At 42.8% G+C, this 50,217-nt stretch carries 37 protein-coding genes and 3 tRNA genes; 24 read left to right on the top strand and 16 right to left on the bottom strand.

The window, feature by feature from the left end; translation table 11 throughout:
* The first annotated feature begins 405 nt into the window (after positions 1 to 405).
* From EI161_RS03245 to EI161_RS03200, 10 genes are all read left to right on the top strand, one after another.
* Complete coding sequence (locus EI161_RS03245) at positions 406 to 1,431, top strand: porin (RefSeq protein ID WP_192528993.1); 1,026 nt, start codon at positions 406 to 408, stop codon at positions 1,429 to 1,431.
* A gap of 213 nt (positions 1,432 to 1,644) precedes the next feature.
* On the top strand, positions 1,645 to 3,279 hold the full coding sequence (locus EI161_RS03240; RefSeq protein ID WP_192528992.1) for a CTP synthase: 1,635 nt from the start codon (positions 1,645 to 1,647) through the stop codon (positions 3,277 to 3,279).
* A 554-nt stretch (positions 3,280 to 3,833) separates the two neighbouring features.
* Positions 3,834 to 4,709, top strand: coding sequence for a 3-deoxy-8-phosphooctulonate synthase (gene kdsA / locus EI161_RS03235; protein ID WP_192528991.1), 876 nt, complete (start codon positions 3,834 to 3,836; stop codon positions 4,707 to 4,709).
* Between the two features lie 27 nt (positions 4,710 to 4,736).
* Entirely contained in the window at positions 4,737 to 4,991 is a 255-nt protein-coding gene (locus EI161_RS03230; protein WP_192522842.1) for a cation transporter, read from the top strand.
* Between the two features lie 344 nt (positions 4,992 to 5,335).
* Entirely contained in the window at positions 5,336 to 5,560 is a 225-nt protein-coding gene (locus EI161_RS03225; RefSeq protein ID WP_192522843.1) for a heavy-metal-associated domain-containing protein, read from the top strand.
* 195 nt (positions 5,561 to 5,755) lie between these two features.
* Complete coding sequence (locus EI161_RS03220) at positions 5,756 to 8,122, top strand: heavy metal translocating P-type ATPase (protein ID WP_192528990.1); 2,367 nt, start codon at positions 5,756 to 5,758, stop codon at positions 8,120 to 8,122.
* A 496-nt stretch (positions 8,123 to 8,618) separates the two neighbouring features.
* Entirely contained in the window at positions 8,619 to 9,935 is a 1,317-nt protein-coding gene (gene eno, locus EI161_RS03215; protein ID WP_192528989.1) for a phosphopyruvate hydratase, read from the top strand.
* A gap of 108 nt (positions 9,936 to 10,043) precedes the next feature.
* Positions 10,044 to 10,352 (top strand): FtsB family cell division protein, encoded by a 309-nt coding sequence (locus EI161_RS03210; protein WP_192522846.1) that lies wholly within the window; start codon positions 10,044 to 10,046, stop codon positions 10,350 to 10,352.
* A 291-nt stretch (positions 10,353 to 10,643) separates the two neighbouring features.
* The gene (gene ispD, locus EI161_RS03205; RefSeq protein WP_192528988.1) at positions 10,644 to 11,402 is read left to right on the top strand and encodes a 2-C-methyl-D-erythritol 4-phosphate cytidylyltransferase; all 759 of its coding nucleotides are present in this window, start codon (positions 10,644 to 10,646) and stop codon (positions 11,400 to 11,402) included.
* A 379-nt stretch (positions 11,403 to 11,781) separates the two neighbouring features.
* Positions 11,782 to 12,405 (top strand): BLUF domain-containing protein, encoded by a 624-nt coding sequence (locus tag EI161_RS03200; protein WP_192528987.1) that lies wholly within the window; start codon positions 11,782 to 11,784, stop codon positions 12,403 to 12,405.
* A 193-nt stretch (positions 12,406 to 12,598) separates the two neighbouring features.
* On the opposite strand, the gene EI161_RS03195 is transcribed toward EI161_RS03200, so the two are convergent.
* The 3 genes from EI161_RS03195 to pyrC all read right to left on the bottom strand — a co-directional run bounded on the left by EI161_RS03195 (position 12,599) and on the right by pyrC (position 15,226).
* Positions 12,599 to 12,674 (bottom strand) — tRNA-Glu (locus EI161_RS03195).
* Between the two features lie 552 nt (positions 12,675 to 13,226).
* Positions 13,227 to 13,889: a ribonuclease T gene (gene rnt / locus EI161_RS03190; protein ID WP_413038366.1), complete on the bottom strand. Its 663-nt coding sequence runs from the start codon at positions 13,887 to 13,889 to the stop codon at positions 13,227 to 13,229.
* A 260-nt stretch (positions 13,890 to 14,149) separates the two neighbouring features.
* Positions 14,150 to 15,226, bottom strand: a complete 1,077-nt coding sequence (gene pyrC, locus EI161_RS03185; RefSeq protein ID WP_192528986.1) for a dihydroorotase — start codon at positions 15,224 to 15,226, stop codon at positions 14,150 to 14,152.
* Between the two features lie 327 nt (positions 15,227 to 15,553).
* On the opposite strand from pyrC, the gene EI161_RS03180 reads away from it, so the two are divergent.
* Positions 15,554 to 16,792: an argininosuccinate synthase gene (locus tag EI161_RS03180; RefSeq protein ID WP_192522851.1), complete on the top strand. Its 1,239-nt coding sequence runs from the start codon at positions 15,554 to 15,556 to the stop codon at positions 16,790 to 16,792.
* A 192-nt stretch (positions 16,793 to 16,984) separates the two neighbouring features.
* Here EI161_RS03180 and EI161_RS14770 read toward each other — a convergent pair whose 3' ends face one another.
* Positions 16,985 to 18,415 (bottom strand): hypothetical protein, encoded by a 1,431-nt coding sequence (locus EI161_RS14770; protein ID WP_225735203.1) that lies wholly within the window; start codon positions 18,413 to 18,415, stop codon positions 16,985 to 16,987.
* A gap of 230 nt (positions 18,416 to 18,645) precedes the next feature.
* Here EI161_RS14770 and EI161_RS03165 point away from each other — a divergent pair, with 230 nt between their 5' ends.
* Positions 18,646 to 19,188, top strand: a complete 543-nt coding sequence (locus EI161_RS03165; RefSeq protein WP_192528985.1) for a L,D-transpeptidase — start codon at positions 18,646 to 18,648, stop codon at positions 19,186 to 19,188.
* Positions 19,189 to 19,464: 276 nt separating this feature from the next.
* The gene (locus EI161_RS03160; RefSeq protein ID WP_192522854.1) at positions 19,465 to 20,085 is read left to right on the top strand and encodes a nitroreductase family protein; all 621 of its coding nucleotides are present in this window, start codon (positions 19,465 to 19,467) and stop codon (positions 20,083 to 20,085) included.
* Between the two features lie 116 nt (positions 20,086 to 20,201).
* Here EI161_RS03160 and EI161_RS03155 read toward each other — a convergent pair whose 3' ends face one another.
* Positions 20,202 to 21,824 carry a CYTH and CHAD domain-containing protein gene (locus tag EI161_RS03155; protein WP_192528984.1) on the bottom strand — a complete coding sequence of 541 codons (1,623 nt, stop codon included), beginning with the start codon at positions 21,822 to 21,824 and terminating at the stop codon, positions 20,202 to 20,204.
* A 204-nt stretch (positions 21,825 to 22,028) separates the two neighbouring features.
* Here EI161_RS03155 and EI161_RS03150 point away from each other — a divergent pair, with 204 nt between their 5' ends.
* Positions 22,029 to 23,303, top strand: coding sequence for a DUF4349 domain-containing protein (locus EI161_RS03150; protein ID WP_192528983.1), 1,275 nt, complete (start codon positions 22,029 to 22,031; stop codon positions 23,301 to 23,303).
* A 284-nt stretch (positions 23,304 to 23,587) separates the two neighbouring features.
* On the opposite strand, the gene EI161_RS03145 is transcribed toward EI161_RS03150, so the two are convergent.
* Complete coding sequence (locus EI161_RS03145; protein ID WP_192528982.1) at positions 23,588 to 25,171, bottom strand: isocitrate lyase; 1,584 nt, start codon at positions 25,169 to 25,171, stop codon at positions 23,588 to 23,590.
* Positions 25,172 to 25,967: 796 nt separating this feature from the next.
* On the opposite strand from EI161_RS03145, the gene EI161_RS03140 reads away from it, so the two are divergent.
* Together EI161_RS03140 and EI161_RS03135 are read left to right on the top strand one after the other, a co-directional pair.
* Positions 25,968 to 26,957: a LysR family transcriptional regulator gene (locus EI161_RS03140; RefSeq protein ID WP_192522858.1), complete on the top strand. Its 990-nt coding sequence runs from the start codon at positions 25,968 to 25,970 to the stop codon at positions 26,955 to 26,957.
* 636 nt (positions 26,958 to 27,593) lie between these two features.
* Complete coding sequence (locus EI161_RS03135) at positions 27,594 to 28,982, top strand: NAD-dependent succinate-semialdehyde dehydrogenase (protein ID WP_192528981.1); 1,389 nt, start codon at positions 27,594 to 27,596, stop codon at positions 28,980 to 28,982.
* A gap of 189 nt (positions 28,983 to 29,171) precedes the next feature.
* On the opposite strand, the gene purN is transcribed toward EI161_RS03135, so the two are convergent.
* Entirely contained in the window at positions 29,172 to 29,891 is a 720-nt protein-coding gene (purN, locus tag EI161_RS03130; protein WP_192528994.1) for a phosphoribosylglycinamide formyltransferase, read from the bottom strand.
* Between the two features lie 8 nt (positions 29,892 to 29,899).
* Positions 29,900 to 30,949 carry a phosphoribosylformylglycinamidine cyclo-ligase gene (gene purM / locus EI161_RS03125; RefSeq protein ID WP_192522861.1) on the bottom strand — a complete coding sequence of 350 codons (1,050 nt, stop codon included), beginning with the start codon at positions 30,947 to 30,949 and terminating at the stop codon, positions 29,900 to 29,902.
* A 351-nt stretch (positions 30,950 to 31,300) separates the two neighbouring features.
* Between purM and EI161_RS03120 the strand changes: the two genes are divergently transcribed.
* The 3 genes from EI161_RS03120 (at position 31,301) to EI161_RS03110 (ending at position 34,272) form a co-directional block, all read left to right on the top strand.
* Positions 31,301 to 32,407 carry an AI-2E family transporter gene (locus tag EI161_RS03120; protein ID WP_192522862.1) on the top strand — a complete coding sequence of 369 codons (1,107 nt, stop codon included), beginning with the start codon at positions 31,301 to 31,303 and terminating at the stop codon, positions 32,405 to 32,407.
* A gap of 291 nt (positions 32,408 to 32,698) precedes the next feature.
* The gene (gene hda / locus EI161_RS03115; protein WP_192522863.1) at positions 32,699 to 33,511 is read left to right on the top strand and encodes a DnaA regulatory inactivator Hda; all 813 of its coding nucleotides are present in this window, start codon (positions 32,699 to 32,701) and stop codon (positions 33,509 to 33,511) included.
* A 56-nt stretch (positions 33,512 to 33,567) separates the two neighbouring features.
* On the top strand, positions 33,568 to 34,272 hold the full coding sequence (locus EI161_RS03110) for a DUF2057 family protein (protein WP_192528980.1): 705 nt from the start codon (positions 33,568 to 33,570) through the stop codon (positions 34,270 to 34,272).
* 237 nt (positions 34,273 to 34,509) lie between these two features.
* Here EI161_RS03110 and EI161_RS03105 read toward each other — a convergent pair whose 3' ends face one another.
* Both EI161_RS03105 and EI161_RS03100 read right to left on the bottom strand, forming a co-directional pair.
* Positions 34,510 to 34,995, bottom strand: coding sequence for a Dps family protein (locus tag EI161_RS03105; RefSeq protein ID WP_192528979.1), 486 nt, complete (start codon positions 34,993 to 34,995; stop codon positions 34,510 to 34,512).
* Between the two features lie 381 nt (positions 34,996 to 35,376).
* Positions 35,377 to 36,036 carry a YcxB family protein gene (locus EI161_RS03100; protein WP_192522866.1) on the bottom strand — a complete coding sequence of 220 codons (660 nt, stop codon included), beginning with the start codon at positions 36,034 to 36,036 and terminating at the stop codon, positions 35,377 to 35,379.
* A 527-nt stretch (positions 36,037 to 36,563) separates the two neighbouring features.
* Between EI161_RS03100 and serS the strand changes: the two genes are divergently transcribed.
* The gene (gene serS / locus EI161_RS03095) at positions 36,564 to 37,850 is read left to right on the top strand and encodes a serine--tRNA ligase (RefSeq protein WP_192528978.1); all 1,287 of its coding nucleotides are present in this window, start codon (positions 36,564 to 36,566) and stop codon (positions 37,848 to 37,850) included.
* Positions 37,851 to 38,132: 282 nt separating this feature from the next.
* The gene (gene tkt, locus EI161_RS03090; protein ID WP_192528977.1) at positions 38,133 to 40,130 is read left to right on the top strand and encodes a transketolase; all 1,998 of its coding nucleotides are present in this window, start codon (positions 38,133 to 38,135) and stop codon (positions 40,128 to 40,130) included.
* A gap of 83 nt (positions 40,131 to 40,213) precedes the next feature.
* On the opposite strand, the gene EI161_RS03085 is transcribed toward tkt, so the two are convergent.
* The 4 genes from EI161_RS03085 to EI161_RS03070 form a co-directional block, all read right to left on the bottom strand.
* The gene (locus tag EI161_RS03085) at positions 40,214 to 40,819 is read right to left on the bottom strand and encodes a YceI family protein (RefSeq protein ID WP_192528976.1); all 606 of its coding nucleotides are present in this window, start codon (positions 40,817 to 40,819) and stop codon (positions 40,214 to 40,216) included.
* 283 nt (positions 40,820 to 41,102) lie between these two features.
* A complete protein-coding gene (locus tag EI161_RS03080; protein ID WP_192528975.1) occupies positions 41,103 to 42,746 on the bottom strand; it encodes a GMC family oxidoreductase in 1,644 nt (547 codons plus the stop codon).
* Between the two features lie 367 nt (positions 42,747 to 43,113).
* A complete protein-coding gene (locus tag EI161_RS03075; RefSeq protein WP_192522871.1) occupies positions 43,114 to 43,440 on the bottom strand; it encodes a DUF779 domain-containing protein in 327 nt (108 codons plus the stop codon).
* Between the two features lie 92 nt (positions 43,441 to 43,532).
* Positions 43,533 to 45,059: an aldehyde dehydrogenase family protein gene (locus EI161_RS03070; RefSeq protein WP_192528974.1), complete on the bottom strand. Its 1,527-nt coding sequence runs from the start codon at positions 45,057 to 45,059 to the stop codon at positions 43,533 to 43,535.
* Positions 45,060 to 45,473: 414 nt separating this feature from the next.
* On the opposite strand from EI161_RS03070, the gene EI161_RS03065 reads away from it, so the two are divergent.
* From EI161_RS03065 to EI161_RS03055, 3 genes are all read left to right on the top strand, one after another.
* On the top strand, positions 45,474 to 47,399 hold the full coding sequence (locus EI161_RS03065) for an AAA family ATPase (RefSeq protein WP_192523179.1): 1,926 nt from the start codon (positions 45,474 to 45,476) through the stop codon (positions 47,397 to 47,399).
* A gap of 76 nt (positions 47,400 to 47,475) precedes the next feature.
* On the top strand, positions 47,476 to 48,651 hold the full coding sequence (locus EI161_RS03060; RefSeq protein ID WP_192523178.1) for a type I glyceraldehyde-3-phosphate dehydrogenase: 1,176 nt from the start codon (positions 47,476 to 47,478) through the stop codon (positions 48,649 to 48,651).
* Between the two features lie 92 nt (positions 48,652 to 48,743).
* Positions 48,744 to 48,834 (top strand) — tRNA-Ser (locus EI161_RS03055).
* Between the two features lie 306 nt (positions 48,835 to 49,140).
* On the opposite strand, the gene EI161_RS03050 is transcribed toward EI161_RS03055, so the two are convergent.
* Together EI161_RS03050 and EI161_RS03045 are read right to left on the bottom strand one after the other, a co-directional pair.
* Positions 49,141 to 49,467, bottom strand: a complete 327-nt coding sequence (locus tag EI161_RS03050) for a CopG family transcriptional regulator (RefSeq protein WP_192528973.1) — start codon at positions 49,465 to 49,467, stop codon at positions 49,141 to 49,143.
* A gap of 206 nt (positions 49,468 to 49,673) precedes the next feature.
* Positions 49,674 to 49,749: transfer RNA gene (locus EI161_RS03045), tRNA-Asn, on the bottom strand.
* Positions 49,750 to 50,217: the final 468 nt, after the last annotated feature.

The following is a 50,217-nucleotide window of genomic DNA, read 5'->3' as shown; positions in this document are numbered from 1 at the left end:
ATGATAAGCTTAAAGCCAGCTATGAGGCTGCCGTAATTCTCGCTTGTGTCTTTATCTGGCTGCCGCTGATTTGAATTCTATACAGCCCCTATACTGCGAAATGCAAAAAATGTGTTGCAAATTATGTCAAAGTTGTTATGCTTGTATTCGAAGTATGAGTTTGGTAACGGATGTTACGCAATGGAGCAACAAAAACCTAAGTTTACATAGCAGTTACGTTTTTGATTCTAGCTATGTAAGTTCTGGTTTTTTTATCTTACGGTAATAGAACTTCGCCACACTTGTTTCTGACTAATCTCGGTAGCCAGTTACACATTATATCTTTGAGGATTTGTGACGATACCATTATGAGTACCAGCTAATAATAGCTCGCTCATTACTAAAATTGTAAAGTGGAGATACCCCATGAAAAAACTACTTTTAGCTACAGCAGTTGCTGCTCTATCTGTATCTGCAGCCAACGCAGCACCACAAATCTATGGTAAAGCATTCGTTACTGCTGACTACGTTAATGCTGATGACGTTATTGGTGATGATTCAAACTCGTTACAAATTAACTCAAACGCATCACGTTTAGGTTTTAAAGGCTCTGAAGCTATGACTGCCAACACTGATGTTGTGTATCAGTTAGAGTATGGCGTTGATATCGACGGTGAAGGTTCTCAAACTTTTAAAAGCCGTGATACTTTCTTGGGTTTAGCCAACAAAACTACTGGTGAGTTCCGCTTTGGTCGTAACACCTCTGTACTAGATTACGTAAACAACGTGACTGTTACTGAAGGCTTTTGGGATAACTTAGGCAGCAACACGCTTGCTGACGGTGGTGTTGTTGAAGCGCTAAATATGCAAAGCGATGAGCGTCAAGACAACTCAATCGTTTGGATTGCGCCAAAATATGCTGGCCTACCATTAGAGCTAGCACTACAGTACTCTGCTGACGAAAGCTTCGTTGAAGACAACGATGATCGTAACAACGGTTACGGTGCGTCATTGATGTTTGACCAAGGTACTGGCTACACTGCTGGTGTTGCTTATACTAAAGATATGGATGCTGGTGCCGGTGATGTTATCCGTGGTACTGCGACTGTTGATTTAGGTAAGTTCATCGCTGCACCAGTGATGCTAGGTGCTCTATATCAGCAAACTGATTATGACTTTGATGGCTCTGATAAAGAAAAAGGTCTAGTAGTAAGTGCTGAGATGGGTCTGGCTAACTTTGCTCGTCCAGCTTCTGTATACCTACAGTACAACAAAACTGATAACCTAGCTGGCTTGGAAGATTATGATTCTGACCAAATCGTCCTAGGTGGCAAGTACATGTATAAAGACAACATGATTGCTCATGCTTATATTGGTCAAAACTCAGCTGATTGGGAAGATAATGATGCTGATGTATTTGCAGTTGGTGGCGGTCTAGAATACTTATTCTAATCTAAGCATTAGAATTGTATTATAAAAAACTCATCCTTCGGGGTGGGTTTTTTTTGTTACGGCCTTTTTAATTGGGTAGTGGGCTATAATAGTGATGCGCTTATAACCGCTATACGCTAAAAACGGAATGTTTCAAAGAGTTTGTGCTTTTGCCCTATATTTTGTGCCGTATTTTTAGTAAAATCCTTCTTTACCAATTACCGACAGAGTACTATGACCAAGTTTATATTTGTGACCGGTGGGGTAGTGTCCTCACTAGGAAAAGGTATCACCGCCGCTTCTCTTGCTGCCGTCTTAGAAGCGCGTGGCGTAAACGTGACGATGACCAAAATGGATCCGTATATCAACGTCGATCCAGGGACGATGAGCCCGTTTCAGCATGGCGAAGTATTCGTCACTGAAGATGGCGCCGAGACTGATTTGGACTTGGGCTATTACGAGCGTTTTTTACGCCATTCAAAGATGAGTAAGAGCAATAACTTTACCAGTGGTCGTATTTATCAGAACGTCCTGAACAAAGAGCGTCGCGGCGAATATCTTGGTGGTACGGTGCAGGTGATTCCGCATATCACTGACGAAATCAAAAGCAAAATCATTGCTAGTGGCGAAGGCTACGATGTTGCCATCATCGAGATTGGTGGGACAGTGGGTGATATCGAGTCGTTACCGTTTATGGAAGCGGTGCGCCAAATGCAAGTAGAGCTAGGCCGTAATCGCGCCATGCTGATGCATTTAACACTGGTGCCTTATATTGCCAGCGCGGGTGAAACCAAAACCAAGCCTACCCAGCATTCGGTAAAAGAGCTACGTTCTATTGGTTTACAGCCAGATATTTTAATCTGCCGCTCTGATCATCACATCTCACAAGACAACCGCCGTAAGATTGCGCTATTCACCAATGTCGAAGAGCGTGCGGTCATCATGTGCGAAGATGCACAAAGTATCTATCAAATACCGCGTACCTTACATGAGCAAGATTTAGATGACTTAATCTGTGAGCGTTTCGGTCTTGATTTGCCAGAAGCAGATTTAAGCGATTGGGATAAGGTGGTCGAAGCGCAGCTAAACCCTGAAGCGACGGTGACAGTGGCGATGGTTGGCAAATACGTCGAGCTACCTGATGCCTATAAGTCTATCAACGAAGCATTGCTACACGCAGGTATCACTCATAAAGCGGATGTAAAAATTGATTATATCGATGCTGAGCTATTAGAGAGCGACGATAAGTTATTTGCCCGCCTGAGCGACGCCGATGCTATTTTGGTACCCGGTGGTTTCGGTGAGCGTGGCACGATGGGTAAAATGAAAGCCATTACCTATGCACGCGAAAAAAAGGTGCCGTATCTAGGTATTTGCTTAGGTATGCAGTTGGCAGTGATTGAATACGCGCGTAACGTGCTGCATATCGATGCCAACTCTTCTGAGTTCCATCGTACGGCGGCTGAACCTATCATTGGCTTGATTACCGAATGGTTAGATGAGCGCGGCGAATTACAGATTCGTAGTGACGATTCAGACCTTGGTGGCACCATGCGTTTAGGGGCCCAGCAAGCCGAATTGGTCGCTGGTAGTAAGCTTGCCCAAATCTATGGCGCAACCAATATTACTGAGCGTCATCGTCATCGTTATGAGATGAACAGTCGCTATATCGAGCCATTAGAGCAAGCTGGTATGATGGTTTCAGGGTATTCTGCCAAGCAGCATTTGGTAGAGTCGGTTGAGATTGCCGATCATCCTTGGTTCATCGCCGTACAGTTCCATCCAGAATTTACCAGCTCACCACGCGGTGGTCATCCACTGTTTAATAGCTTGGTAAAAGCCGCAAGAACTTATAGCGATAATAAATAAGCGTTAAGCTTAATGACGAACAAAACTTCAAAAAAGACTAATCTGCGGATTGGTCTTTTTTTTGGCTTTTTTATGATGATGTTTTGATTGTTGTGCAGTTAATATTATCGGTATAGTCGATTTACTATAAAAAATACAGTGCTACTGGGATAAGTTTTGCGCCGCCTTTGTCTGCGTAGGCACAGCAAGCAAGGAAAACTTATCCTAGGGCATGTCCTCAATCTGAACGAAAGCAACTAAATGGGTTAAAAACGGCTAAATCTTGCCAAACTGCGTCAAATAGCTGGCTAATATCTTGATATTATCTGTGCTACTTTCCTTGTTTGACAGCAGTTTATCTCATTTTTATCACCATTTTCAAAATGAGGACACGCCCTAGTAGCTCGCTATAATATTTGTGCTTATTTTATTGAGGATTGACTATAGGGTCTAATTACGCCCAATTACGCTTGGACACTTTTTTTCATCGGGCTATCGGTTACAATATGGGATAGACGTATTTATAACAACTATTCATACCAATTATTTATAACAATAACGAGGGCCAGCACTTCATGGAAAATTTATTAACGGCACAATCACATATTGAGCTTAATACCCCTAATAACAACACCATCAACATCGGCAACGATCAGCCGTTTGTGTTATTCGGTGGTATGAACGTCTTAGAGTCAAAAGAGATGGCGTTTGAAATTGCTGAGCAATATGTCGATATTTGCCAAAGGTTGGGTATTGACTATGTGTTTAAAGCTAGCTTTGATAAGGCCAATCGCTCAAGTCTACATTCGTATCGCGGCCCTGGATTAGAACAGGGTATCGATTGGCTTGGACAAATTAAAGAAAAGTTTAATGTGCCGATTATTACCGATGTGCATGAACCGTATCAAGCGGCACCGGTTGCTGAGGTTGCCGATATTATCCAACTGCCTGCTTTTTTATCGCGTCAGACGGATTTAGTCCATGCGATGGCCAAGACAGATGCCATTATTAATATTAAAAAGGCGCAGTTTTTAGCGCCACATGAGATGCGCCATATCGTTAATAAATGCCTTGAAGCAGGTAACGACAAGCTTATTCTTTGTGAGCGCGGCAGTGCCTTTGGTTATAATAACTTAGTCGTCGATATGCTGGGTTTTGATACCATGAAGCAGATGGATATTCCGGTGTTTTTTGATGTGACCCATAGTTTGCAGCAACCGGGTGCACGTAGCGACAGTGCTGGCGGACGCCGTGAGCAAATCACCACTCTGGCACGTGCAGGTATGGCGACCGGGTTGGCAGGGCTGTTTTTAGAGGCACATCCAAACCCAGAAACTGCTAAATGTGATGGGCCCTGTGCGCTGCGTATGAGCCAACTAGAACCATTTTTACGCCAGCTGAAGCAGATAGATGATTTGGTCAAAGGTTTTGAGGTATTGGATACGCAGTAATAACGTCAATGATGAGAGGATAAGACCATGGCAATTAAAATTGCGCAAGTAAGTATCGAAAATATCGATGATACCGAGGGGTTAGAAAGCGTGATGACAGCGCTGAAAAATATCACAGGCGTCACTGAAATTGAGCTAGATACTGATAACAGTATTGCGTTCATACGTTATGATGATACGCAAACGACCATTCATGCTTTTGTGGCGGCCATTAGTACGGTCGATTATGTCACCCAACCGTTTCCTATCGATGCCCCGCAAAATCCACGGTATGATGATTAATGGCAATACTTTGACAAACTGTACTTCTATAAAAAACACTTAAATAAAAACTGCTTTAATAAAGTTACAACCAAACGGACTTGTTGTTGACCTTGATTCGGCTTATGCTAGTTTCATACTGTATTTATAAGTATAGTTAATTTACTTTAAAACCGATACGAGTGCTACTGGAGTAAATTTTTCGCAGCCTCTGTCACGCTTGCGAACAGCAAGCAAGAAAAATTGATAACAGTAGCACGTGGTTGCTAACCTGCCAACGTATCAATTTTATTTAGAACTGCCTATATGTGTATAAAGACAATTATAAAAGCAGTGTATTCACCAATAAAAATAAGGAGCCTACCATGGCAAACCAAACCCGTATTATTAAAATCGATGGCATGACCTGTGGTGGCTGTGTGGCAAGTGTCCATACTGCTACTAGCGAAATCGATGGGGTAGAGACTATCTCTGTTGATCTGGCTGATAATTTAGCGACAGTAACCTTCGATGACAGCAAAACCAGTATAGAGGCAATTGCTGCTGCTATCGACGAGGCAGGCTTTGATGCCACCGTTGCAAACGCTTAATTGCTAATTGGGGTAAACGAAAAACCAGCTGCTATAGCTGGTTTTTTAGTGGCTGCGCTAAAGTAATGCTAAACTATGCGCATTTAACATTCATTATCATTATGTTTTTTAGTATAATAATTAAACCCTCTGTTATTTTTATGCGTGCTTTTTATATTTTATCCTATTTTACAAACGCCATATCGAGTTCTATCTATGAATGATTCTCTCCGTACCGATGCTCATAATCAGCAGCAAAACGCCTACGATGTTGAGACTGATATCCAGTCCAATACGTCGCTTGCACCCAAGCGTGCGCATTTGCAACTGGCGATTGAGGGGATGACATGTCAGGCCTGTGCATCACGAATCGAAAAGGTATTGAATAAAAAGCCTGCGATCTATGAAGTCAGTGTGAACTTCGCTGGTGAGACTGCCAACGTGGATTATGATCCGACGCAGACCACGCCTGAACAAGTGACAGAGTGGGTAAATAAAACAGGCTTTATTGCCAATTTGCAAGCGGCTGATAGTTTGTTTGCACAGACGGATGAAGATACGGCCACTCAGTACCCATGGCGCTTGATTGGTTTGTGGGTCTGTTTAGTGCCGTTCTTGGTTGGTATGGCAGGCATGCTGGTTGGTCAGGGTATGGCGTGGATGCCACCGGTTTGGATACAGTTTGTCCTAGCGACGATTGTACAGTTTGGGCTGGCATTGCCGTTTTATAAAAGCGCTTGGGCGTCTATCAAAGGCGGTCTTGCCAATATGGATGTATTGGTGGTCATTGGTACGGTGACCATTTGGGCGTATTCAACATATCTATGGCTGACACATGGCGACGGCACTTTGAATAGTCTATTGCAAAGTGGTCATGCTGGTGGTCACGGTATAGATGGCAGTCCTGCGGTATATTTTGAAGCAGGGGTGATGGTCATCGCTTTTGTGCGAACGGGTAAGTATCTTGAAGAGCGCACCAAAAAACACAGTCTCAACAGTATCGATTTATTATTGTCACTGACGCCTGATGAAGTCGAACAACAGCAGCCAAATGGTGACTTCCATAATGTCGCTTTACAAGAGGTACAAGTCGGCGATATCTTGCGTGCTAAGCAAGGCAGCCGCGTGGCAACCGATGGGATAGTTATCGATGGCAGCGGCTGGTGTGTAGAAAGCCATTTAACCGGCGAGTCGGTACCGCTTAAAAAAGAGCAGGGTGATGGGATATTGGCAGGGGCGTTGGTAGAAAACGGTAGCTTGCTCTACCGCGTACGCGCCAAAGGCAGTGATACCAAGCTGGGTGATATGGTACAAGCACTTAGCGATGCCCAAGGCTCAAAAGCCAATCTGGCGCGTCTGGCAGATAGGGTCACCGCTATTTTTGTGCCAGTAGTGGTGACGATTGCCTTGGTCACTTTTGGGCTGACGTGGTGGTTGACCGGTATGGTTGATACAGCATTAATGCACGCAGTATCGGTACTGGTGATTGCCTGTCCGTGTGCGCTTGGCTTGGCCACACCAGCCGCTATCATGGCAGGTATGGGGGTTGCTGCGCGTCATGGTGTCTGGTTTAAAGACGCGCAAAGCCTTGAAGCTGCTGGTAGTATTGATACGGTCGTACTCGATAAAACTGGCACATTGACCATTGGTAAGCCGACCATCGTCGATCAGGTGATGGTCGATAAATCACTTGCTGTTGACGATGTATTACAAATTGCCGCCAGTGTCGAAGCGCATGCCAGCCATCCGCTCGCCACTGCGCTTATTAATGCTGCTACCGATCGTCATTTGCCATTAATGAATGTGACTGATATCAGCGTCATCAAAGGCGCAGGTATTCAAGCAAACATCGAAGGGCTTGGACTGGTAAAAGTCGGCACCGCAGAGTTTGCTAATTTGACGCTGCCTAAGCTAATGCCAAAAGTATGGCAAATTGCCAGTACCGTTGCTATCAGTATTAATGATGAAGCTTTGGGTGCTTTCGCTTTAGCAGACGACTTAAAGGCAGATACCCCGCAGGCCATTACTGCGCTACAAGATGCTGGTATTAATGTCATTTTGATGAGTGGTGACAAACAATCAGTCGTTGACCATGTAGCAGGGCAGCTGGGTATCGCGCAAGCGTATGGTAAAATGAGCCCGCGTGACAAAGCCAGCCAAGTGGCTTTATTGCAAACGGCTGGTCATAAAGTGGCGATGGCAGGCGATGGTGTCAATGATGCGCCAGCGATGGCAACTGCAGATGCTAGCTTTGCGATGTTTGAAGGTACCGATGTCGCCCAGCACAGTGCGTCTGCACGCTTGATGGGTGAGTCATTGATGCATATTGATGCGGCGCAGAAAATCGCTAATGCGACGGTGCGTAATATTAAGCAAAACCTATTTTTTGCCTTTATCTATAATTGTTTAGGTATTCCGCTGGCAGCTTTTGGTTTCTTGAATCCTATGATTGCTGCTGCTGCTATGGCGCTTAGTTCTATTTCGGTATTAATGAATGCGTTACGCTTAACCCGATTTAAAACAAAGGTAGAGCTTGATAATACAGTATCGAACTCTAGGGCGTGTCCTCAAACTAAACAATAATACCTAAATGGGCTAAAAATGGCTAAATTTTGCCAAACATCGTCAAATAGTTGGCTAATATCCCGATATTATCTGCACTATTTTCCTTGTTTAACGGCAATTTAACTCATTTTTATCACCATTTTTAAAATGAGGACACGCCCTAGTAATAAAAGGCAACCACTCACAAAATCATAGGATTACTATCACTTTTGATATCATAGGCAATGAGACAGATAAATAATTATCAATATTGCTAATAGTGCATAGTTTTATGGCGGTAAGTTGCTGTAAGGTAAGGGCAGTTTGGCAAAATTTATGCTATGATGCCAAGCACTGTAGCCAACAGTTAAGGTACTAAAAAAACCTTTAATAATGCTTAAAAATAGCCGATTATATAAATAAATAAGGCTGTTTTTGGCGCATTGCTATACGATATTTTGTTTTATCTTTTTATATTCTAGTTGCCGTTATTTATCCCATAAACTTGGCATGACCAAAGGAATTAACAGACATTATGTACGCTGAAGAAACCAACAACGTCACCGCAATTAAAGACATTCGCGCTCGTGAGATTTTAGACTCGCGCGGTAACCCAACGATTGAAGCCGATGTTATCTTAGCTGATGGCACTATCGGACGCGCTGCAGTACCCAGTGGTGCATCAACCGGTTCACGCGAAGCCGTTGAGATACGTGATGGTGATCAAGATCGCTATATGGGCAAGGGCGTCAGAAAAGCAGTTGCCAATGTCAATAGCCAAATCCGTAGCGCTTTAATGGATAAAGATGTTAGTGAGCAGCAGAACATCGATGACACTATGATTGCGCTCGATGGCACGGACAACAAAGACAACCTTGGTGCCAATGCCATACTTGCGGTCTCACTTGCTGCAGCAAAAGCCGCGGCTAAGTCACAAAGTCTACCACTGCATCAATATATTGCTAATCTGCGTAATCAGACATCATTGACCATGCCTGTACCGATGATGAACATCTTAAACGGTGGCGAGCATGCAGATAACACCGTTGATATCCAAGAGTTTATGATTGAGCCGGTTGGTTTTACCAGCTTCTCAGAGGCGTTGCGTGCTGGTACTGAGATTTTCCACAGTTTAAAGTCAGTATTAAAATCTCAAGGTTTAAGCACCTCAGTCGGTGACGAAGGTGGTTTTGCACCAAACTTGCGTAGCAACGAAGAAGCCATCACCGTTATCATGCAAGCGATTGAGCAAGTCGGTTATAAAGCAGGCGAAGATATTCACCTAGCCTTAGATTGCGCGGCTACTGAGTTTTACAAAGATGGTAAATATATCTTGGCAGGCGAAGGCAATAAAGCTTTTGATAGCCAAGGATTTTCAGACTATCTAGTTGGATTGGCGCGTCAATATCCGATTATCTCTATTGAAGACGGTCTTGATGAATCAGATTGGGATGGTTGGAAATATTTAACTGAGCAAATCGGTGATAAAGTCCAATTGGTTGGTGATGATTTGTTTGTAACCAATCCTGTTATCCTGCAAGAAGGTATTGATAAGCATATTGCCAATGCTATTTTGATTAAGTTTAATCAAATCGGCACATTGTCTGAAACGCTAGATGCGATTTATCTAGCGAAGAAAAATGGCTATGCAACCATTATCTCGCATCGCTCAGGCGAAACCGAAGACAGCACCATTGCTGATTTAGCCGTGGGTACAGCGGCTGGTCAAATCAAAACTGGCTCGCTATGCCGTTCAGACCGTGTCGCAAAATACAATCAGCTACTACGTATCGAGCAGCAAGTACGTGCCAGCTATCGTGGCCGTGAAGAGTTTATCGGTCTACGTGGTTAATAATCGGGGCTGATAACCAATGCTAGGCGATAGGTGGTTTTAAGTATCGTCTAGCAATATTTATTGGTTTTATTCCATTGTTTCTATATCGTTTGGCGCTATCCTTTTATGAAATACTTTAGCCAATTTATACTACTTGCTTTAGCCGTTGCGGTACTTTTAGGACTGCAATACCAGTATTGGCTGGGTGAAAATGGTCGGTTTGAACATAGTAAGCTGATGACTGAAGTCGAAGAGCAACAGCGCTTGAATGACAATCAAGTCTCGGCAAATAAATTATTACGTACGGACGTAAATGATTTAAAAACGGGTCTTGAGGCCGTAGAAGAACATGCGCGTTTAGATTTAGGTCTAATTAAGCCAAATGAGACTTTTGTACAAGTATCAACGGCACCGACGACACATAGTCGCTATTAATTTTTATTAGCATCAGCGTTTATGATTAATCGTTTTGTTTGTCTTTTGAATGTCACATTTCTATCAAAATATACTTCCTTCTTATCTTATCAGCATACAGTGGATCCATAATATAGTGGAGTCGCTTTAAAAACGATACCGTGCTACGGCTATAGTTTTTCTTGCTTGCTGTTCGCAGGCGTGACAGATTCTGCGAAAAATTTATAGCCGTAGCACGTCATTACCATCGTATCGCTTTTATTTCAAACTGACTATACTATGCTACGAACACTGCCTTAAGAGCATTACTCTATGCACAGCACCCCTAATATATATGCCATGATTGTCGCTGCTGGCCGCGGTAGTCGCTTTGGCGCGTCTATTGCCAAGCAATACACCAAGATTGGAGAGCAGACATTGCTACAGCACAGCGTGGCGCGGCTCGCTGCTAGTGCTTATATTGATAAATGCCTATTGGTGGTAGCAGCAGATGACAGTACTGCACAGGCATTGAGTTTTGCCTTGCCTATCTATTATGCTATGGGCGGTGCTGAACGCTGGCAGTCTGTGCAGGCAGGGGTAGAGGCTATTAGCAATGTAGGTGCTGATGATGCAGATTTAGTCTTAATACACGATGCCGCGCGTCCTGCTGTGCCCAGCCATGATATTGATGCAGTGATTCAAGCCGCCATGTTAGAGCCTTACGGCGCTATATTAGCGACCCCAGTTGCTGATACTCTCAAACAGTCTTATAAGCACTCTAAAGCGCCATACGAGCGTCTGAATGACTCTTTAAGCGTCGATGAGGACATTTCCAACGCTTATATCGAACAAACGATTGAGCGCAATAACATATGGCAAGCTCAAACGCCGCAAGTATTTCGACTTGGTCAATTGAGGCAAGTGTTAGAGTATGTCGCTGCGCATAATCTTGCTATTACTGATGAAGCCAGTGCTTTTGAACACTTAGAGTTGCCCGTTCGTCTAGTGACTGGCAGTCGCCAAAACATTAAGCTCACCTATCCTGATGATGCCATACTACTCACCGCCATTCTTGCTGCACAATCGTAATCTTACTGACTATAGCGAATAACCTCCCACCAGATTGATGCTTATCCAAATTCTCATAAGTTTGTATTCTTTCATTCATTGCGATCTCCGGTCAGCGATTTATTGTGTAATTCGCATCTGAACATATTTTGAATTTCAGAGTTCAATGTTTCTAATATTATCGTTCAGCATTCGTAAGTCATTATTTAATATAAACATATATTGCTTTGATGACCAAACTAGCCTATGATGTAACTAACTTAATACAATTAATATAAAAGTTTACAAAATCAATAATATAACAAGCCGATATGTTGTTTTTAAACGTCTTGTTTCTATGTTTTTCTAAAATGAGTATGGTTGTCTTAGCAATATTTACCTAATAATAGGGAGAAGCTGATTGTCCATAATTAATGATTCGACGAATCCAGTAACGACGGGTCTTTGCCAGCTTGTATATATAAGTCGGATTACTTCGGCGGGCCTTGCAAGCCCTAGTACGCTCAATGATATCTCAGAGGTTGCTATCGAGCATAACCAAGCGGATAACATTACTGGTATTCTGTGCTATGGCAATGGTTATTTTTTACAATGTGTAGAGGGCTCAGAGCAGGCTCTAACCAATCTAAAAAATCGCTTATTATTAGATGATCGACATAAAGAATTAGACATTCTAGATTTTTCGGAAATTACCGCACGTCGTTTTACAAGTTGGTCACTGCGTTCTATTGCGCTGGAACGTTGGATGATTAAAGAGCCTGGTCTGAAAAAACTCATGCCATTTAAACCTTACAACTGGGCTTCTAATGACTGGCGACAATTTTTGGATATTATCCAAGAGTATTATGAAGAACAAGCAAGAACAGGCAGTATTGACACGCCACCTATCAAATATAATACCTTGGGTTTGACGTTAGGAAAAGTAGTGGGGCAGCACCAAGCTTTTTTCTTAATTCAGACTGTACTAGGTGGGTTAATTGTCCTAGCCTTAATTTGGCTGATGCTTGCAGATAAAATTTGGTAGAAGCTCTATTGAAATAAAGACCAGTCGAAAAAGGCCAGCATTCATTGCTGGCCTTTTTTGTTAGCTGTTAAAGGGATAGTTATAGACATAAAAAAGCCCCATCACAATATATTGTGATGGGGCTTTTGGTGGTGCACTTATTAGTCTTATCGAGTGCTTTGCAGCAATCTTGCTAATAAGAGACGCCAAATAGTGGCGTCCCCAGGGGGGTTCGAACCCCCGTTACCGCCGTGAAAGGGCGGTGTCCTAGGCCTCTAGACGATGGGGACTAGTAACAACACTTCAACTGCTTTCACCATTTATGTCGAAGTGGTGCGTATTCTAATAGCGTCTGCGTTTTCTGTCAAGCCTTTTTCTTCGTCTTTTTACAATTAAGTATCTTTTTTTGAGTGCGCGTCGCGGATGCAGGTCTTTACGCTTTAGATGATGTCGAATCCATAAGGTAGTACAGCCGCTAATAGTTAACGCTAACAACATATAACCGATGATGGCTCCCCATAACTTAAGCTGTGGATCCATAATAAAGTCCCTCCTATTAAGCTTGATAATGATTACTATCAAGTCAGTGTGAGCAACTTAGACCATCTATGGGATATAACCGTATCGTTTGAGCGTCGAATGTTATAAGCACTTTATTGGCTTATTTTATGCAAAAATATGACATAGAAAACTATGTGAAATAGTGAAGCTAAGGTCTATTTTTTTATCATGATATCAATCATATCCCTATTGACTGTAAATCAAGATGTTAAAGTCATCAAGCATTACAAATAGCACTATTGTTCACGCTTATCAATATAGGATATGTGATAAAGAGATTATTACTTATCGTTGGTAGCAGATTCAGGCTCTGCAGTTTCCGGCTCGCTATGCATCGCATTAGCCAACATAGGGTAATTATTTAAGATATGACAAAATAGCTCAGCGGTCTTCTGGGTGTCATATAGCGCTGAGTGAGCATTATTGCCATCGAAATCCAGCCCTGCAGCCTTACAGGCACGTGCAAGCACCGTTTGACCAAAAGCAAGTGCCGATAAAGTCACGGTATCAAAAACTGAAAAATTATGAAAAGGGTTGTGGTTTTTGCTGTTGCTACGTAGCACTGCGGCATTTAAAAATGCTAGATCAAAGTGGGCGTTGTGTCCGATTAAGACGCATTGACGGCAGTCTTCAGCGCGGCGTACTTCTTTTAAACCTTTAAAGATACGGCGTAGTGCGGTTTTTTCATCTTCGGCAATGGCTTTACGCATTGGGTTGTTAGGATCAATACCGGTAAAGGCGAGGGCGCTTGGTTCAAGGTTGGCGCCTTCAAAAGGCTCGATATGAGCATTTAATGCTTCACCTGGATAAAACACGCCATGCTCATCAAGTAACACAGGAATACAAGCGATTTCTAATAAAGCATCGGTTTGGGCGTTAAAGCCTGCAGTTTCGACGTCAACGACGACAGGCAAAAACTTACGAAAACGGTCCTTTAACTTCATTGGGGTTTGTTCGTCTGTTCCGGCGTCTGTAATATTGTTTGGAGCACTATCGAGGGTGTTATCTACATTATTAGCTAGAGTATCTTTAGGCAAGGCGGCATCGTTTTGAGTGGTCATATCAGGTTAAATCGCTTTTATCAGTCGTGCTAGGATATTAAATTTGAAAAGAAGCAGCCTATGATAACCGTCATACCTAATACCGCTTGGCATAAAGATGTAAAATTATCATAGGGTAAATATAGAAAGCTCTATTCTGGCAGTTAGTGTGACGCTTTAATTGACCAAGGTAATGTCTCACCAGCCATCAATGGGGTCAGGGTGCTACCATCAAAGTAAGGGTAAGATGCTGGCACTTGCATCGGGTTGTTGATGAGAGTCACTGTGTTGTCATTCACAGGTAGGCCATAGAATTGGGCACCAAATCGGCTGGTGAAGCCTTCTAATTTGTCGATTTTACCCACACTATCAAAAGCAGTGGCATATAGCGGCAGGGCAGTGGCGGAACTATAACAGCCTGCACAGCCACAAGCGGCTTCTTTTTTATCGGTTGCATGAGGCGCAGAGTCTGTCCCTAAAAAGAATTTTGGATTGCCGCTGGTGGCGACATCCAGTAATACTTTTTGATGGCTTTCACGCTTTAAAATAGGTAAGCAATAAAAATGCGGCTTTATACCACCGAGTAGCAGGTGATTGCGGTTAAACATCAAATGCTGCGGGGTAATAGTGGCGGCAATGTGATTGCCTTGCGACAATACAAAGTCTGCGGCATCACTGGTGGTGATATGCTCGACGACAATCTTTAGCGTCGGGAATTTGATGATAATCTGTGCCAACACTTCATCCAAAAAACGCTTTTCGCGGTCAAAAATATCTACATGATCTTGAGTGACTTCGCCATGTATCAGTAGTGGCAAGCTGTACTTTTCTAATGCTTCAAAGACATCGACGCAAGCATTGATATCGGTGACACCATCAGCAGAGTTAGTGGTAGCTCCTGCAGGGTACAGCTTAACCGCTTGTACGATACCTGACTTTGCCGCCATTTCGATATCTTGCGCAGTGGTGTTATCCGTGAGGTATAAGGTCATACGCGGGTCAAATGCTGATTTGCGCTCAGCAGTCAAATCACTGGACTGTAGATGTTCCATGATACGGGCACGGTAGGCGTGGGCATCATCGACATTTTTGACAGGTGGCACCAAGTTTGGCATACAGATGACACGGTTAAAGCTCTGGGCGGCATGGGGCACGGTGGTTGCTAACGCTTTATCGTCACGCAAATGAATATGCCAATCATCTGGCTGAAGGATGGTCAACTCTCTAATCGAAACAGTCATAATATCGTCGCGCTCTATATGGTCATATATGGGGATAAGGGGAAAGGGTGTTGTGTCGTTATCATAACAGATTTGCCTACTTGACTAAATATGCGGCTAACTATCTATACATAATTCACTGATTGTTTTTGAATAAAAGGTAGATAAGAAGTATCTGAACGTGAATAATTCAAAACTAGCAGCTACCAATATAAAGCAAAAGCTCATGCCTGAGGGCAGTTGCACTTTTGCCTATGATAAATATGATGTACACTGAGTAGGTAATTTATCTTTTGATTTAATCTTAGCGCTTTTACCAACATCAAATTCTCATAATAGGAGTTATTCATGGCTCAACTTGATCCAAAAAATATTAATAAAATCGTACTGGCATATTCAGGTGGCCTTGATACCTCAATTATCGCTAGATGGCTTAAAGAGACTTATGATGCAGAAGTGATTACCTTTACTGCTGATATCGGTCAGGGCGAGGAAGTTGAGCCAGCACGTGCTAAAGCAGAAGCGATGGGTATCAAAAATATCTATATCGAAGACTTACGCGAAGAGTTTGCCCGAGACTATGTATTCCCAATGTTCCGTGCCAATGCCATCTATGAAGGTGAGTATTTGCTCGGTACGTCTATCGCCCGTCCTCTAATTGCCAAGCGTTTGGTTGAGATTGCCAAAGAACACAACGCTGATGCGATTAGCCATGGTGCAACGGGTAAAGGTAATGACCAAGTACGCTTTGAGCTTGGTGCGGTTGCGTTATCTCCTGATGTGGTTACGATTGCGCCTTGGCGTGAGTGGGACTTATCTAGCCGCGAGAGCTTGATGCAATATGCTGAAGAGCACGACATTGCCATTGATTATGCGGGTAATAAGAAAAAGTCTCCTTATTCTATGGATGCCAACTTACTGCATATCTCTTATGAAGGCGGCATCCTAGAAGATCCGTATGCTGAAGCAGAAGAAGATATGTGGCGCTGGTCAGTTAGCCCAGAAGAAGCACCAGATAAAGCCCAATACTTAGAATTAGAGTATGAAAAAGGGGATATCGTTGCTATCGATGGCGAGAAGCTCAAGCCTTATGAAATTATGATTAAGCTTAATAAAATCGGTGGCGATCATGGTATCGGTCGTTTGGATATCGTCGAAAACCGTTACGTCGGTATGAAGTCACGCGGTTGCTACGAGACACCAGCCGGTACGATTATGCTAAAAGCGCATCGTGGTATCGAATCATTGACGCTAGATCGTGAAGCGGCACATCTAAAAGATGAGCTAATGCCGCGCTACGCTAAGATTATCTATAACGGCTATTGGTTCAGCCCTGAGCGCCTTATGCTACAGGAGTTAATCGACAAATCACAAGAATACGTCAACGGTACGGTTCGTGTGAAGCTGTATAAAGGTAGCGTAAGTGTGGTCGGACGCAAGTCAGATGACTCATTATTTGATGAAAAAATCGCCACCTTTGAAGACGATGCGGGTGCTTATGATCAAAAAGATGCAGAAGGTTTCATCCGTTTAAATGGTTTACGTTTGGCGATTGAAGCCAGCCGTGGTCGCGATTTATCAAAGTAATACCAAACCCAAAAAATAAGATTAGCTGTGTCAAACTCGTTTAGTGTAAAAGTGCGTAGTACTTTCACTTATTTTCCTTGGCACTCTAATTCTTGTGAATGGTATAAATTGTTTGGTTTTAAAATGATTCGTTAATGATCAATAAAAAGAGGCGCTATATAATAGCGCCTCTTTTTTTATGGCTGATTTTGTCTACTCGGTGGTTACTGTCTCTGCATCATCAGGTTCATCCTCGTCCATCATGACAATCGCCACATCTTGTTGCTGGCGTTCCTTGCGGCGATCTTGTTCTAATACTTCTTCGGTGGCAAGGATGACGCCATCAGATTTTTGCGCCTGATATTTTAGGGTCGCTAGGCCCCCAAGCACACCGATAACGACAATAATAATTAAGATAACGGGGTTTTTCCACAGTGGCGCTGACTTCTCATACTCAATCGGCTTTTCGCTGACTGTTGTTGGGGTAGTGTCGCTATTACCACCGACCAGTCCCAAGCTTACCAAAGGAGGTTTTGGCGGGGTGGTAGGTTCAGAGGTGACGCGTAAACGATTTCGACTGAGGTAGATGTCAGATATTTTTGCCAGCTGCAATAACCAGCGTTGATGTGGTAAGGCGATAGCGTGCATGTCTGTGAACACCAACATGTCATTGTGGCGGCCCTGTTGCAAGTTATCTGGTGAGCGACCAATGGCTTTTAAGTAATTGCCTGTGGCCAGTTGCATATCTTGTACGGGCTCATGTTTTTCAGGTTTGAATGTCGTCAGCTCGTACCAGTAAGGGTCAAAAGGCGGTGGATTGTCTGATAGCGGCTCAGGATTTGATATATGAGGCTTGGTGCTATTTTCTGGCTTTTCTGCTAACGGATTCTCTGCTAACGGATTCTCTGCTAACGGATTCTCTGCTGGCGCATTTTCTGCTGGCGCATTTTCTGCTGGCGCATTTTCTGCTGGCGCATTTTCTGCTGGCGCATTTTCTGCTGACGCATTTTCTGCTGACGCATTTTCTGCTGACGCATTTTCTGATGATGTATCGACTGCTACAATAGAATTTTTATCATCGTTAGTCTTTTCTAGTTCGACAGAGGCTGCTTTTGGCTCATGTGCTGCAAAGCGAGCTGGGGTTAAAAACTGTGGCTGTAAGGCAAACCATTTGTTAATCTCATCATTATCCAGTTGACTATATTCTGTCAGGATAGCCAGCTCACGTAGAGCAATCACGCATAAAGACGTGAGTAAAATTTGGACTTGTTGCGACGTTGCGTCAATTTGTGCAGCAATATGCTCGCTCGCTTTAACCACCCGCGCATTGTCATTGAATATAGCGTCCGCAGTATCATGACGATGATAGAATGTGGCATTGAGCGTCGCAAAATTCATCGAGTTATACTGTCGTAGCTCCTTAACTGCACTACGTCCAAACAGTTTTTTGCTCACTACCTGTCCTTGATGGCGCTGCTGATAACTAAGAAGGGCACTAACGATGGCCTGTAAACTGGCATCCATGGCCAAACGCGCTTGTGGTATTGAAAGTTTTGCAGCATCTGCCAATAGTGACACCATAGGTTTGGTATCTTGATATAGAAAATCATACATCGACACACGTGTCGGTGAAATAGTCGTCATAATCTGCTAGCATCAAAAAGTGTGCCCCTATATTACGGTGCCTAATGTCTTGATACAATCCTTTAATAATAGAAAATCTCACTAATTTTACTCATGACACTGTCAATCATGGCATAAATGAGTGAGTCGATTCAGTTTAAAACGAGACAGTTAAGAAAAGCTCATAGCAATAGCACATAGCTATAAACTTCTCTTTTTTATTTAGACCTGACTATAGTAGGAATATGTCCATGACAAATGATAAAAAGTGTACTAAGCAATTGGTGGTCAATATTGCTCAGCAAACCTTGACGGTATATCAGCAAAATAAAGAAATTACTCAATACAAGGTATCGACCGCTAAAAATGGTATTGGTAGTCAGCAAGACAGTGGCTGTACACCTCTTGGTCAGCATGTTATTGCAGAAAAAATAGGCGGTAACGCAGCTATAAATGCGGTATTTATAGGAAGAGTGCTAACAGGCGAGTTATATGATGCTGAGCTTGGTAGATTGTACCCTGAGCGCGACTGGATATTGAGCCGTATTTTATGGTTGAGTGGACTTGAAGCAGGGGTGAATAAAGGCCGTAATAGCCAAGGTGGCTGCGATACTCATCAGCGTTATATCTATATTCATGGGACGCCAGACACCGAACCGATGGGTGTGCCTCTTTCGCATGGCTGTGTGCGTATGCGCAATAAAGACATCGTTGACTTGTTTGAGGAGGTTGATGAAGGCACGCCTGTATCTGTTATAAGTGGTGTTAATGGTATCACTGATACTATCGAATAGTAGCCAGCTGTGAAAAAGGAGGTGTCTAAAGGTTGATTGCTATTTTTGATATTATCAAAACTAAATTTACAAGACATACTTACAAGGTTATTTATAAAATAAAATTAACGATAACCAATGATCATTCAGTTCATTGCTATAATGGTCATTGAGATTAAGCGTCACCAAAAGACAGTTATAACTCTCAAAGCTATCAACCAAAGTTATCAACAAGATTATAAAAAATCTATAACGCTTTTTTTAAATATATTCATAATAATGATGGGGATAATAATAATGACTGAAGCCAGTCTAGTAAGCCTACAACAAGCTTTTGATGAACGCCGTACTATCTATGCCTTAGGTAATGATTTACCAGTAGACCCACGGGCGATTGTTAATATTGCTGAGCGTGTATTGCTACATACGCCGTCTGCTTTTAACTCGCAGTCTTCGCGGTTGATCGTGTTATTTGGTGAGCAGCATAAGCAGGTGTGGGATATTGCCGAAGATAAACTACGCATTGAGGTTGGCGATGGGGACTTTTCGGGTTCTAAGAAGAAAATGGACAGCTTTCGCGCGGCGGCAGGCACGGTGCTATTTTATGAAGATAAGGAAGTCACCAAGTCGTTGCAAGATAAGTTTGCGCTATATGCTGAAAAATTCCCTCTGTGGGCGCATCAGACCTCAGCGATGCACCAGTATGCCATGTGGACAGAATTGCGTACTTTAAACGTTGGTGCTAGCCTTCAGCACTACAACCCACTGATTGATGATGATGCCGCAGCGGCATTTTCGGTCCCTGAAAACTGGGAGTTAATCGCGCAGATGCCATTTGGTAATATCGTTGAACCTGCTGGTGAGAAAACGTATCAGCCACTTAATGAGCGTATGCAAGTATTTGGTTTAGAGGATTAATAGCAAAAAGACAGTCCTAAAAAAGACAGTCCTAAAAAAGACAGCCCTAATAAAGTGAGCTGTCTTTTTTAAGCTTTTATTAGAGGCTGTTTAACGGCTCCTATTTAGGCAGGTATTTATTTATCAAAAAACGAACTGTCCTGCACTTTAGCCAAGTATTTTTTGGTGCGCTTATCCTCTTTTTTTCGCATGGCAGCGAACCAACCAGCCCCATATAGCGCATTGCTATCTACTGCTGATTTCAGCTGATAACATTGCTGATACTGCATATGATCACGATATTGTCCTAGTGTTTTATCTGCTTTTTTCAAATCTTTTAGCCAGCGCTCACCCTTCTTTTTTGCCTCTTTTTTATTCAACAACGGTGTGACAAACTCACTGATATAGCGTAAGTCTTTGAGTTGACGACGCAATTTGTGCTGTGCTTGGTTTTTAGCATTAGCGATTGAATCGCTAGTATTTAAATCAATGCGTTCCGAGTCAATATTTTTTGAATCAGTGCTATCGAGTTCAGCGCTAGTCATCTCATCATATTCTCTATCAGCTTTTAAGAATTTATTATATTGCTTGGCCAGTATTTTTGAGAGTTTATCGCTGGCAAGTGTGTCAGCTTGAGGTTCAAGCTTTGGGTCGCTCATGGTAAAGGCAATCAGCTCTAATAGGGTTAGCTGAAAGTCATTGGCACTAACTGCATCGATAGGCTTAACTTTTAAAGTTTCTATGTCTGCTGTCCAATCGACGTTTGGTGCCCCATTTTTCCGTAATTTCGGCTCAATATGATTGATTAGATAGGTAAGCTCACGGTAGTCACCAAGTAAGTTGGCGGTTTGCTTCAGTATAGGCTGCCAATCAGGATTGAGCTCATCAGAGAAGCTTGCAAATGCTTTTATTGCAGCGCGTAAGCGGTTAATACCGATACGCAATTGCAAGGTGTGCTCATTGTCTGTGCTACCAGCGACGATGGCACTACTGTTCGGTAGGATTTGTAATAGACAGTTATGTACGGCGGCGCGGGCAAAGGCTGGCATGCTAGTTTTTTTATTGATATTTAGCTGGCTAAAGTCGGCGTTCATCGCTAGGCTATAGCGTTGTGCATTGATTAATAAACCGCCACGTTCGGCTTTGGTCACGGTGGATAAGCATAGTTTATAGCGCTTACACCAAGTTTTGGCTGTTGCAAATAAGAAATCTAAATCTCCTGATAACAGTTCAAACTCAATCTCTTGAATGGCATCTCGCTGGGTGTCATCGTTGCCATGGATGATGTCGCCATAATCGTATGCCATCTCGATACGGTTATCTGTTTTTTCATTATCATCATCTACCAGTACTCGCGTGATGCGCTCGACATCAGTAACATAGAGACGGGTGAGTTTTTTGGCCAGTTTTTTTAGCTTAAAACCCTCGAGAGCAGGGGCAACCGAGGTGTCTTTATAAATCGTCAAATCAGGCTTCAACTCGTTATGGTCGAGCATGGCTTGCACCAGCTCACTGTCCAATATGGCATTGTGCTCTAAACGTGCCGCAATCCCATCGCCACCCGCTTTGATGGTCTGTACCCAAGTATCTCCTTCTTTACGGATACGCAGGCCAATACTAGCCTGTGCAAGCTGCTGATCTGGTGTGTCGTAATAATGGGCTGCCAGTTGTGTTACTTGTGAAGATTTGACTTTTGCTTGACGCATGAGACCTTGTAACCGTGATTCTGGCACCAAAAACTTCAGCTCTATCTCTTGCATGATGGTTCCTTATTATTTTTATAAAAATAAATGTTTAGATATCTACCATCGTATGAGAGCGAACCATTAATGACAAGCGAAAGTTTTTTATGAATAAGTTGAGCTGATATTAGAGATGTACTTTCAATGAGGAATCATTATAATCAAAGCTAATTATTAAACAAAAGTAGGTCAAGGAATAATGGTTTTATAATGAAAATAAAAATGTTTTTATCTAATACCTCTACCATATCTCATAAAACTCCGGATTATAAAATAATGACGCAAGGCAATCAAAACAAGTCTGACACTCCTAAGACTTATTCAAGATTAACCACTAAAAGTGTATTATCAAAAGCTTATTCACAAGATTTGTTTCTACCCGCTGCTTTTTTGCCAGTAATGCTAGGATCTGTATTACTGATAAGTGGCTGTGATAAGGCTCCTGAATATGCAGAGAGTCGTGCTGATATGACAGAAGTGGTCACTGAAGAAGTTGCAGCAGCGACAGAAAGTGAAATGGTCGGCATGGTGTCCGATGTGGCAACTGATGATTTACAGGTGCAAAACCTATCGAACGGTAGCGAGCAAACGCTAGGCAGTCAGACAGCAGATATTCAAATCGCTGGTAAAAAGCTCTTGATAACTGCCAGTGCCAACTTCAAAGTCAAAGATGTGGTCAAGAGTAGCAATGCCATTGAGAGCTTGACGCGGCAACAAGGTGGCTATGTCGCGCTCAGCCATATTAATAATTATCCGGATGATAGACGCACCTTTGTGCAAGGTGATAAAAACATTACCATCACCACTTATACTCGCCAAGCGGACATGACGGTTCGCATACCTCGTGTCAATGTCAATAAGTTCTTAGACCAAGTACAGCAGCAAGTGGCATTTTTAAATGAGCAGCAGTTTAGTGCGCAAGACGTGACTCTCGATATTTACCGTGAACAGCTGGCCAGTCAGCTGAGTAGTGATATGGCAAGCGAGCTTAGCGCGGAGCGTTTAAACAGTAAGAATGACAAAGAGCAGACCAGCAATGTCGATGCTATCAGCGCCACGTATGCTGCGCGTCGTCAGCAAGAGCTGGCTAAGCTTGAGCAGCTAGCCATCGCTGATAAAGTTAAATACAGCAGTATTAGCCTCACTTTTAAGCAGCCAGATGTTAGCTATAAAGAAATCACAAAAAATCTAGACGTGCTGCTAGCGGCTGAGCGTCCAAGTTTTGGCGCTCAGGTGAGCGAGGCATTTCGAGAAGGCTGGGGGATACTGAGATCGTTTACACTTGGCCTGATACAACTGTGGTGGCTGCTCGTGCTTGGTGGGGTTTTTTATCTGATTTATAGGCTGATAAAAATGCTTTATCGTAAACGACTTAAAAATGAGCCGCGTCTAAAAAACATGAAGGGTGAGCGGATGGACAAAAAGCAAACACATCAATATTCAACAGATATAGAGAACAGTCGGGCAGAGATTAGTAATACCAAACCCAAAAAGTAAGATTAGCTGTGTCAAACTCGTTTAGTCTACAAGGCGTAGTACTTTCACTCATTTTCCTTGTCACTCTAATTTTTGTGAATGGTATAAGACTACTAATAACACCGACAGCGCCAATATTGACAGCACTGATAATAAACGCACTGATAATAAACGCCCTGATTAGAATTAATAAACTGGTCTTATTAGTGCCAAAATACAAGCCCATAAAAAAGCCGCCCTACATGATGTAGAGCGGCTTTTTTTATAGCTTATTCTTATAAAATGTACTTATAAGTGGTCGGTTATTAGAACTGGTTCATTGTGTTCTTGCCGCCGCCCGCTTTCAGTGCGTTGTCACCAGAGAAGATTTCTTTGTGATCATCGCCAAGGTCAGAACCAGCCATTGCTTGGTGCTTAACACAGTCGATGCCTTCACGGATTTCTTTACGTTGGACACCAGCTGCATAAGCAAGCATACCGTCTTCACCAAAGTAGCCTTTAGCAAGCTCATGCACGCTAAGCGCTGTAGTGTGGTAAGTCGGTAGGGTGATTAAGTGATGGAATACACCTGCTTCACGTGATGCGTCTTTTTGGAAGTTCTTAGCTGCTTCATCAGCTGCTGTATCAAGCTCAGTACCGTCGTAATCAGCACTCATCAAGTCATCTTTATTGTATTTAGAGATGTCTTTACCTGCTTCTTCCCACTCAGCGATAATTTGCTTACGGAAGTTTAGCGTCCAGTTAAATGATGGGCTGTTGTTATAAACAAGCTTGGCTTTTGGCTGTTGCTCTTTAATGCGATCAACCATCATTTTGATGTGTTCAACGTTTGGCGTAGGTGTTTCGATCCATAATAGATCTGCACCGTTTTCTAGCGCGGTTACACAGTCAAGTACCACACGGTCGACGTTGGTGTCTTCACGGAAGCTGTACAAGCCGTTTGGCATACGAACTGGACGTACCAGTTTGCCGTCATGCTTGAGTAGGCTATCGTTTTCGTTAGCATCTTCTAGAGAGACTTCTTCCATTTCGATGAAATCGATATATTTAGAAGCAAGATCGCCAGGCTCATTTGATACTGGAATTTTTTGCGTTAGTGATGCGCCTTCAGAGTCAGTACGGGCAACGATAACGCCGTCTTCAACACCTAGCTCTAAGAATGCATAACGCAGTGCGTTGATTTTTGCGATGTAGTCTTCATGTGGTACTGTAACTTTACCAGCTTGGTGACCACACTGTTTAGCATCAGATACTTGGTTTTCGATTTGTAGGGCACAAGCACCCGCTTCGATGATCTGTTTGGCCAATAGATACGTCGCTTCTTCGTTACCAAAACCAGCATCGATATCAGCAATGATTGGCACAACATGTGAATCAAAGTTTTCGATTTTTTCTAGAATAGCTTTCGTATCTTGACCCGCTTCTTCAGCTGCATTTAGCTCACGGAAGTAGTCGTTTAATACTTTAGCATCCGCTTGACGTAAGAAGGTGTAGATCTCTTCAACCAAACTCGCAACTGAGGTTTTTTCGTGCATAGATTGGTCAGGTAAAGGACCGAACTCAGAACGTAGCGCTGCTACCATCCAACCAGATAGGTAGATGTAAGTTTTAGAGGTAGTGCCAAAGTATTTTTTCTTAGCATACATGGTTTGCTGAGCGATAAAGCCATGCCAGGCACCTAAAGACTGGGTGTACTGAGAGGTATCGTTATCATAATCTTCCATGTCTTGACGCATGATTTTTGCAGTATACTTAGCGATATCTAAACCTGTTTTAAAACGGTTTTGTAACATCATACGTGCCGCATCGGTTTCACTGATATTTTCCCAGTTACCGTGTTTTTGCTTTAGTTCACGTACTAAATCGATCGCTGATTTATAAGTTGACATCTAAACTTCTCCATTGGTGATGAATAAATTAGTAAATTAAAGTAATTTAAATAATTTCCGTATATATAAAGATGCTGGCAGAGGTGAAAATTTGAGATAAAAGCCTCTTGCGTGAGCAATCCTTACTAAACTATAAGAAAATCGTCATAAAAGCAATAAAAACCTGTCGATTTGGTCAGCTTTTATCATTTGATCTGTCGTTTTGGGGGTAATTGGTTCTTTTTTAGGATTTGTTGGCCTATTAAAGCGCTTATTACCCTAAACAATGCTAGTGATTAATTCAAGCTCAAAGAGAAATAAGAGCCCTAAGTTAAATTTGCGCAAAGTTCAGTAATAGGGTTTATATTTCTATTTCAGCATAAAAATGCGATAAAATAGATACAATGCCAAGCCAGTCAAACTGATGATAATAGTCTTATATTAAGCAACGACTGACGAGCGCTTGCCAGTCACTATAGCTAGGTTACCTTAATTTATCTAATTTATGATAGTTATCTTTGGTATTTCTATTAATTATAGTATAGTAACAGCAAGGGTTTGAGGTGGGTTGTAGAGGTTATAAACAAAGGTTAATTAATATTTAATCCTTATTAAATGTAACAAATCCATTTATATGATTTAATCAATAACTATTGTATGGAAACGTTCTAAAAGCTAAAAACTGACTGTAAAGTAAGGTCCGTTGGTCAGCCTAGTGTTTTTGCTTTATTCGGTCGCGTACTTAAGAGTCGCCTGAAATTATAAATTTGCCTGAAATTAGAAAGTATTCTAAAAAGAGGCTTAAAGAGATGTTGATATGAATTTGCAACGTGTAGATCTAAACCTACTAGTACATTTAGATGTGTTATTAAGAGAGAAAAACGTAACACGTGCAGCTGAGCAGCTTGGAATCACTCAGCCTGCTATGAGCAATATTTTGCGCCGTTTGCGTAAGTTGTTTAATGATCCGTTGTTGGTGCGTTCATCTGAGGGTATGACGCCGACTGAACGTGCTTTAGAGTTGCAGCCACGAATCCGCGAAATATTGGCGGATTTGACCCAAGTATTAGAGCCGCGCACTGAATTTCGTCCTTATAGCACTTCGCGCGTTTTTCGTATCATGACCTCAGATTATGCTGAAGCGACCTTAGTACCAAAGCTGGTAAAAGCGCTAAGATCAGAGGCGCCGAACGTTATTTTAGATTTCTTGACGCCATCTGACGTTTCCTATCGCGATATGGAACAGGGGCGAGTAGATTTGGCGATTAATCGTTTTAATGAAATCCCGCAAAGCTTCCATCAGGTGTTGGTATGGCGCGATACGTTTAGTTGTTTATTGTCTTCTGAAAGCCCTTATGCCAATCGTTTTAATCTAAAAAACTATCTAAAAGCGCAACACGTTTGGGTCTCTAAAACAGGTATGGGCGTGGGATTTGGGGTCAATCCAGAAAAATCTGGCGGCTTAGGTTCTATCGATCAAGCCCTGCAGCGCTTAGGTCAAAAGCGTCAAATTAGTGTTTTTACCCGTCATTATCAAATGCCTGCGATGCTCGCTGCTAATAAAGATTTGGTTGCAACATTGCCGACCCGTGTGGCAAAAATGCAAGCCAATAACGACAGCATTATTATGGAAGAGCCACCTTTCTTTATCCCTGAGTTTGAGTTGACGATGGCGTGGTCGCCTTTATTGCAGCATCATCCAGCCCATCGTTGGTTGCGTCAACTTATCATGCATGTGGCCCGTCAAATCGTCGATGAAGAAGAGAATCCACCGCAAGAGATTCCGATTATTAATCACTTGTTTTAACTGTTTTAATGTATATTTTATTTAATACCCACTAAACCAGCCGCTGCGCTGGTTTTTTATTTGTTTGATTTTGAAATGAATTTCATCTTTATGCCAAACCTAGAAAGTACGATTAGCGACTTCAAACTCGTTTATAGTCAGTGAAACGTAAAATCGATACATCACGTACTGCAGGTACCGTTTTTTCTTGCTTGCTGTGCCTACGCAGACAGAGGCTACAAAAAAACCATACCCGCAGTATCGTAGTGTTTTTGAAGTATTTTTTAACTATAGTCTACAAGGCGTAGTACTTACACTCGTTTTCCCTACTATTCTAATTTTTGTGAATGGTTTATTTATAAGGGTGTCACATTCTTAACATCTTAAGCACACTTCTTTATAACTTGTAAAAACTATCGGCTGGGCATTTTGTTATGATAATTGAACGTTAAGAAAAAAAACAACTGAAATAAGCATTGTTAAGTTATACGTCACTATTATCATTTTCAATACTTTTAAATTATTCGTATAAATCTCAATATAGCTGTCCATTAATAATTAGCTGTCCATTAATAATCAGCGGCTCTCTAGATAGCTATTACCTTAACAGCAATTTTCATTCAATAAATCAATAATAAATAAACAAGGATAATTATCATGGCAGATATTACCACTGTAAACCCAGCGACGGGTAAAGACATTAAAGACTATCGCTATATGAGCAATGATGAAGTCAATAAAATCATTGATGCGTCTCACAAGGCATTTTCAGAATGGCGTTTAGTAAGCCCTGAAGAGCGTGCTAAAGTGATTACTTCTATTGGCGACACACTGATAAAGTATAAAGATGAATTGGCAAAACTGATGACCGAAGAGCGTGGTAAAACGTTAGCGGCCAGCTTAGGTGAAGTTGATTTATGTAAAGGTATTTGCGATTTCACTGCCAGTGAAGGCGCTGCTGCTCTGGCGAGTGATGAACGCGATATCGAGGGTATTAAGCAAGGTCTTATCAGTTACGATCCTATCGGTATTATCTATGGTATCCAACCATGGAACTTCCCCGCTTACCAGGTATTTCGCTATACCATTGCCAATTTAATGGCAGGTAACAGTATTTTGCTTAAGCACGCCTCTAACGTGACAGGTTCAGGCTTATTGATTGAAAAAATCATGCATGAGTCTGACCTACCAAATGATTTGTTCCGCGCATTAATTATCAGTCATGACCAATCTGAAAAAGTGATTGAACATGAAAAAGTACGCGGCGTCACACTAACCGGTAGTGATGTGGCGGGTCGCGTTGTAGCTCAACAGGCGGCTAAAGCGTTGAAAAAGACCGTCATGGAACTTGGTTCTAACGATGCGTTTATCGTATTAGAAGACGCCGACTTAGACTTGGCAGCGGCAACCTGTGCCCATGCACGCTTATACAATAATGGTGAAACTTGTATCGCCGCCAAACGGTTTGTCGTCGTCGATAGTGTTTATGACAAATTCCGCGATCTCGTTATTGAAAAATTCAATAACTACAAAGTAGGCGACCCAATGGACGACTCTACTGACGTCGGTCCCATGTCAAGTATCAAGCAGCGTGATGATTTGAATAAACAAGTTCAAGAAAGTGTGGATAAAGGCGCAACGATTACTTTAGGCGGGGAGGTTTCTGATAAGCCTGGTGCTTTTTATCCACCGACTATTTTGGAGAATATCACTCCAGAACAGCCTGCTTATAAAGACGAGCTATTCGGTCCAGTTGCCTCGCTTATTCGCGCCAAAGACCAAGATGATGCGTTCAGAATTGCCAACGACAGTCGTTATGGGCTAGGTGGTGCTATCTTCTCAAAAGATGAAGAGAAAGCCATTAAACTGGCTCAGCAGCACTTCGATACCGGTATGGTTTATATCAATGGCTATGATTTGGTCAATCCAGGTTTACCGTTTGGCGGTGTTAAAGACTCAGGTTACGGCCGTGAACATGGTGGCTTCGGTATAAAAGAGTTTGTAAATATCAAAGCAGTACATGTGGTTGGCAAAAAACCTGCTTAGTTTTAAATTATTTTAACAGCTTAATTTTAAATATCCCGTTACTCAGTAGCGGGATATTTTTTTTGCTATGAATCATCAGTGCTATAAATTATCAATCACGTTATTTGAGCGCATAAAAAAGCAGAACCAGTTATGGTTCTGCTTTTTTATCAAACGGAAAGTTATGGGTGAAATAGTTATGTTTAAAACTTAATTATTTAGCCATAGCTTTAAAGGTAAGGCTGGTAAATGGCTGGATTTATTATTAATGCCATCGTTCAAACTGATAACACCTTTAGCAATCAGTAATATCGTCCAAGGTAGCAGTTGGTGTTCGAGCTTTTGTACGCGTGATTGTAAGCCATCCACTGTATCTTTAACGCCAACCGTTAATACAGCTTGGGTTAAAACTGCGCCAGCATCGAGCTCAGCGGTGACCACATGAATACTACAACCATGATGACGCTCGCCCGCTTGTATGGCACGCTGGTGCGTATTAAGCCCTTTATAAGCAGGTAGCAGCGACGGATGCAGATTGATCATCGGTGCTGGTGCATTATTGATAAATGATCCGCTCAATACCCGCATAAATCCGGCCAAGGCAATCAAGTCAGGTTGCCATGATTTTAACTGCTCATTAGCGTGGCTCTCAAAAGTTTTAATCCCCATACGTTTGCCGCTATCGGTATGTGAGAGCAGGGCAACAGGGATATTTGCTTGCTCAGCGCGTTTAATCGCATAGGCATCTTCACGGTTACTAATGATACCGACAATCTCAATCGGTAGCGCGCCTGCTTGCATCGCATCGATCAATACTTGCAGGTTACTACCACTACCAGATACCAAGACAGCAATGCGCAATGGCTTACGGGCTTGGCTGATAGGTTCAACTGAGACAGTATCAACGGATATTGGTAATACATCTGACATTTCTGACATTAACGGTACACCACGGCGTCCGCTTCGCGGCTGACCATTTCACCCATTTGCCACGCATTTTCGCCTGCATCATTTAAGATTTTTATAGCCGTTTCGGCTTTATCTTTAGGAACCACGATGACAAAACCAACGCCGCAGTTAAAGGTACGGTACATCTCGCTTTGCTCAATATTACCTTGGGTTTGTAACCACGTAAATAGCTCTGAGAACTGCCAGCTATTGGCATCGATACTCGCCGCTAGATTATCTGGTAATACACGCGGTAAGTTATCCGTTAAGCCGCCACCAGTGATATGTGACATCGCATGTAGAGCTGAGCTACCGAGGGCGTCTTGTAGTGCTTTGATGGCTTTAACATAGATACGTGTCGGTGCCATTAGGGCATCTTGAATAGGTTGACCGTCTAATTGCTCATTGCTGGTAGTGACATCAATGCCGCTGACTTCAATGACTTTACGAACCAATGAATAACCGTTAGAATGCGCACCACTGGAAGCTAGGGCAATCAATACATCGCCTTCTGCGACATTTTCACCAGTGATTACCTCGCTCTCTTCAACGACGCCTACGCAGAACCCAGCCAAGTCATAATCGTCATCTTGATACATACCGGGCATCTCAGCCGTTTCGCCACCGATCAGTGCGCAATTTGATAGCTTACAGCCTTCGCCAATACCAGTAACGACCGTGGCCGCCACATCAACATCAAGCTTGCCTGTTGCATAGTAATCTAAGAAAAATAAAGGTTCTGCACCGCAGACCAATAAATCGTTGACGCACATGGCAACCAAATCGATACCGATGGTGTCATGGCGATTCAGTTGCAAGGCCAGTTTAAGCTTGGTGCCTACGCCGTCAGTACCCGAAACTAATAAGGGTGAGGTGTAACCAGTCGGAATACGACAAAGCGCCCCAAAACCGCCAAGTCCACCCACAACTTCAGAGCGTGAAGTGGCTTTTGCCACGGATTTGATACGTTGAACCAACGCATCGCCAGCATCAATATCAACGCCTGCATCTTTGTAGCTTAAAGAAGGCTTATTACTCATGGTCATCTCACAAATTTTATAGGAATGAAGGTCAGTCAGTAGAAAAGCGAATCGGTCGTGTGAATTTCGTAGATTGTGCGCGCATTATACCCAAAAATGCCCCACACTCGCAAAGCAACTTGCTGTTATTTGCTCGATAATTGGCTGATATTTAATGTAGGCTGATGATAAAGGGTCAATAAAAAATTAAGAAACAAAAAATGACGGCTTTTTTATTTTACTCTGCAATAATAGAACGCTAAATTTATTGTCAATAACTGTTCGCTGTTATAAGCTTACTGCTTAACGCATGTTACAACATGGACTAAGCGCACCACTATTTTAAATCAGCCTAACCAAGGATTACTTGTCATGATGAAACAACCAATAGATCCTTTTTTTCGGCGTTTATTTATTGTCGTTACTATCATTGTGGCGGTGTTCTTGTTGTATTTAATGATGCCGGTCATTGTGCCGTTTGTCTTTGCTTTTGTGCTGGCGTATTTATTTAATCCACTGGTAAAGCGTCTGTCTAAATATATCAAACGCTGGATGGCGATTATTATCGTCTACTCGACGATTACTTTGGGGATGGTGCTGCTACTTTGGTGGCTAGTACCGACGCTGTGGCATCAGCTGCAAGCTGCATGGGATTATTTGCCCAAGGTTTTAAATTGGTATAATCAAGTCGTGCGAGAATGGTTCACCAACAACAGTCGCATTCGTCTACCTGAACTAAAAGCCAAAGGGTTTTCTGAGAGCTTAGTCGACTATATGCAGGCGAATTATAAGTTTGCCGATGCCAGCACGATGATGAGTCAAATACTTGTCTCGAGTATGAATTTCATCAACAATGCTGGACTCATTGTATTGGTTCCTATTTTGACCTTTTATTTCTTGTTTAACTGGGATCAACGCCTACAAACATGGAAGGTAGCGATACCAGAGCCTTATTGTGAAAAAGTAGTGGCCATCGCTCAAGAATGCGATCGTGCATTGATGGCATTTATTAAAGGTCAGCTATTAGTGATGGTATTATTGGGTGCCATTTATGCCGTGCAGCTCCAGCTTATCGGACTTGAGCTTGGGCTTATCATTGGCATGGTGGCTGGTATTGCCAGCTTCGTCCCATATTTGGGCTTCGGTATCGGCTTTATTGCGGCGATTACTGCTTGCCTATTCCAATTTGGCTTAGACTGGACACATTTATCATTGATTGTTGGCGCGTTTTTGGTTGGTCAAGCCGCAGAAGGCTATATCCTACAACCTTTACTATTAGGTGATAAGATTGGACTGTCGCCGTTATGGGTCATCTTTGCGGTGTTGGCAGGGGCAAGTTTGCTAGGTTTCGTCGGTATGCTTATTGCGCTGCCTGTGTCTGCTGTCATCAACGTTTTATTCCGTCACCTGTATGCTTATTACCAATCCACGGATTTTTATAAAGGCCGGAAACAGTTTGCTTTATTTGATAAACAATAATGAGGTTATATTACCCAAGGATAGAAATGTATTAGGTGGGAAGGCTGTTTTACGGTGCAAGGCACTGTTGATAAATGATAATTGATTGGGCTTAATGGGTAAAAGACTTGTCAGTCATTTTGCAAATATGTTATATATAGGCGCAGTAATAACGGTATTTGCCGTTACTAGGTTGGCTTTGATAAAAGCGAGTTTTGCCAAAGCCGGTTTAAAAATATTAGTCGTTTATCCTTTTTTATGGCACTTTTTATTACCCTACTTATTACCCCATGCAAAACGAGTTGATGATTCATGGCAGAAGCACAGCTAAGTCTCAATCTGGATATTAAGCACGATGCAAGTCTCAGTGACTTTGCCGGTCCAGGTTGGATGTCTATTATTGATGCAGTGCGGCAGCTACATGTCGGCCTGATTGGTCAGCTGTACCTATTTGGCAGTCCTGCTACAGGCAAGTCGCACTTATTATCCGCTATTTGTGAGTCGTTTATCGAGATGGACAAGTCGGCGATTTGTTTGTCACTGAATGAGCTGATTCATACCGATGTCAATGTGCTTTCTTCTTTAGAGAATTTCTCATTGATTGCTATTGATGACTTAGAAGTGATCGAGCAAAACAGCCAATGGCAAGAAGCATTATTTCATCTGATCAATCGCAGCCGTGAAGGCCAGCGCCAGCTATTATTTGCTGCCAATAAGCCTGCATCCGAACTGCCGTTTCAGTTGAGAGACTTGCTGACACGTTTGGCACAAGCGCCTTCGTTTAAAGTGCCTACAGGTCACGATTTGGCAGATCGTCAAGCCTTATTGCAGTCCATATTACGCAGACGTGGTTGGCAGTTTGATGAACGTATTATCAGTTATTTACTCACTGAAGGGCCGCATCGTATCGGTGCGATGATGGAAGTGCTCAATTACATTCAACCGATGTTTTCAAACCTTGGCCGTAGTAATATATCTAAAGCAGTGATAAGCGATGCTTTGCGTACGATTGATGAGCAGACACTCGCCGCAGAGCTGGCTGATATTGCCCAAGAGACGCAAGTAGACAACGATGCTGCTGATCAAGATCAGCATACCCATCATACAATGCCGCTTGATTTTTAGCATTAAGCACACGAATATCTCTATCCGAAACGTTTTTACTATTAATGGAACCACTTATGAAATTGAATGCTTCTTTGCTAAAAAAATTGTCTATCAGCGCTTTGCTCATTGGTGCGGGCGCCGTTTCTACGTTGTCACAAGCAGCGGTGACTTTATTGGTTGATGACCATATCAAAGTCACCGCAATCAATGGTCAAGAGCTTACGCAAAGCCTCTTTCAGCCTTTAACCAAAAGTTTCACATTACAGCCTGGCAAACATGTGATTACCGCTAAGTATGATCGTCTATATAAATTGCGCCGCGATGATCACGACTATTTGCGCTCAGGGAATATCAGCGTCGCCGCTGAAATGGTAGACAATCAAACCTATCGCTTAACCATGCCAAACCAACCAGAAGAGTACGCAGCAGCCAAAGAATATGCTGAGCGTCCAACACTCGCGGTACAACAGAACAATACCGTTATTGCCAGCCAAGAAAGTGTTGGGGGTAGCGATGGCGGTTTATTCTCAGGGCTAGGCAAAGCACTAGGTGGGGCATTTGGTGGCGGTGATGCTGAGCTACAAAACCAGCGTGCTATTGCGGCACTAGATAAGCCAGAAGCAAGCACTCAAAGTAACGTTGATACCGGTACAGTCACTGCGGTTAAGCAAACGACAAGCGTTGCTTCATCTACCAATACCTTAGATCAATTTATGCAACTTTGGCTACAAGCAACACCTGCTGAGCGTGAGAAAATGCGTCAGTGGATTCAAAAATAAATAGGCATTAGTAACGTATTAGCAAAATAAAAAAGCACCTAATTTAGGTGCTTTTTTATTACTCAAAATTTATTTTTTCTATAGTCAGTGAGAAGTAATATCGCTACATCACGTACTGCAGGTACCGTTTTTTCTTGCTTGCTGTGCCTACGCAGACAGAGGCTGCAAAAAAACTATACCCGCAGTATCGTAGCGTTTTTAAAGTATTTAACTATATATTGTTTTAAACAGAAATTGTTAGCCTAAAAAAGCGTTGTACATCCAAACCAGCTTTTCTTGCTCTTGCACGTAAGCATCAACGAGATCCGCTGAACCTTGGTCATCGGCATCGCTTGCTAGTGCCGACACTTGGCGCTGTTCTTGGATAAGTACCTGTAGGCCAGTTACCACACCTTTGACGCAAGTGGTGCCATCTTTAACGTTTTTATCTTCTTCAATGCTTGTATGCTGAGCAAAGTCGCTATAGGCGTGTAGTGGTGTGCCGCCTAAGGTTAAAATACGTTCAGCGATTTCATCAATTTGTATTTGTAGGGCAGTATATAGCTCTTCAAACTGTGGATGCAAAGTAAAGAAGTGCTCGCCTTTAACGTTCCAATGATAGCCACGAACGTTGATATAAAACATATGGTAGCTTGATAACAGGCTATTTAACTTCTCAATTACTTCGCTCATGTCTGCTTTTTCTAGACCGATTTGGTTGGTCACATTGTTAGTATTACTCATAATATTATCCTTATAGTGTGAGTGTTCATTGACTCTATCATATATAGTCAATCCACGATAAAAGAGTACAGTGTCAACCTCGATTGAAGTATGACATATACCTCTGCACTCGGCTGCCTTGACCCTCTTTTAAATTGAATCAACAATACTAAAAAAGGTTGAATCTAAATATGCTTTGTTCTTATTTCAGTAGATGAATCTCATATTTAGAGCTTAATATTTTTTAGTATTCAATATTTTGTCTGTTGATGCTTATTATAATAGCAAAGTAGCAGTGATAAGTTAAATTCAATAAATGTAATTTTATGATTGATTTATTGAAACTACTAATTCATCGATGCTACTCATTTATTGATACTATCCATATCTACGTTATAAGGTTTATGCGGGAGGTTGTAAGTTTTCAGGGTTCAGACCTTTTACCGCAATGACTTCTTCTAGATGTTGGCGTACCGTATCGATAGGGAATTTTTGCGCTTTTAAGCGTTTAGGGATGATTTGACTGCCTTGTTGACCCTTCATTTCAAACATCATAAAAATATAATCGTCCGTCTCATCCCAACTTTTGACCGCGCTCCAAGGAATCACTGCTTGCTGGGTTTGACCCGCGCGCATTTGCATCCCGCGCATCTGATTGCTATTAAACATATCTGGCTGATTGACCGGCATGGCCATGACCAAACCATGCTTTTGCACCCCAAGCTTCATTTGACGCATCTCATCGGGCATTTCTTGTTCAGCGACTTGTTTTTCAAACTCTCTTTTGACATACCATTTAAAGCCAAGGGTACGAACCAGTAGATAAACCACCACTGCTACCAGCATCAACCAAAAAATAATGGTCGAGTAGCCGGTGACAAAGACCAGCCCTGCAATTGCCAGTATCACAACCACCGCCATAATAATCCATTCTTTGGTCTTGAAGCTGGATAGACCAAATGATGGGCTGGCACTGGCAAACAGTTCATACTGTGCTTGGTGAAATTCAGCCTCGGTCAGGTTTAAGGCGACAGGTTGTAGGGTGTAGGGGTACAGGGCCATAAAGGTTTCTCAAATACTTGTATTAAAAGCGTTAGGTTTAATCGTTAAAGCAAAGCAGCAAAGCTGTACTCGGCTAGAAGTGAAATAAAGGTATGCGCTTATCTTACCGAAAAGCGCTCTTAAATGAAACATATAAGCCACTCTGTTCTCTGATAGAGTTCATATTATTACGATTAAGGGAGATAGAAAAGCATTACAAGTACTCGTGACACACCAGAGCAGATCGTTAAGCTAAAAATAGCGTGTCACCAATCATGGATATTATGGCGCAGTGAGTGATGTCTTCATCAAAAAATGAGCGAAAATTAATTAAAAAATGAGTGAAACCTACCCAAAGTCTGGCCAAAACATGGTCAAATCTGCTGGGTCTTGGTATTATAGCGTCCACAACATATTCTCATGACCAACACAGCGTCATAGCTGAGCTTTATCACATGACATTTATCACGACGTCATAAAGCTCAGCTAACCAATTGACGATTTTATTTTTGAACCTTTTATCCACTTTAGCGTTACAGGCAACTATTATGATTGATCCAAAACTCTTACGCGGCGATTTAAGTGATTTACAACAGCAGTTGGCCACTCGTGGTTATGCGCTTGATCTGGCATTCTGGCAAACGGTTGAGTCCGAGCGTAAATCCTTACAAGTCAAAACTGAAGAGTTGCAATCGCGCCGTAATGCAGGGGCTAAGCAAGTAGGTGCACTAAAAAAATCAGGCGAAGATGCCAGTGAGCTATTGGCTGAAATGCAAAATGTCAGCGGAGAAATTAAGGTGGCTGAAGACGAGCTGCGTACTCTGCAAGAGCGTATCACTCAAGCGGCATTACAGATTCCAAATATTCCAGCAACAGACGTACCCGTTGGTACCTCAGAAGACGACAATGTGGAAGTACACAAATGGGGTACACCGCGCGAGTTTGATTTTGAGGTTCAAGACCATACGCATATCGGTGAAACGCTGGGTATGCTCGACTTTGAAGCCGCCGCCAAGCTTACGGGCAGTCGCTTTAACGTGTTAAAAGGGCAACTTGCGCAAATGCACCGCGCCTTAATTCAGTTTATGCTAAATACTCATACCATTAAGTACGGCTATACTGAAACCTATGTCCCTTATATCGTTAATAGTGAGAGCTTAAAAGGGACGGGTCAGCTGCCGAAGTTTGAAGATGATTTGTTTAAACTAACCAATCATACCAATAATGAAGGCACTGATTTTTATCTGATTCCAACCGCCGAAGTACCGATGACCAATTTGGTGCGCGGTGAGCGTTTAGATATTAAAGAGTTACCGTTAAAATTTACCGCGCATACACCCTGTTTCCGTAGTGAGGCGGGTTCGCACGGCCGTGATACCCGCGGTCTAATTCGTCAGCATCAGTTTGAAAAAGTTGAGATGGTCAATATTGCTACTGCTGAGCAATCTGATGATTTGCTTGAGGCGATGACTGGACAAGCAGAATATGTCTTGCAGCAGCTAAATCTGCCGTATCGTACGGTAAAATTATGCACTGGCGATATGGGCTTTGCTGCGCAAAAGACTTACGATATCGAAGTGTGGTTGCCAAGCCAAGAGACTTACCGTGAAATCTCAAGCTGCTCAAACTGTGGCGATTTCCAAGCACGCCGTATGGGCACACGCGTCAAAGACGGCAAGCAAACCAGCCTAGCACATACGCTAAATGGTTCAGGCTTGGCGGTCGGCCGTACTTTATTGGCTGTGATGGAAAACCATCAAAATGCGGATGGCAGTATTACGATTCCAGAAGTATTACGTCCGTTTATGGGCGGTGTCGAGGCAATTACTGTTTAATAGAAATTTAGCCGTATGAACAGCGAGTCGCTAGGTTGACTCGCAGTTTATTTATAGCCCCCTATGATTGTTTATCATTTAACAAAACTGATATGAATGATTGTTAAATACAAACGCTTCTGTCAGCGCATTTTTGGCTTGCTTCATAGCAAATATGTTAATATTACATTTTGATTTTATAGCCTATCTATTGAAGATGCCTAGCGCGTTTTTGATGGATGACCCTCTGAGTAAACTCTCCTCTTATGCTCCATACCTCTCTTTCGAATATTAGGACACTCTATGCCAGCTCCAATTAGCGAACGTAAATTAGCCAATGCCATCCGTGTACTGTCGTTTGATGCGGTTCAAAAAGCCAACTCCGGACATCCAGGCGCACCGATGGGTATGGCGGATATTGCCGAAGTGTTGTGGCGCAAGTTTTTAAAGCACAATCCTGCTGACCCGCAGTGGCATAACCGCGACCGCTTTGTACTATCAAACGGTCATGGCTCGATGTTGATTTATTCATTGTTACATTTATCTGGCTATGATGTCAGCGTCGATGACCTAAAAGGCTTTCGTCAATTGCATTCGAAAACCCCTGGTCATCCTGAGCTTGGCTATACCCCTGGTATTGAAACCACCACTGGTCCACTAGGACAAGGTATTGCCAACGCCGTTGGTTTTGCAATTGCAGAAAAAACGCTGGCAGCGCAGTTTAACCGTGACGGTCATAACGTCGTTGATCATCATACTTATGCGTTCTTAGGTGATGGCTGCTTGATGGAAGGTATCAGCCATGAAGTTTGCTCGCTAGCAGGTACGCTAGGTCTTGGCAAACTAGTGTTCTTTTATGATGACAACGGTATTTCAATCGATGGCGACGTCGACGGCTGGTTCACGGATGACACGCAAGCGCGTTTTGAAGCGTACGGCTGGCAAGTGATTAAGGTTGATGGTCATGATGCCGATGCTATTACGCAGGCCACTGAACAAGCGATTAAAGAAACCACTAAGCCAAGTCTTATTATTTGTAAAACGACGATTGGCGCTGGTAGTCCAAACAAGCAAGGTCTAGCAGCCAGCCATGGCGCGCCACTTGGTGATGATGAAATCGCCTTAACTCGCGATGCGTTATCTTGGAAGCATGCACCATTTGAATTAGATGATGAAATCTATGAAGCGTGGGATGCTAAAATCAAAGGTGACGTCCAACAGAAGAACTGGGATGCAGATTTTGACGCTTATAAAAAGGCGTATCCAGAACTGGCAGCTGAGCTATTACGCCGTTTAAACGGTGAATTACCTGCGGACTTTGACAAGCAAGCCCAAGACTATATTCAGCAAACTCAAGATCAAGGCGGCGATGTCGCTAGCCGTAAAGCCAGTCAAAATGCGATTAATACCTTGCAGCCATTATTGCCTGAATTGATGGGTGGTTCAGCGGATCTTGCTGGCTCAAACCTCACGCTATTTAAAGGTGCTAAAGGCATCGAAAAAGATGCTGACGGCAACTACATTTACTATGGCGTGCGTGAGTTCGGTATGACTGCGATTGCTAATGGTATCGCACTGCATGGCGGTTTTATCCCCTACGTGGCAACGTTCCTGATGTTTATGGAGTATGCACGTAACGCCGTCCGTATGGGCGCACTCATGAAGCAGCGTATCATTCATGTTTATACCCATGACTCTATCGGTCTGGGTGAAGACGGCCCAACCCATCAGCCAGTTGAGCAATTGACTAGCCTGCGTACCACGCCGAATCTACGTACATGGCGTCCGTGTGATGCGACCGAATCTGCCAGTGCTTGGGTTGAAGCGATTAAGTCTGAACACAATCCATCAGCGTTAATCTTTAGCCGTCAAAGCTTGCCACATCAAGCACGTGATAGCGAGCAAGTCGCGAACATCACCAAAGGCGGTTATGTACTGGCAAAAGAAAAAGGCGAGCTACAAGCAATCATCATCGCCACTGGTTCAGAAGTTGGACTAGCCATGCAAGCGTATCAAACGCTTAGCCAAAATGGCGTTGGCGTGCGTGTGGTTTCTATGCCATGTGCTGAAATCTTTGTAGAGCAAGATGCTAGCTACCGCGAAGCGGTATTGCCAGCCAATATCCGCGCCCGCGTAGCTGTAGAAGCGGCGCATGTAGATTACTGGTTTAAGTTCGTCGGTCTTGATGGCAAAGTCATCGGTATGAGCGCTTATGGTGAATCAGCGCCAGCAGATGAGCTGTATAAAGAGTTCGGCATTACCACTGAAGCTGTGGTTGATGCGGTGAATAGTTTGGTTTAATTAAACCAGCTGTTTAGATAATAAAAAAGAGTTGCTAGATTCCTAGCAACTCTTTTTTATTGGGTTTTTTAAGCTATTCAAAACTAATTAGCAGCAATCAGCTTCCCTGATATCTCAAGAGGTATGATATTGTTGATGATTTTTGGAAAAGCAGTAACTCCGTAATTATATCTATCAACCATGCCGGTAGCGCGGAACTTCAAAACAGGTTTAGAGGTGACAGGATCCTTTTCGACATCCGATAGCTTTACTCTAACGGTTAAGGGTTTGGTTTGACCTAAGACGGTAAAGTCACCGGTTACATTCGCTTCTTTGGGATTAATCATGCTGACTTTTTTGGAAACAAAAGTCATCGTCGGATATTGCTGAGTATTCAGCAGCGCCTTCCGACGCAAAAAGGCGTCTCGTAGACTGCGATCTGTATCAATACTATCGGTATAAACGGTAAAGTTAATGGTCGTACTTGCTGGTTTTTTTACATCATAATGGATAGTGCCATTTACTTTATTAAACCTACCATCGGTAGTGGCTTTACCTAGATAATTGACTTCAAAATTCACGTTGGTTTTTGGTACGTCCAACTTCCATTTTTGTGGCGTTGTACTAGCGGCCAGACTCATTACTGGTAGTGATAATAATAGGTAGGTGCTTAGCGTTATTTTGAGCCAAGAAGTGGTGCGTGTATTCATAGGTACAATCCAGATGGTAATAATCACTTTATCGTTATTTGAAGTGGGTTATGAGAATTTGTCGTTTTTTAAGCAATAAATAATAAGTAGATAGCTTACTACAACTATCTTATTTCAATGTATTATTAAAGTCGTGATTAAATGACATGCCCTAAATAAAATAAATATGTTGTGACGCGAGACAGGTATAAGTTTTTCTGGCTTGTTATGCCTATATCGATAGGGACTGTAAAACTTATGTTTTAAACGTAAGCGTCTCAGTCCCGCTGTATCTCTCTTGTATTTATGCAACCACTGACTTTTTATGGCTATGATTTGCCTTAATAAGGTCGGCAATTTTTTCAGCAATCATAATCGTTGGTGCATTGGTATTGGCACTAATCAATGTCGGCATAACTGACGCATCAATGACTCGTAGCCCATTTACCCCACGTACTTTTAATTCTAAATCGACCACTGAATCGCTATCTGAACCCATGCGGCAAGTGCCAATTGGATGGTAGATAGTATCTGACTTATTGCGAATATAGCCAAGCATGCCGTCTTTTTCGATATAAGGAGCAGGGTAGTCCTCGGTAATATATTTGGCCATTGGTGATTCTTGCATGATTGCTCGCGCCCGCTCCGCGCCTGCTACCATATACTCTACATCTTTGGGGTCAGAGAGGTAGTTTGGATCTATCAATACTGTGTCTGAGGGGTTGGCAGAATCGAGCCTGACCGTACCGCGACTTTCAGGACGTAAATAGCAGCTGTGACATGAGACAGCAAAGCCGCGCCTGAGATCACGACCGTGTTCGATCACGCGAGAGATTACAAAATGCAATTGGGTGTTTGGCCATTCTTTTGGAGCGTCACCAACGCTATAGAATGCGCCTGCTTCAGCATAGTTAGAAGACAAGAGGCCTGTACCGTCCTTTCTCCACTGTCGAATACCCTTGGTCAGCGTTGAAATGGTCGCCATGCCAATACCAATAACATCAGTAGTATTAACCTCGTAATCAAATACTACATCCAAATGGTCTTGTAGATTACCGCCAACTTCGGGCGCATCTACCAATACATCGATGCCGTGTGACTGTAAATGCTCAGCAGGGCCGATACCTGATAGCATCAGAACTTTGGGTGAACCAAACGTGCCACCTGATAATATCACTTCATGACGTGCCATGACTGTATGTTCGACACCGTCTTTTTCATACGCTACGCCCGTTGCCTGCTTGTCTTCAAAGATGACGCGGTTGGCTTGCGCATGGGTAACGACCGTCAGATTTGATCGACTTTGCACAGGATGTAGGTAAGCGGCAGCGGCAGAGCAGCGCTGGCCTTGTTTTTCGCCATGAAAGTGGGTGACTTGATACAGTCCTGCACCGTCTTGCTTGGCGCCATTAAAGTCTTCATTGTGGTCAAGACCATTGGCAATGGCCGCTTCGACAAATGCTTTTGAGATGTCGCGTGGGCTGAGTAATTCACTGACATGCGAAGGTCCGCTATCGCCATGTAGTTCATCGCTACCATGGACATTGTTCTCGGCTTTGATAAAGTAGGGAAGCACATCGTCAAAACCCCAGCCTTCGCAGCCTTGCTCCACCCAGCGCTCATAATCTAACGCACTACCACGGGTGTAAATCATGGCATTGATGGCAGAGGAGCCACCTAAACATTGCCCTCGTGGTTGAAAGCCACGACGATTGTTTAAGTGCGTTTGTGGAGTAGTATGAAAGCACCAATTATTTAATTTCAGTGGTTTACCTGGAACCATAAGAATCAGTCCAGCAGGTACGCGAACCGCAAGGTCTTTACCTTCGCCGCCGTATTCTAATAAACAAACACTGATATCTGGGTTTTCTGTTAGACGGCTGGCAAGCACACATCCTGCTGAACCACCACCAACGATGACGTAATCAAAATTTCCATCAAATTCCATTTTATATTCCCTGTTGCATCCATGCTGATTAAAATATTTATGTTAAAACAGACTTATCAAAATAAGTGACGTCTTACAGTATCTATTATTTCACTGAAATAATATAGTCCGTTCAATATAAAGCAGATGTACCGGGAATGGAAATTATGGGGCTAATTTTTTCAGCCTCGTTATGTAGGCAGTTCTAAATAAGAGCGATACGATTGTAATAAAGTAAATAGCCACGTACTACTGTTATAAATTTTTCTTGCTTGCTGTTCGCAAGCGTGACAGAGGCTGCGTAAAATTTACTCCAATAGTACTAATATAGGTTTTAAAGTGAATCAACTGTAGTATGTACAATTGGAAGAATTCAGCTTAGTCCCGTCTATACCGAGCAAACATCTGAGCGTACGATAAAGCGTTTGCCTTCGGGTATCTCTAGCGAAAAACTGGCACCGCGTCCATTGACCACATCAATGGTCAAATCAGTATGTTGCCAGAGTTTATGTTGCGCTTTGCCCATATAAAACGGACAGCCGACTAGCTCGCCGACAAGGACATCTTGACCGCCAACTTTAAATTCGCCTAACGGATAACACATCGGAGAGCTACCATCACAGCAGCCGCCTGATTGGTGAAACATCAGCTCGCCATGTTTAGATTTTAAAAGCTCAATAAGGTCTTTACAGGATTCTGTCGCGGTAATTTTCATCATTTATTCCTTTTAAAATTATTTATAAAAAAATGCAACCTACCTTTTGATAGATTGCATTGATTTACCTAAAGTGATTTTGCTACCTTAGATTAAAAGAAACCCATCTTTTTTGGACTATAAGATACCAGCATGTTTTTGGTTTGCTGATAATGGTCAAGCATCATTAGATGGTTTTCACGACCAATACCCGATTGCTTATAACCACCGAAGGCGGCATGTGACGGATAGAGATGATAACAGTTGGTCCAAACGCGACCAGCTTGGATGCCACGGCCGAAACGGTAGGCTTTGTGAATGCTACGAGTCCATACGCCTGCACCCAGACCATATAGCGTGTCATTAGCAATCTGCATGGCTTCTTCATCATCTTTAAAAGTGGTGACAGCAAGTACAGGTCCGAAGATTTCTTCTTGGAACACGCGCATGTCATTGGTGCCTTCAAAGATAGTTGGTTTGACATAGTAACCATCTGATAGGTCGCCGTCGTGTTTGGCTTGGTCGCCGCCAACCAGAACTTTCGCGCCTTCTTTTTTACCAATATCCAAATAAGATAGGATTTTTTCTAATTGATCTGAGCTGGCTTGGGCACCAATCATGGTTTCGGTATCTAATGGGTTACCCATTTTGATGGCTTCGACACGAGCAATGCAGCGTTTCATAAATTCGTCATAGATACTTTCATGGACGAGTGCGCGCGACGGACAGGTACAAACCTCGCCTTGGTTGAGGGCAAACATTACTAAGCCTTCAACGGCTTTGTCTAAGAAATCATCGTCTTCATCCATGACATCAGCAAAGAATATATTTGGGCTCTTACCACCCAGCTCTAGTGTCACTGGAATGATGTTTTCACTGGCGTACTGCATGATGAGGCGACCAGTCGTCGTCTCGCCAGTGAACGCTACTTTGTTAATACGCGGGTTCGATGCAAGCGGCTTACCGGCCTCAACACCAAAGCCATTGACCACGTTTAGTACGCCTTTTGGCAAGATATCAGCGACACCGATAGTCTCTAGCATAAATAAGATAGACGCAGGCGTTTGCTCGGCAGGTTTCATGACGATACAGTTACCAGCAGCTAGGGCAGGCGCAATTTTCCATACGGCCATTAAAATTGGGAAGTTCCAGGGAATAATTTGACCGACCACGCCTAGTGGCTCATGGAAATGGTAAGCGACCGTGTCTTCATCGATTTGGCTGATGCCGCCTTCTTGGGCACGAATGGCACTGGCGAAATAACGGAATTGATCGATGGCCAATGGAATATCTGCCATTAGCGTCTCACGTACTGGCTTACCGTTTTCGTAGCATTCGGCAATGGCGATGGCTTCTAGATTGGCTTCCATGCTGTCAGCGATTTTGAGTAACAGATTGGCGCGTTCAGCAACACTGGTTTTGCCCCAAGCGTCTTTAGCAGCATGAGCGGCATCTAATGCTAATTCGATATCGGCTTCTTTTGAGCGTGCGACTTGGCAAATAGTTTTTCCATCGATAGGACTTGGGTTATCAAAGTATTCGCCATCGACTGGTGCTACCCACTCACCATTAATAAAGTTATCATATTTTTCGCGGAATTGGACGGGACTGTTTTCAGTGTTGGGATAAGCGTATAACATTAACCACTCCTTGTTGTGTATTATGACTACTTGAGAATACTTGATCTTCCTGATCAAGTTATGACTCTATCGTACTGAGCTTTTAGGTAGAGTGATAATGACTTTTTATAATGATATATTTTGTATCATATAACTTTAAGTTATACAACGTATGAGGGTTAAAGTGGTTCGTAATATGCAGGTAGCTGTTATAATCATGGCAGCTGTTTTTGCTGATAGTCGATAATAAATAAAATGGATACATGGCATATAACGTGGGACTGATATAAAATTTCTTGTGTGCTGTGGCTTCGCCGACAGAAGCTACAAAAAGTTCATATCAGTCCCGCTATATATTTTTTATATTGATCTGACTATATATTACTTTTCTTTAGATTTTTCTCTTATCACTATTAAATAAATTGGTTTGGATATATGCGTCAATCTTCTGCTCTCAATATTTTAAAAACAGGACAAAATGTCTTTTTGACTGGCTCAGCAGGTTCAGGAAAAACTTATACGCTCAACCAATATATTGACTATCTGCGTGCGCGCCGTGTACCCGTTGCCGTCACTGCCAGTACTGGTATTGCTGCGACGCATATGAACGGCACGACCATCCATAGCTGGTCAGGTATTGGCATCAAAGATGAGTTATCTGAGCGCGATTTGACCAATTTATCACGCAAGCAGTTTTTGGCTGATAGACTCAAAGACACTGCGGTACTGATTATCGATGAAATATCGATGCTGCATGCCAAGCAGATCAATTTGGTCAGCCAAGTACTTAAGCATGTACGCAAAAATGACAAAGCCTTTGGTGGCATTCAAGTCGTCGTAGCAGGAGACTTTTTTCAGTTACCGCCGATTGGTAGCAAGGGTGAGAGCAACCGTGAGAAGTTTGCCTTTATGTCGGAAGCGTGGCTCGACGCTAAGTTTCATATCTGCTATTTATCCGAGCAACATCGGCAAGTGAGTGAAGCGGCCAATGGCGGGCTTGATTTGGACGATATTCTCAATCAAATCCGCCGTCAAGAAGTGACCTTTGAAGCGATTGCTGCACTGGAGGCGACCTTTGATCAAGACGTCGATATCAAGCGCACGCGCCTTTATACCCATAATCTCAATGTCAATAAAATTAATGATAAAGAGTTAGCCGAGCTATCGGGTGAGATGATGCGCTTTGAAGCCACGTCTGTTGGCGATAGTAAATTGGTTGAGACGCTAAAGAAAACCGTCCGTACCCAAGATGAGCTTATCCTCAAGGTTGGCTCAAAAGTGATGTTTATTAAAAACAATACCGAGCTTGGTGTGTCTAACGGCACCATGGGTGAGCTGATAGGCTTTGCGGCGGTAAAAATTAATGATGATAAAGACAGCAATGATAATTTGATTGCAGACGATGAAACCACTGTAGATACTGACGAAGACAAGGCTGACAATACAAAAAATAAAGCTAAGGATAAAGAAAAGTTAAAGGACAAAAAAATAACCACACAAAAAATGCCAGTGGTTCGGCTCAATTCAGGACGTGAGGTCATCGCTGAGCCAGAAGAGTGGATCATCGAGGACGAGACGGGTGAAGTGTTGGCGAGCTATGAGCAAGTGCCGTTATGTCTGGCATGGGCGATTACTATTCATAAGTCACAAGGTATGACGCTTGATGCCGCTGAGATTGACTTGTCACGCACCTTTGAGCTTGGGCAAGGTTATGTGGCGTTATCACGGCTAAAGTCGCTGGCAGGTCTGCAATTGCTAGGAATGAATGAGATGAGCTTGCAGCTTGATCCGCTGGCACGTGGCGCCGATAAGCGCTTTTTAGTGTTGTCTGACGAAGCTGATGCCAGCTATGCCATGCTCGATGAAGAAAGCATGACGCAAGCCCATGAGAAGTTTGTTTTGAAATCAGGCGGTACATTAAGTAAATCAGTGATTGATGCTTATGCCAATTTGCAAAAAAAGCGCCGCGAGCAGCAGCACGCGAAGCTAGATAAAAAACAGAAATTAGGCAATCAAGTCTCTGATAAATCAGCAAGCACCTTACAGGCGACCCGGCTATTACTAGAAGAAAGCTTATCTATCGCTGAGATATCCCAGGCGCGTCAGCTTTCACAATCGACCATCATGCGGCATATTGGTGAGCTAAAATCTCAAGATCCGAGCCTCGCTTGTGATCATCTGCGTCCAGAGGATGAGGTGATGACGGCGGTTGGTAATGCCTATATAGCGATTAAAGTGGCCAATAACCCCAACGACTTCAATGATGATGGTAGTATTAAGCTACGCCCAATCTTTGAGCACCTCAAACAGGCGATTGATTACAACACCATACGCTTGGCATTAATCTTTATTACGCCCTAATTTATTACGATTGGTTAGGCTCTGTTCAATGAAAGCGCTCAATTCCTTTTTATATCTTTTAAAGCGATAACTTGTTATGCCTGATTTTTCTAGTGCTACCTATCGTCTAACCTCTGACCCTTCTGTTGCAGGTTTTTATGCGACCAACGAGCAAACTCAGCCTTTGCGAGTGGCTATCAATGGTTTTGGTCGTATTGGTCGTAATGTACTGCGCGCATTATTAGAGCGATTTGAGGTGCTAGGGCGTGCCATTCATGTGGTCGCCATTAATGATTTGGCGCCAGCTGAGACCTTATTGCATCTACTTAGGTTCGATAGTACCCATGGGCGTTTGAGCCGATTGGGCGTGACCGCTGATATTGTTCAAGATGGTATTACTGATTATCAGCAAAAGCCCTGTGCGACAGCAGAAACCGATATTCAGCTGTGCTTAAATAAAAACAATCTCACTTATTGTATCCGTTTATTATCAAGAGAGAATGCAGAGACACTGCCGTGGAAAGATTTGCAGGTTGATGTGGTACTTGAATGTACGGGACACTATCGTTCATACGAGCAAGCCAGTGTGCATATAGAGGCAGGCGCTAAGCAGGTGATAATCGGCGCGGCTCCCTTTGATCATGTCGATGCTTCTATCGTTATGGGCGTTAATGGCGAGTCGTTAACGCGTAAATTGCCTATTATATCGAGTGTCTCATGCACCACTCAGGCATTAGTGCCGCTCATTGATACCCTTGATAAAGCCTTTGGCGTAAAGTCGGCGATGATGACTGAGATTCATGCCGTGACTGCGGATCAAACGGTGCTTGATCAAGCGCATCGTGATTTGAGACGGGCGCGCGCGTCTGGTTATAATATCATTCCAACGACCTCAAGCAGCATCGCCGCTACGGAGCGCGTGCTACCTAATATGATAGGCAAGATTAACGGTCACTCCATTCGTGTGCCAACCATCGATGTGGCGGCGATTGATGTCAATTTTATATTTGATACGCTGGACGTCGACATTGAGGCGATTCGAGAAGTATTGAAAACTGCCAGCGCTGGTAGTTTGATCAATATTATGGCTTATACCGATGAACCTTTAGTCTCAAGTGACTTTATCCATCAGACTGAATCGCTTATTATTGATGGGCAACAGCTTATGCAGATAGGCGAGCAGTATAAGGTTTTTGCTTGGTATGATAATGAATGGGGTTATGCCAACAGGCTGTTAGATATGTGCTTGCATCTTGCCTCAAGCAAGTCATAGCCCAGAGATTTTAAGCCGTTTATAAATTAATTTAACTTTTTTGAGATAAGCGCTTGCATTCTTATTTCAGATCGCTATAATGATGCACAAATGGAGACGTGGCAGAGCGGTTGAATGCACCGGTCTTGAAAACCGACAAGGGTTCATAGCCCTTCGAGAGTTCGAATCTCTCCGTCTCCGCCAAATTCAAAAAGCCCCAATCAGTAATGATTGGGGCTTTTTTTATGACACTGCTTTAGTGCTATATAGTTAAAATACTTTAAAAACGCTACGATACTGCTGGTATAGTTTTTTTGTAGCCTCTGTCTGCGTAGGCACAGCAAGCAAGAAAAAACTATACCTGCAGTACGTGATGTATCGATTTTACGTTTCACTGACTATTATAGGACAGAGCAGAGAAGAAAAATGGTTTGTTAAATATAAAAAAACCAAGCGCGATTAAGCAGGCTCGGTCTTTTTATTGAATGAAGCTGTTTTTAATATAGTGAGTTAGTCGTTGTCTTGCAGCTCAGATAAAGGGTGGGTGATATTATTATGGGTCACCACAATCGCCTCATCAATGATGTGCTGACTCACACCACGCTTACGCAGAGTCTCAATAAACACCTCATCATGGGCGAGTGTATAATCTTGATGATCACGGTCAAGCCCTTGGCGAATATATAAACGAATAAGTCCTTGAATGCGTTTAAAACCCAATTCTTCCGAAGTCGCCTCTAGTAGTGTAATCATCTCTTCAGACAAACGAATACTGATCGGGCGCATGATTTTTTGCGGATGATCAGAAAACTTATTTTTTATACGTGCAGGTATCATAATAAACCATTACTTTTAGTGAGTAGGAGTAAAGCACTCAGATAAAAACTAACCTAATGAAAACAATCCTTACCATACAACAAATACGTTCAAAAGAACACCGCAGCTGCGCGAATATTCTAAGTGTTCAATTAATACATTAATCAATATAAAAGTGATAACCATAAAAAAACCTTCATCAAATAATGATGAAGGTTTTTAGTATATGGCTCTCCAACCTGGGCTCGAACCAGGGACACACGGATTAACAGTCCGTTGCTCTACCAACTGAGCTATTGGAGAATAAGTTGTCATAACGGTTGTTGCTACAAGTTTTACAAAGGGGTTGATAAGCGCCGTTGCTTGTCTTGTTTGCGTTATGTGGAGCGTATTTTAGCCAAGTAGTTATGAGCTGTCAACCTTATTAGAGCATTAATTATAAATATTATCGTAATCTATCAAAAATAGGTGTTTTGGCATATTAAATAAACTGTTTTAGTCGATGTGCTAATCGATGACGCGGCCTAGATATAGTCAGTTCTAAATAAAATCGATACGTCAGTAGCCACGTGCTACTGGTATAAATTTTTCTTGCTGGCTGTTCGCAAGCGTGACAGAGGCTGCAAAAAATTTGCTCCAGCAGCACTGTGTCAGTTTTAAAGTGAATCAACTATATCAACAGGTAAAACTGGTTTTAATTGAACTTAGATTAACACACCAAGTGCAACGCTAAATTATATTATAGAACACCTGATTGGGCGTTTTAAACCC

The sequence above is a fragment of the Psychrobacter sp. FME5 genome (genome assembly GCF_014861375.1).
In the GTDB taxonomy this organism is placed as follows: domain Bacteria; phylum Pseudomonadota; class Gammaproteobacteria; order Pseudomonadales; family Moraxellaceae; genus Psychrobacter.
Note: the sequence above shows the minus strand (reverse complement) of the source record. Positions and strands in the feature narration are given on the sequence as shown.

Excerpts from the sequence above, each read along its gene's own strand:
- EI161_RS03080 (WP_192528975.1), bottom strand. The coding sequence starts at position 42,746 with ATGGAATTTGATGGAAATTTTGATTACGTCATCGTTGGTGGTGGTTCA.
- hda (WP_192522863.1), top strand. The coding sequence starts at position 32,699 with ATGGCAGAAGCACAGCTAAGTCTCAATCTGGATATTAAGCACGATGCA.
- EI161_RS03120 (WP_192522862.1), top strand. The coding sequence starts at position 31,301 with ATGATGAAACAACCAATAGATCCTTTTTTTCGGCGTTTATTTATTGTC.
- EI161_RS03075 (WP_192522871.1), bottom strand. The coding sequence starts at position 43,440 with ATGAAAATTACCGCGACAGAATCCTGTAAAGACCTTATTGAGCTTTTA.
- EI161_RS03100 (WP_192522866.1), bottom strand. The coding sequence starts at position 36,036 with ATGGCCCTGTACCCCTACACCCTACAACCTGTCGCCTTAAACCTGACC.
- pyrC (WP_192528986.1), bottom strand. The coding sequence starts at position 15,226 with ATGACTGTTTCGATTAGAGAGTTGACCATCCTTCAGCCAGATGATTGG.
- EI161_RS03160 (WP_192522854.1), top strand. The coding sequence starts at position 19,465 with ATGACTGAAGCCAGTCTAGTAAGCCTACAACAAGCTTTTGATGAACGC.
- EI161_RS03135 (WP_192528981.1), top strand. The coding sequence starts at position 27,594 with ATGGCAGATATTACCACTGTAAACCCAGCGACGGGTAAAGACATTAAA.
- EI161_RS03140 (WP_192522858.1), top strand. The coding sequence starts at position 25,968 with ATGAATTTGCAACGTGTAGATCTAAACCTACTAGTACATTTAGATGTG.
- EI161_RS03110 (WP_192528980.1), top strand. The coding sequence starts at position 33,568 with ATGAAATTGAATGCTTCTTTGCTAAAAAAATTGTCTATCAGCGCTTTG.
- EI161_RS03155 (WP_192528984.1), bottom strand. The coding sequence starts at position 21,824 with ATGCAAGAGATAGAGCTGAAGTTTTTGGTGCCAGAATCACGGTTACAA.
- kdsA (WP_192528991.1), top strand. The coding sequence starts at position 3,834 with ATGGAAAATTTATTAACGGCACAATCACATATTGAGCTTAATACCCCT.
- EI161_RS03220 (WP_192528990.1), top strand. The coding sequence starts at position 5,756 with ATGAATGATTCTCTCCGTACCGATGCTCATAATCAGCAGCAAAACGCC.
- EI161_RS03060 (WP_192523178.1), top strand. The coding sequence starts at position 47,476 with ATGCCTGATTTTTCTAGTGCTACCTATCGTCTAACCTCTGACCCTTCT.
- purM (WP_192522861.1), bottom strand. The coding sequence starts at position 30,949 with ATGAGTAATAAGCCTTCTTTAAGCTACAAAGATGCAGGCGTTGATATT.
- rnt (WP_413038366.1), bottom strand. The coding sequence starts at position 13,889 with ATGAAGTTAAAGGACCGTTTTCGTAAGTTTTTGCCTGTCGTCGTTGAC.
- serS (WP_192528978.1), top strand. The coding sequence starts at position 36,564 with ATGATTGATCCAAAACTCTTACGCGGCGATTTAAGTGATTTACAACAG.
- EI161_RS03240 (WP_192528992.1), top strand. The coding sequence starts at position 1,645 with ATGACCAAGTTTATATTTGTGACCGGTGGGGTAGTGTCCTCACTAGGA.
- EI161_RS03065 (WP_192523179.1), top strand. The coding sequence starts at position 45,474 with ATGCGTCAATCTTCTGCTCTCAATATTTTAAAAACAGGACAAAATGTC.
- EI161_RS03230 (WP_192522842.1), top strand. The coding sequence starts at position 4,737 with ATGGCAATTAAAATTGCGCAAGTAAGTATCGAAAATATCGATGATACC.
- EI161_RS03245 (WP_192528993.1), top strand. The coding sequence starts at position 406 with ATGAAAAAACTACTTTTAGCTACAGCAGTTGCTGCTCTATCTGTATCT.
- EI161_RS03085 (WP_192528976.1), bottom strand. The coding sequence starts at position 40,819 with ATGAATACACGCACCACTTCTTGGCTCAAAATAACGCTAAGCACCTAC.
- EI161_RS03145 (WP_192528982.1), bottom strand. The coding sequence starts at position 25,171 with ATGTCAACTTATAAATCAGCGATCGATTTAGTACGTGAACTAAAGCAA.
- ispD (WP_192528988.1), top strand. The coding sequence starts at position 10,644 with ATGCACAGCACCCCTAATATATATGCCATGATTGTCGCTGCTGGCCGC.
- EI161_RS03210 (WP_192522846.1), top strand. The coding sequence starts at position 10,044 with ATGAAATACTTTAGCCAATTTATACTACTTGCTTTAGCCGTTGCGGTA.
- EI161_RS14770 (WP_225735203.1), bottom strand. The coding sequence starts at position 18,415 with ATGACGACTATTTCACCGACACGTGTGTCGATGTATGATTTTCTATAT.
- tkt (WP_192528977.1), top strand. The coding sequence starts at position 38,133 with ATGCCAGCTCCAATTAGCGAACGTAAATTAGCCAATGCCATCCGTGTA.
- purN (WP_192528994.1), bottom strand. The coding sequence starts at position 29,891 with ATGTCAGATGTATTACCAATATCCGTTGATACTGTCTCAGTTGAACCT.
- EI161_RS03180 (WP_192522851.1), top strand. The coding sequence starts at position 15,554 with ATGGCTCAACTTGATCCAAAAAATATTAATAAAATCGTACTGGCATAT.
- EI161_RS03150 (WP_192528983.1), top strand. The coding sequence starts at position 22,029 with ATGTTTTTATCTAATACCTCTACCATATCTCATAAAACTCCGGATTAT.
- EI161_RS03165 (WP_192528985.1), top strand. The coding sequence starts at position 18,646 with ATGACAAATGATAAAAAGTGTACTAAGCAATTGGTGGTCAATATTGCT.
- EI161_RS03225 (WP_192522843.1), top strand. The coding sequence starts at position 5,336 with ATGGCAAACCAAACCCGTATTATTAAAATCGATGGCATGACCTGTGGT.
- EI161_RS03050 (WP_192528973.1), bottom strand. The coding sequence starts at position 49,467 with ATGATACCTGCACGTATAAAAAATAAGTTTTCTGATCATCCGCAAAAA.
- EI161_RS03105 (WP_192528979.1), bottom strand. The coding sequence starts at position 34,995 with ATGAGTAATACTAACAATGTGACCAACCAAATCGGTCTAGAAAAAGCA.
- eno (WP_192528989.1), top strand. The coding sequence starts at position 8,619 with ATGTACGCTGAAGAAACCAACAACGTCACCGCAATTAAAGACATTCGC.
- EI161_RS03070 (WP_192528974.1), bottom strand. The coding sequence starts at position 45,059 with ATGTTATACGCTTATCCCAACACTGAAAACAGTCCCGTCCAATTCCGC.